Genomic DNA, 56,769 nt, shown 5'->3' with positions numbered 1-56,769 from the left:
AGCGGACTTGTCATGCAACACGTGCGCCGGAACGACGACATCATTGATGAGGTCGAGATGGAGGCAGAGATCGCGGAGAACGCTAACCAACAGCCCATAGATGTGGATTACCAGTATTCCGAGGACACGACGGAACGTGAAGAACCAAAAAAAGAACCAACTAAAGAAGTTCATGACACTCCCGAGTCAAAACTCGAACGTCAGCTTGAGGAGGCGCCGTTTTGATTACCATCAAGCCTTTGGCCAGCAGCAGCGCGGGTAATGCCTATCTCGTTGACGATGGTAGCACCCGTCTCCTCTTGGAGGCGGGCATCCGCTACAAGGACATCCAGCGGGGCGTTGGGTTTCGGATGTCGGAGTTGGCCGGATGCTTGCTCACACACGAGCACGGTGACCACAGCAAGTCAGTCAAGGACATCATGCGCGCCGGTGTTGATGTGTACGCATCGCGGGGGACATTCGCAGCACTCGATATACACGGGCACCATCGGGCGCGCGCGGTGGAGTCGCAGAGGCCGTTCACGCTGGGCACTTGGACTGTTCTGCCGTTCGATGTGCAACACGATGTATCAGAGCCGATGGGCTTTCTATTGGCGAACAAGAGCGGCGAGAAGCTGGTGTTTCTGACTGACACATACTACTGCAAATACACATTCGGCGGTCTCACGCACGTAATGGTCGAGTGCAACTTTAGCCAAGACATGTTGGATCAAAACATTGCCGCTGGCCGCGTGCCCCACGTCATGCGGCGGCGATTGATGAAATCACATTTTAGTCTGGAACTCGTCAAGGATTTCCTTCGCGCGAATGACCTACATAGCGTCCGGGAGATTTGGCTATTGCATCTATCGGACACAAACTCCAGCGAAGAGATGTTCAAGCGTGAGATCCAAGAGCTAACCGGAAAGCAAGTGTACGTGGCAAATCGTTAGGCTGTGAGGTGATTAGAAGGTGCCAAAAGGTGACTACCAACAATTAAAAGCCGACATCGAGGATGGGACTGTGCCGATTGCGCGCCTTCTCCTCGAAGCAGCTTCCATGGCAAAGCTCAACGGCGTGGCCAAGGGATTGCTCTTGTTTATCTGGCGCCGTACCTATGGGTGGACAGACGAAGGTAAGCGCAAGCACAAGGATGACCGCATCAAACTCGCGGAATTTGCCCAGGCCACCGGATCTGCAAGAACGTACGTCTCGACTCAACTGAAGCTACTTGTAAAAGCGCGCGTCATACGAGAAATGCCCGACCCGGAAAACGGACGCTACAAGCGATATGCGATGAATACGGATGTGTCCGAATGGCATGAAGATGTGCTCGATATCGACGAGCTTCATCAGGCGATTGAGTCCAAATTGTATGTGCATAGCAGCCGCTCCGGAGTCACCTTAACGGTTCAGCAAACACGTAACGGTTCAACGAATGCTGAAGGTTTAGCAAATGCCGAACGGTTCAACGATAGCTCAACTAAACCGTTCAGCGATCACGAAACGTTTGTACCCGATAAACCCAGTCATGGCGCGGGTTCCAGCGTCTCTAAAGAAAGTATTGAAAGAAATAAAAAAGATCTAAAGATCGTCGTCGATCAAAGAAATGAGATCGAGTTAGCTTTACGGCACAAGGCGTATGAACTCTACCCAGCCATGGGAATGTCAGCTGCAGTTATCTACGACCTTGCAGACATGCTTATTACGCAGACTGCCCCCGTAGAACTGGGGATCGAAGCAATCAATGTCACCAAGAATCTTGGCAAGGACGAGGGATTTGCACGAAATAAGCTGCGTCGCTGGCTGCAGAAAGGAATTTCCACCGCTGAAGATGCTTTGAAATACGAGCAAGAGACCTTTTCACCGCAGTCGAGGGGCCAGCCAAAGGTCAACGTCGGTACTCGTGACGGGCCAAGGAAACAAGATAAGCCAGACGAACGCTATGCAAACTTTTACGAGTTGTACCCAGACATGAAACCGGGAGGTTTTTGAGATATGGCAGCAGTCGATTTTGAGGAATCTCCGGAAGTGCGCGAAGTCGCTGTAAAAATCATCAACCAGCATCATCCGCACTTGCAGGATGCAGCGGATTTGATCGGGTTTTACTTTCGTTTTGGCGCCTCTGATTGGGCCGGTAAAGCCAAGAAATGCACGGCATTTGAGCGGCACGCGACAGGTTACATGCTCTTTGTGTTTATCAATGCAGAGGACTGGAAGCACTTAAATCCCGAGAAGCGGAACGCACTTGTGGATCACGAGCTTTGCCATTTCATGCGGACAAGCCATCGGAAATATGACGAGGAACTGCAGAAATGGACGGAAGAATGGGAGCCGGCTGACCAGCCAGACAACTGGACTATACGAGACCATGATGTCGAGGAGTTCAGCCAAGTCATTCAGCGCCACGGCCTGTGGGATGTCGGTATTGAACAGTTCGCGCGTGCGGTGCGCAACGCGCCGTACCAGAAGGATTTGTTTGAGGACGAACGCCAAATTCGGACGATTTGAGAGGAGCGATATATATGCCACAAGGGAACAGAGGTATGGCACTTGAGACGTTGATCTCGCATGCAAATGAGCAGTATAGAGCAAAGGAAATGGCTGTCGTTTATAAGCGGCCCACACCAGTCAAAATCCTTCGTACGCGCGGTACGCAGATTCTCAAGGCTACGCTCGAATCGGCAAGCACCGTTGACTATGAGGGCGTCTACCGAGGATACAGCTTGCAGTTTGAGGCCAAGTCAACAGAGAGCAAATCAAGTTGGGCTTTGAAAAACATACATGCTCATCAAATCGAGCACTTGCGGGTATGCGAATCAGTTGGCGCCATCTGCTTTTTGATTCTTGAGTTTGTGCCGCAAGGACAAATATTCTACGTGCCAGCTCAACTGGTGATCAGGGCGTGGGACGCTGCCGAACGGGGTGGACGTAAATCCATCCCATATGACGACATCGCCGCGGTGTGCTACCCGCTTAGACCGGGGCGCGGGGTGGTCTTGGACTACCTCTCCGTGGTGGACGAGTTGATACGCCAGACTGCGTGAGGCGATTGGATGAATGATGAACGAGAGCATATCGAGACATGTGACATCTGTGGCACATTGTTGGACCAACTCAAGGGTGAAGATTTTTATGACGAACCAAGCGGGCGCGTGTACTGCGCGGAGCATTGGCCGCAAGAGGGTGAATCGAATGTCAAAAACCAATGAACTACTCAAGCATATCTCATCCCTGAAGCAGTCCGTAGATAGCGGTGATCTAGAGTTTGCGATATTGCGGGTAGGCGGGACGGATATTACATTGCAGCCCACAGCGCGGACGGAGGGTGCGAAGGATGCCAAGAAAGCAAACCTTAAACTTGTTTAACACAAGTGAGCTCATTATCGACAACTTTGCAGGTGGCGGCGGCGCATCAACGGGGATCGAGTCAGCAATTGGACGTTCTGTCGATATTGCAATCAACCATGACCCGGCTGCCATCGCGATGCACAAGGCAAATCATCCGACGACCGAGCACTATTGTGAATCTGTTTGGGATGTCGACCCCCGCGAAGTCACCGGCGGTCGGCCAGTCGGGCTTTGCTGGTTGAGTCCGGATTGCAAGCATTTTAGTAAAGCAAAAGGCGGCAAGCCGGTGGAGAAAAAGATTCGAGGTTTGGCCTGGGTGGCTGTCCGCTGGGCGGCGACGGTGCGGCCACGAGTCATCATCCTTGAAAATGTCGAGGAATTTAAGACATGGGGACCGCTGCTCAAAAACGGCAAGCCGGATCCAAAACAAAAGGGCAGAACGTTTAATTGCTTTGTGAATGCACTGCGGCGCCATGGGTACCAGGTGGAGTGGCGCGAGATGCGCGCATGCGATTATGGCGCGCCTACTATCCGTAAACGGCTGTTTTTGATTGCTCGTTGCGACGGCAGACCAATTGTATGGCCAAAGCCGACACATGGTGACCCGAATTGCGCGCCAGTCCGGGCGAAACGGTTGAAACCCTGGCGCACAGCGGCGGAGATTATCGACTGGTCGCTACCGTGTCCATCGATTTTTGAGAGGAAACGTCCATTGGCCGAAAACACCATGCGGCGCATTGCGCGGGGGATGGCGAAGTTTGTGATTGAGGGTCCGCAGCCATTCATCATCAAGGTCAATCATCACGGGACCGAGTTTCGCGGACAGACGTTGGACAAGCCTTTGCACACAATCACCGCAGGTGGTGACAGCAAACGGCCAGCAGGCGCACCGCATGCGATGGGAATGGTCACTGCATTCCTGGCTCAATATCACACCGAGACTGCACACAGCGAAGTCCGCGGTCAATCGCTCGATGAGCCAATCATGACGCTAGATACCTCCAATCGATATGGATTGGTCGCAGCGTTCCTTGCAAAACACTACGGGGGCAATTACACCGGCCCAGGCAGCCCAATGGATGTCCCGGTGCCTACGGTGACCACGGTGGATCACAACGCGCTTGTGACGAGTCACTTGATGATCTTGCGTAACAACCAATTTGGGCAAAAGGTGACACAGCCAATTCCTACTGTGACAGCCGGTGGCGGTCATGTCGGCGAGGTTAGGGCATTTTTGACGCAGTACAACGGCTCAAGCATCGGCCAGCGCGTGGATACGCCGCTCAACACGATATCAACACATGACCGATTTGGCCTGGTCATTGTCCGCATCAAGGGCCAAGACTATGTGATTGTCGATATTGGGATGCGGATGCTTGAGCCGCATGAGCTGTTTGCAGCGCAAGGCTTCCCGGCCGAATACATCATCAATCGGGATGCTGATGGCCGTATCTATCCCAAGTCGGCGCAGGTGGCACGGTGTGGCAATTCGGTACCGCCGCCGTTTGCAGAGCATCTTGTGCGTGCAAATCTGCCGGAGATGTGCCTGGAGCGCGCCGGTTAAGAGAGGTGAGATGGATGGCTAAGCAAGTTTTGAGCATATCAGGAGGCAAAGACAGCACAGCAATGTGGTTACTGGCATTGGAGCGTGGAGCTGACATACATCAGGTCGTATTTGCCGACACCGGCCATGAGCATCCAATCACCTATGGCTATGTGGACTATCTAGAGAGCAAATTGGGTCCGGTGAAGCGTGTCAAGGCTGATTTTACAAACCGCATAGCGCACAAGCGTTGGGTCGTGCAAACAAAATGGCGCAAGGATGGTGTATCAGAGGACATCATTGAGAGTGCTTTGGAGGTCCTGCAGCCGACGGGCAATCCATTTTTGGACTTGTGCCTATACAAGGGCCGATTTCCGAGTACAAAGGCACGCTTTTGCACCCAGGAACTCAAGCTGGAGCCGATTGAGACAAAAGCATTCGCGCCGATCATTGAGAGTGGCGATGGGGTTGTCAGTTGGCAAGCGATCCGCAAACAGGAGAGCGCGGCGCGCGCCATGTTAACGGAGCGAGAGCACACTATTGGCGTTGTTCATGCCTATGAGGTTTATCGACCAATCCTTGAATGGGCCGTAGATGACGTTTTTGCAATGCATCGGCGCCATGGAATCATGCCGAATCCGCTGTATGAACAAGGAATGAGTCGTGTGGGGTGCATGCCGTGTATCAACTCCAGAAAGGATGAGTTGTTCGAGATTGCGCGACGCTTCCCGGCAGAAATAGGGCGTGTGGCCGAATGGGAACGGCTTGTCGGACTCGCCTCTAAACGTGCTGAATCTTCGTTTTTTAAACATGATGACACGATGGGCGAAGGTATCCGGGAAGTTGTCGAATGGTCAAAAACAGCGCGCGGTGGCAAGCAATACGACCTTTTCAAAATTAACGATGATGTGCCGATGTGCAGCAGTCTATACGGATTATGTGAGTGAGGAGTGATCGAAATGCAGTGGCTGAATGAAATCGAAGGGCGATTGAAGTGGGCGCACAGAGCACGCGAGTGGGAACACACCTATATAAGCGATGAAGAGCAACATATCACCGTAGATTACACGTATGAAAATGGTATTCATAGAGCGGACTGGATTGCTCAAATAGAAACTGAAGATAAGTGTCAAGGAGAAGCCGCCGGGAACGCACAGTTTATTGCATGGGCTGGAAATGACATAGACAAGCTGATACAAGCGGTGCTTGTGGCAGAGAAAGCACTTCGAGAGGCGCACGACCATCTGTCAAAAGAATATAACTCAATGTATGTATGGTCCATTACGGGACAAGCCCTTGCTCGACTCCAATTCGGTAAATTCGGGGACGGTGACACGAATTAGTGTCTATGGATGAAGCAACCGCCAGCCCCACCTACGCTGACGGCCATAGCAACCACTTTTGCTGCTCTTCCCGATGACACGGGGTCTAGTATATGCAGTTAAACGTGAAAAGTATGTCGATACATTGCGTCTGAAAATAAAGAATTTGAGGAGTGGCAATGTGGCTGATGAACCTAAAAAATGGACAATCGCTGATGAGCGTGTGATTAAGGTGAAAAATGGTCGGCCGACATTGGCGGAACTGGTGATCGTAAATCGGGAGACACAGGAAGTCCTCGTTGGAAAATATGCGTATGTGCATGAGAGTTCACGGAGGTGACGTTAGATGGCACTCAAACATGAGAACGTGGATAAAGAAAATCGACTACTGCGACTCGCGTTAGCGTTCTATGGGAACAAGAAAAACTATGAACGCCAAAATTACACCGGACACAGCAAAGTTCAAGATGACGGCGGCCAACGAGCGCGTGAGGTACTCGGCAAAAGATAAAAAAAAGCCCTCATGATGAGAGCGATTTGGACAATCCCATAATATCATGGGGGCGATAATAATGACAAAGATGACCGATGCTCAACAACGGCTGCCTTTAGACGTGGAACCATTTACAGAGCGAGAAAAGTGGATAATTGCTCGACTGCGGGAGTTTTACACCATTGACCGTGAAATTCGCAAGACAGAGACTCACGCGCGGGGGGATGACTTGCCTTACGAGCCATCAGTCACTGCGGCATCTCCAAGGGACGACAATCCGGTTGTACTGCGAATCTTACGGCAGGATGTCTTACCTCAAACAGTCAAGGATATTGTGAGCAGTGTTCAGTCTTATGTTTCGCCAAAGGAGTTTCAATACGCCGCTATGTATCGAGTTGTGCGCCAGTTGTCTGACGTCAAAACGGCCACAGAAGAACACGAGCGACATATTCAGAAGGTGCTTGAACTACTCAAAGAACGCATGGGTGACCAGGAAGAGTATCTTGAGTTGACGGAGATCGAGCGTTTGGCAATTAAGCGTGAGGCATATATCCAGGCTGCCAGGGAGCGTCTTCCGATCTTACTCAAGCGGCGTCGGATAATCGATGAGACGTTGGATGACCTCAAAAAGTATTACCCTGAGTGGTGGGCAATCCTGTGGTACAAATACGTGCTCGGTAAAACAGAGAAAGAGACGATGGAAAAGGCGGCGCGTGATGGTGTTCCATTGACGCCGCAAGAATATAGGACCAGCCGCAGGGATGCGCTGCGTCAGTTCTACAAGTGGGCAGTTGGCTTATGCTGACTGCTTTTTGTTGCGCGTTTTAGCCAAGATTCAAATTATACACCAATTTATCTTAGATTCGTAATTTGTTAAGAGTCGCTGTACAAAAACATTGAATTGAAACATTATTTCCAATTGTCAAATCAAAACCCGTAATTTATGCTAGATTTATCCAAGGAAAAGTGAGTGACTATCATGAGAAAGACTCGTGCACACGTAGACAATAAAGTTTTGAGCGTGCGGAAGACATAATTTGATGTGTACCGTCCCTTCCGTGATTAACCATTACACGGAGGGAAAATGCACTATGTCTTTTAGTTATTATGGGGAACTTTGTACCGAAGTTTATGATCTGACCAAGAGGATAGAGCATTCTTTTGGGGGTGACGTCGAGTATTATCAGGAAAAACTTAAAGATTGCAAAGGACGTATTTTGGAGATGTGCGGCTCGAGGCGATTAATAATCCCACTTCTGGAATTCGGTTTGACTGTTGATGAAGTGGACTATTCACTCGCAATGTTGAACTCGTGTCGTAAACGTTGTGATGAGCGTGGACTGAATACGAACTTATATCAAGCGGATTTGTTGGAGCTTTCTTTGCCACAGAAATATGAGGCCATCATAATTCCAGGTGGTTCGTTCTTGTTAATTGAACAACGTGAGTCGTCGCTTGAGGCACTCAAACGGCTTTGTGAGCACTTGGAACCAGGCGGACGTCTCATACTTGATCTTTTTTTACCGGAAAAGGGTTCTAGCATGTCTCATAACGAGGGGGCTCGACAACGTTTCACTATCCCAATGGTGACATCATCTTAATGGAAGGACAATGTGTCGAAGCTGGTAATTTCTTTCATCAGTACCGAGTCAACTACCTAAAGTATGAAAAATGCGATAATGGGGCATTGAGCCAGACTGAACTTCAACGTTTTGCTTTACGGTGGTATGGTGTAGAAGAATTTAGGTACATTTTGCAAGATATCGGGTTTACTGATGTAACCGTTTGTGCGGATTTCAACGATGAAAAAGAGCCGACCGATGGAAATCAGAAATTCGTTTACAACGCTGTAAAGAGATAATCTAATGTAAAGGCAACGCCTCTGATAAATTGTGAAGGGGCGTTATTGATAGTATTGTTCTTTTCAACTAACGAATACACACTTGAAAAACTTCCAGATCGATGGATTACATGATTATACGGTTTTGGAGCGTGAGAAGCTCGCGTAGCTGTCGGGCAGAAGTGTTGAATAATGGCAAAAATAATAAAATGGGAGTAGGATCAAGAGTTCAGATCCTTGGGTAGACCCTAGACTGAAGGAGGCTTCCAGTATGGCAACCGAACAATCGACAATGCTGTTGAACTTCAAGTCCGATGATTGTGCATGCCTTAGGGAGACAGCGGAATTAGCAGCCAAGGGGATTATGGAATTTGTTTCAGTAGCCCAGCCTTGTTTCATGAAAGCGGCCAAAGAAGGTTGGTTCGTGTTTGATGGAATTATCGGCCCATATGGGTTGCTATTGCTTAAAAGTGCCACAGTGGATGAACAAGACATTTCCCCCGAAAGATTCGTCGATGTATTAGAACGGACCATGAGAATCTACTATCTTACAGATTTGAACATATCTGTAATGGGAGAAATATGGGCACAAAAAGAGTGGGCGAAGGCTAGATATCCGATTTTTCGCGAGGCCGTTGCCTGTTATAAAAGTGGTCTTTACCACGCGAGTGTTTCGACGGCTTTACCATTAGTCGAAGGAATCCTTACTGCACGAAGTGGCTTAGAACCATTCTCACCTATTAAGGCACTAAAACGACGAGCTAGAGAAATTGATGCATCCGGGCAATTAAGCGTCGTTATCGACAATCTCTATAAGGACACTCGTACTTTTGATTGGATGTTGGAAAAATCATTGAACAGGCATGGTGTATCTCACGGCGTTGATCTGAATTTCGGAACCAAGCGGAAAGCACTTCAAATGATTGCCCTACTAAACGCGCTTGTAAACATTTAGAGAGGCAGCGTTTGGAGTCATCGAAAGGAATACAATCAATGTTCGGCGGAACGGAGAGTCGGAATGAGAATAGTGGTGTGGAGTAATTTCGATGTAAACTTCCCAATTGAATTACCTGAAGACTGGTTGCGTTTCACTATTAAAGGTCAAAAGGGTCTAATTCGCATTAGAAACAGGCGTGGAATTCAGATTCTCGATAGATCGCAATCGCTAGAGGTAATTCCACTGTCATCCGCTGAGAGATCTCCCGTTAACGTAGAGATTAGACCATCTGCGGGGGTGAATGACTTGACCTCATCGAAAATTTCACCTTTCTCATATTACTCGGAGTCAGTAATGTTCGATCAGTCTCGTAGACCAGATTTTCGTCTGGAATTGGGGCCGAACGCCAAAGAAGAAAAGAATCTGTATTACAGTCAAATCGATATTGTGTGGTCTAAAAAGATCCCAGAAGGGGATTGGAGTCAGAATGCAAGGGACTTGGCTTTTGAGTGCACAGGAATGTTCACGAGTATCATAAGCCACTATCGTTGCATCTCGGCAGATATTCTAGCAAACCCTGACGGACAGGATATTTCGACACAAAAGCTTTGGTCATTGTTACTCAAACCGGCTGAGAGATCGTCCAGTCATGAAGATTTGGAGAGATATGTAACCGACTTTTCTAGGTTCAAAGGTAAAACGGGTCAGCCAGATACCCCTGTAGTCAACATAACCGTACCTTCTACATTCCATCCTCGTGGAGAACGACCGGAAGTAGCTGGTGTGCTTTCTAATGTACTAAAACTGGATGTTCCAATTCCTGTACATTGGAACACGTTAATTTCGGGGGTGCAGGAATATCTGATGCGAAGCAGTAATGCTACTGCGGTGATCGTATGTGGTATGGCACTGGAACTTCGAGTACGAGGTCTAGTGTACGATATTCTAATTGGACAAGGGAAGTCTCCGGCGGAAGCAGATGAAGCATGTGAAGGTACTTACGGGGGGCCGATTAGGAAACTACAGTATTTGAATAAGGAACTTCGTTCCACAAAAATTGACGAAGTCGCAGAGGATAAAATCGAAAAATGGAGGATGGAAATGTACCAGACTCGAAAACGAGTAGCACACGAAGGGTACGATCCGTCCCAACTTGAAACAAAAATTGCTATCAGAGCTACTTGTGCATTGTTGGATGAATTGGAGAAGGTCACAACTCGAAGAAATCAGTATGCATTATTGGATATAGGTGCCTCGATTTGTGCTCTGTATTTAATATGACCCTGGTGTTTGGATGCATTATACCAGTACGACAAATGAGGACGCTAGTTTATGCTGTCGATCAGTAGGCAGCTTAATAAAACTTGAAGTTAGCATCACTTTGCAGTAATGAAGATACTTTTTGCTTCCAAGGATGTGGAGGAATTGAATTGAGTAACATCCTTATGTTGGCGTAAAAAGTTGGGAATACAGATTTTCATCGCTTGCACTTTCTAGTACAATTATAGAAAAAAGTAAAAGTGATGATGTATGGCAAAGAAGAATATAAATGCTTTAAGTTTATTTCGACTTAGGAGCATTTTCGAACAGAAGAAATGGCCGATTGAAGATGATAGTAATGAAAAGAGTACTTTTAACCGATTCTGTTCTTTATTATCGATTCTTTCTGACGATCAGCAAAAATTTATTCTTGAGCTCACTGAGCATTTTGAAGTTATTCCAATTGATATGTATATGCCTGCTATTGTGAGCGCTACCAAACAAGTCATTCATGATTTGCGAATAGGGAAGAGCATTATAAAGACTCTTTTCTTTTTACCTCTAATTGCTCCGGAAGACAGTGGGAAAATAAAGAGCTCGACAACTGTATGGTATTTGTGTAAGAGTGGTGTTTTTAATCAAAATTCCTTCTTTAATGGATTCAATTTTTCCTTTATTGATGAAATTGAGCTCTTTTCAAACATAGGGAAGATAGACGATAAGCTTCTTGTTCTAGTCGATGATTTTGTTGGCTCGGGTGATACTGCACGAAGTGCGGTGCAAGATGTAGTGTCGAAAGGTGTTCCTAAAGACAAAATTTGCATTATGTCTATTGCGGGATTATCCGACGGTATTCAGGAATTGCGCAATGATGGCATACTTACATACTGTGATAAAGTGTTACACAGCGGTATAAGTTCCAGATATCAAGCTAATGAAGTTTCGAACAAGATGAAAATGATGAATGAAATCGAATCAGCAATTCATGTTTCAAAGAAATATGCTTTTGGATATAGACAATCCGAAGGATTAGTCAAGCTTATACGAACACCCAACAATACCTTTCCAATATATTGGTTTGAAGTTAAGAAACATAATCATTTATCACCGTTTCCGAGGAACTAGGATGTGTTGTAGTAGTGAGTGAACATACAGAACAGGATCTTCTTCTCTTCCTTGTGCTTGTAAAGAATAACGGAAACTTAGAGAATTTAGTCTCACGAGGCTATCAGTATTCTCAAATTGGAGAGATGATAAGCTATTGCATACAGAAAAACGTGATTAGACTAGTTGGTGACAAACTAGAAATCACTGATGTAGGAATGGATAATATTGAAAGTATGAGCAAAGCGGAGGGAGTATCACACAATCAAATTCTTCCTCAAAAAGAGTACTTTTTGGAGCAGCAGCTTAAAAAATATGATATATTTGTACCAGAGAATTTTGTTTGAATATCACTTGTGGGCGTTATTAGACTTACGTGTACTTTTGACACGTAGTATGGCGAGTCGCCATGCAGAGAAGCACTTACTTTCAAGCCTCAGGTTATTAAGCGTTTATTCCCTCGGAGCTTCCATAAACACTTAATAACAGCTCCGGCTCCGCCTCCGCTATACAACACTGAAATTTTATAACCAGGAAAAGGCAAGGACAAATAAAATTCCAGTGTTGTATTGAGATAAACCGATGAAGTAATAACGTCCACACAATAGTAAAGAGGTTCATATGGATTGGAGTACTTATCAGGAGAAGTTTTACCATAGTGCTAAACTCAAAGGCTGTTCTGATGAGTACATCAGTAACTGTCTTCATTATGCTCAAAAATTTGTTGATAGGAATTTACCGGTCATTTTTGATACTCAGCACTTGTCGTTGCTTATTGGCATCGACGAAAAATACTTATTTAAGGTGAGCAATCGACAGGATCTATTTTATAGGCATTTCGCTATACCTAAAAAATCTAAAAATGGATATAGAGAAATAGCTGAACCGTTACCTAACCTTAAAATCATACAGCAGTGGATACTAGATGAAATACTTTATTACATTCAACCTAGTATTTATACAAAATCTTACAAAAAAAGTTCATCTATTAAGGATAATGCTCGATTCCATCGTGGTCAAAAAAAAGTACTTACGATTGATATTGTAGATTTTTTTGGGCACGTGAAATACAGCCAAGTTCGGCGCTTGTTTTCAGAAATTGGATATAGGTTACCAGTTGCAACAATGCTGGCTAGACTTTGTACTTTGAATGAATGTTTACCGCAGGGAGCATGTACAAGTCCGGCCATATCAAATTTAATTTTTAAAAACATAGATTATCGCATATCGTCTTACGCACGAAAATTAGATGTTCGGTATACTCGGTATGCCGATGACCTTACGTTTTCTGGTGATTTTGATCCTGGACGCGTAGTGAATTTCGTTAGGTATGTATTGAATGAAAATAATTTTACTGTAAATGACGGAAAGACACGCTTGAGGGAACAACATCAAAGACAAGAGGTAACTGGAATAGTTGTTAATACAAAAATGCAAGTCAGTAAAGAATTGCGTAGAAAGATTGGACAAGAAGTCTATTACATACGGAAATTTGGCCTCAAGTCTCACCTTCGCAAAATTGGTGCTGAGGTGACCCCAGAATCGTATTTGAGACGTTTAATGGGGTTATGCAATCATGCAGTATTCGTGAATTCTAAAGACTCGAAACTTAAAAGTGATTTGACATTTCTTAAAAGCTTGTATCGTGAATTAGATACTAGAGGAAATATAGAAAGGAGAGAATGATGAGTTCAGATTGTTGAAGTGACAGCTTTGTAATGTTCAACAGTAAAACAACAGTAAAACAACAGGTTATACTTCAGATTCCTGTGTATTATGGTATAGAGCACAAATATCAAAAGACGCTTGCAGATGCAGGCGTCTTTTTAGTATGTCAAGGAGGTGGTCATCATGTGAAGTCGAGCAGAAGACAAGCGAAATTACAAACTGTCCTCGCCCTCGCACAATCCGTGCGCGTATGGCGTCGAGTCGGACGGCGTTTAAGGGCGGGGGATCCGGCACAACAAAGGGGTGTTGATATGAAAGGACAGCGCAATGGCGCGCATGCCCCATCGAAGGCAGAATTGCTTGAGGATCGTGAAAGAAAGCGCAAAAAGCTTGAGCGTCTTATGTCCAGCGAGAACACATACCGGCGCAAGCGCGGGGGAGCAATCACTTCGCAACGCCACAAAATAGATTGAACATAGCCAAGAACGGAGACCTTTACCCACTGAATTTGCGAGTGATTCAGATTGGACACTCGCCCGTCCTTGAGTACGTTTAGCAGGAATCCCCAATCATTTGCAGAATGTGTGAGTGGGAGGGTGATGATAAATGGAAAATGAATTTGGCCGATTTTTAAAGGCACAAGTAAAATTAGTATCAGCATCAAGTTTAGAAGGACTTGAATCAGAAACAAATCGATTTCTAGCAGAATACCAGCAAAATCAAATCGTGAGCATTGAGGTAGCTGTATCGAATCCAAGTTCAAGTGTTTCGACGACCTATATAGCCACCATTGTGTATAGGACTGCGATATAAAAAATCCAGTTTTATGCAATCAACCCGCTTAAGCGGGTTTTTCTTTTGTCCAGATGAGGTGATACGATGCCGAACAGATCGAAACGCCCATGCGCTAGACCTGGTTGCAATGTTCTCACCCGCGAAAGTTATTGCGATGAGCACAAGCAAGAGGCTTGTCGTTATGACCATGAGCGCGGTACGGCAGCGCAACGGGGCTATGATTCGCGATGGCAAAAGGCCAGGGCTGCGTATCTTCGCAAGCATCCGCTATGTGTCCAGTGTGAGCGCGAAGGGCGGCTGACACCGGCGACAGTGGTCGATCATAAGGTCCCACATAAAGGCGACAAGAAACTCTTTTGGGATTCGAAGAACTGGCAGCCAATGTGCAAGTCTCATCATGATGCCAAGACGGCAAGAGAGGATATGGGCGCATGGTGAGATGTACGTACTGCGGATCATACGAGCACCCGATTAGCTTATGTCCAAAGACATTCCATGGATCCGCCAATCGTCAGTGGCATTTACGGTGCGCCTATTGCGGCAGTAACGGTCACAGCGTTGAGTATTGCCCAAAGACATGGGGTGGCGAGGCTAACCGATGCAAAAAGCCCGATGGGACGTGGCTGACAGGTCGTTAGACGCTGATTTCCTAATGTAAGGAATGAAAACAGAGATATTTCGTTTATTACCAAAAGTTTCCACACGAAGGGTAGGGGGTATCCAAATCCTTACAGGATTTAGCCAAAAGACCGCGCGGGCCAACGGGGCGCACAAAATTCCCCACGGGATTTTTCAGAAAGGAAGGTTTTTATGGCAGGGCAGCGCCAACCGATTGATTTATTGCTGATCAAAGGCAAAAAGCACCTGACAAAATCTGAAGTCGAAGAGCGTAAATCATGCGAGATACGCGCGCCAGCAGATAAAGTTAAGGCGCCCTCGTATTTAGACAAGGAGTGCAAAAAGGAATTCAACAAATTGGCCAAGCAACTCGTAGAGATTGGTATTATGTCTAATCTCGATGTGGATGCATTGGCCCGTTTTGTTTTGGCGCAGAAAATGTATTTGCGCGTCACGCAAGAACTACTTGAGGTTGATCCCATGATACGTCGCAATGATGGGACGCTGATTTCTGCCAATAACGTGTATGCGAATTTGCTCCAATCGCAAGACAAGCTTTTTAAGCAGTGTCGTCAAGCAGCGAGTGACCTTGGCCTGACCATATCGTCGCGCTGTAGGTTGGCACTGCCGAAAAAGGAAGAAGTAAAGGAACTTACTGAAGAGGAAAAACTCTTTGGTGGTAAGGTGTGAGTGAAAATCTAGTCCAGCGTATCGTCGGTTACGCACAGTCAGTTGTAGATGGCCGTGTTGTCGCATGCAAAAAACATATCGCAGCTTGCCGTAGATTTTTAAAAGACATTGAGCGATTGGCCGACGACGATTATCCCTTTGATTTTGATGTCGACGAGCTTTATGCATTTGATAAGTGGGCGTCGATGTTTAAGCATACAAAGGGCGTCCTGGCCGGGCAGCAAATTAAGCTGACCGATTTTCAGCTGTTTGTTGCGGCGAACATATTTTGCTGGAAGCACAAGGTATCAGGTGCTCGTCGATTTCGTCGGGCGTACATTCAACTGGCACGCAAAAATGCTAAATCACAGCTTTTGGCCCTCATCACCTCATATTTAGCTTTTCTTAGCGGAGAACAAGAGGAATGTTACATTGCCGGTTGGGGGCGCGAACAGTCCAGCATCGTCTACAACGAGATTGCCAGTCAGATCCGTGCCTGCGATTTGCTCAAAGGGAAGTACACGGACAGTTATGGCCGCATTACGCATTTGAAAAGCGGATCTGTTATCCAACCTCTGTCCAAGGAATCACGCAAGACCGGCGATGGTAAAAACCCGAGTATTGCTGTCATCGATGAATATCACGTCCATGAGACGAGCGAAATTTATGATGTGCTCATTTCCGGCATGGTTGCCCGGCAAAATCCACTCATTGTCATCATCACGACCGCAGGATTTGACTTATCCAGGCCATGTTTTACTGAATACCAATATGTATCAAACATCATCGATGAGAACTCGCCGATTGAAAACGACGAGTATTTTGTCCTGATCTGCGAGTTGGACCCGGATGATGACATCAACGATGAGTCGGTATGGGTAAAAGCAAATCCGATTGTGTCCACTTATGAGCAGGGTTTAGACGCGTTGCGCAGTGGTCTAAGGGCTGCACTGGATGTCCCTGAGAAAATGCGCAGCTTTTTGACCAAGAACATGAACAAATGGGTGGACATGCGAGAGAACGGCTATATGCCAATGGACAAGTGGCGCGCCTGCGGAGCGGACGAGATGCCTGATTTGCACGGTGTTGACTGTTATGTCGGTGTCGATTTGTCAAAAAAAATCGACTTAACCAGCACCTCTTTTGAATTCCCATTGCCGGATGGTCGATTTGCGGTAAAAAGCCACTCGTTTTTACCAGAGGATACGCTGGCAGAGAAGCGACAAACAGACAAGGTGCCCTATGACTTATGGGTAAAAGACGGATGGATAACAGCAACACCTGGCGCGGTGGTCGATTATCGGTTCATCCGATCTTACATCGAACGCGAGGCGAAAGAGCATGGATGGCGGATTAAAGAAATCTGCTATGACCCATATGCCGCCACTCAATTTGCACAGGATTTGGAGTCGGATGGATACACGGCAGTAGAGATACGACAAGGAACGCGGACGCTTTCAGAACCCACAAAAAACTTCCGTGAAGAAGTGCTGGCTGGAAATATCGTTCACGACAAAAATCCCGTCCTGACTTGGGCCATGGGTAACGCGGTCGAGAAGATTGATCACAATGAAAACATCATGCTCGACAAGGAAAAATCCACGGATCGCATTGACCCGGCTGCAGCGCTGATAAACGCACATGCGCGAGCGATGGCCATTGATAAATCTGAATCGGTATATGAGCGAAGGGGGTTGAGGAAATTGTGAAGTTACCGAAATTCATCACAAATTTGGCTCTAAAGGTTGCTGCCAGTGGGGCATATACGCCGGATGAGTTATATACGCGAATGGAGCGCTCTATTTTCGGCCATGTGCACTCTGGTGTCCACGTCACCGAGGAAACGGCAATGCGGTTCATCACTGTTTATAGTTGTGTTCGAGTCCTGGCCGAGACGCTTGCATCCCTACCACTCTTTGTCTACAAATCACCGACTGGTGGAAACGCCGATGTCGTTCCTGACCATCCACTTTATGAACTACTTTATGACCAACCAAATGACGAGATGGATACAGCCACATGGCGCGAGACGCAGATGGGGCAATTAGTGTTGTCTGGGAATTGCTATTCGGTCATTACGCTTAATGGCCGAGGGAATGTAGTCGACATCTACCCAGTGCCATGGACGCACTGCCAACCTTTTCGTGACCCAGCTGACATGAAAATCAAATACAGGATCACGGATCGGGGACAATCGCTGATTTATCCGGCTGAAAAGGTATTTCACGTCCCTGGTTTGGGCTTTGATGGCATCATGGGGTATTCACCTATTCGGATGACTGCTGAATCGATCGGTTTGGGGATTGCTGCAGAGGAATTCGCAGCAAGGTTTTACGGCCAAGGGATGAATATGGGTGGCGTTGTTGAGGTTCAGAGCGAAATGAGTGATACGGCCTTCGAGCGTTTTAAAAATGACTTGGAAGAACGCGGAGCAGGCATGCATAACTCGTGGAAGCCATTAATCCTTGAAAACGGTGCGAAATTTAACCGCATTCCGATGCCGTTGACAGATGCGCAGTTTGTCGAGTCGAGGCAGATGAACCGTGACGACATCTGTGGCCTTTTTCGTGTGCCGCCTCACATGATTGCGAATCTTGACCGCAGTACGAACAACAATATTGAGCAACAGTCGCTTGAGTTTGTGAAATACACGATGCTCCCATATCTCGTGAAGTGGGAAAAGCGTATCAGCATGAAGTTGCTATCTGCAAAAGACCGTCAGCAAGGATATTACGCCAAATTTAACGTTGAGGGATTGCTTCGCGGTGACTATTTAAGCCGCCAGCAAGGGCTTGCGGTGCAACGCCAAAACGGCGTAATCAGTGCGAATGACTGGCGCAAGTTGGAGGAAATGAATTCACGTAGTGAGCCAGGTGCCGATGCATTGCTCGTTAACGGAAACATGATTTCCGTTGATAATGCAGCTGCCGCTAGTCCCAAACAACAACCAACTGGCGGAGGAGGTGAACAGAATGCCGAAAAACCGTAAAAAGTTTTGGGATATGCGAAACGACGCTCAAACCGGCAATGGCCAATTGTATTTGTATGGCCCCATAGACAGCGTGTCATGGTGGGGCGATGAAGTCACTCCGCAGCAGTTCCAACAAGAATTGGCTGCACTCGGGAATGTGCCAGTGATCGATGTCTACATCAATAGTCCTGGCGGAGACGTGTTTGCAGGACAAGCCATCCACTCCATGTTGCAGCGTAATCCAGCGCAGGTCCACGTCCACATTGATGGATTGGCCGCTAGTATCGCCTCTGTGATTGCGATGGCCGGTGATATAGTCACAATGCCCCGGAACGCAATGATCATGGTCCATAATCCATGGACGTTTGCGATGGGTAATTCTGCTGATTTTCGCAAGTTGGCCGATGATTTAGATCAGATCCGTGTGAGTCTGATTGCTGCATATCAAAACAAAACCAGCCTCTCAGACGATGAGATTATTGCATTGCTGGAGGCAGAGACATGGCTTACGGCTGATGAAGCCGTGGCCAAGGGATTTGCTGACCAAATCGAACAGTCCAAAGAGGTTGCAGCGTCCATGCGCGGCGGAAAATTGATGATGAATGGCCTTGAGATGGACCTATCCAACTATCGTCACCCTCCTATTTTGGCAGACATCAGTCCTGATGACTTTAAAGGCACGCCATTCGCGGATCTGCCTATTGTGGACGAGGATTTTAATCCTGATGGTATCAGTGATGCCGAGATCATCAAAGAGATCCTAGGTGCGAACGGGGAAGATTGGGATGCAATGAAAAAGGCACATCTTGCTTATGCGCCTGGCGCTGATTATGGTGGGGATCCGCCGACTGAAGAGGATGCGTATAAACTCAAGATTGCCCGTCGTCGCAATGGCAAGCTGACTGTTTATTGGCGGCAACTGACATCCCGTGTGGCCTATCTCAATGGCGCACGCGAGGGAGTGAACATTTCCAAGGAAGCCAAGCAGCAAGCATGGGACCATGCGATGAAATATTACGACAAAAAAGGTGTGCCGGAAAAAGATCGCCCGACACCAAAGTTTGACGACAAACTGATTCCTCGCACACGAGGCAATGCGGATCTCATCATTGCTGGCAATGCAGATAGCCACACAGACAAGCCAAATCTTATTGATCTTTACGAAAGACGCTTAAAAAACAATGAAAAGAGGTTGGCCCCGTGAATAAATTGCAAGATTTGCTGGAAAATCGCGCTGAAGCAATCCAAAAACAACGTGCATTTTTGGATAAAGCAAAAGAAGAGGAACGTGACCTGACAACCGAGGAAGTGTCTGCTTTTGATGCATTGGACACAGAAATCGAGGGTCTAGACGCGGATATCAAGGCAGAGCGTGCCAAAATTGAGCGCGAACAGAAAGTGGCCGCACGGGAGAATGAGTTGGAAAAACCTTTGAATACGCCATTCCGTCCCTCATCCCTCGAAACACAGGCGAAAAAGTTGGATAACGGCGGCTTCAAGAATCTTGGCGAATTCTTGGATGCCGTTCGTTTCGGGGATAGCAAAGGTAGAATTGAAGCATTGACGAAAGATGCGCAACACTCAAATGGGATCCCCGTTCCAGAGGCATTTCATGCGTCGTTTATGCCTCAATATCGAAATGAATTTTCTGTCGGCACCGGCTCCGATGGTGGCATCATGGTTCCTGGTCGTTTTGATCCCACAATTCAAAAGTTGGATCCGGAGTCTTATATCGTTCGTTCGCGTGCCATGGAGATTGCTGCGGGGGATCCGCCTGATGGAAAAGTCACGATGCCTGCGCTAAGCCAAGGGTCGAATGGCGTATATGGTGGTGTCCAGGTTAATTGGGTATCAGAAGGCGAAGGTGCCGAAGATACGGATGCAAAATTTGGTGAGATCGAACTTTTGCCACAGGAAGTAAATGCACAAATGACGGTTACAAACAAACTCCTGCGTAACTGGGATGCTTTTTCTTCTTTTGCGACTAATCTCATGCAAGGTGCGATTGCTGAAGCAGAAGACATTGCATTTTTGAATGGATCTGGCGTTGGAAAACCACTCGGGGTAGTGAATGCAAAAGGCGCGATTTCAGTTCCGCGACAGACTGCCAACTCCATCTCTTATATGGACACGATCATGATGCTGCAGGGTTTATACCCGGCATCCCGTTCCAAGGCCGTATGGATTGCGAGTCAGTCCATCATGGCGCAAATCGCGACGCTGAAAGATGAGGCTGGGAACTACATCTATATTCAAGGAGACGCAACACGCGCAATCCCTGCCACCTTGGCTGGTATTCCGATCATCTTCACCGGCAAGACATCCACAATCGGCAATAAAGGTGATTTGATGCTGATAGATTTCAGCGCCTACCTGGTCAAGGATGGTTCTGGCCCGTTTGTTGAGACATCCCAGCATGTGAAATTCGCGCAATCTAAGACGGTGATCAAAGTCACTTGGAATGTGGATGGACAGCCATGGTTAACCGCTCCGCTTACGCTTGCGGATGGTGCGACAAAAGTGTCTCCATATGTTCTTCTCGACGTTCCGAGCGCCTAATTCTCTCAACCACAAGGAGGTTTTTTGATTGAGTAAGTTAATCAGTGAGACGGTCAAGATTGACCAAGCTTTTGCGCCCGCAGACATCAGCGCCACCAAGACCAGCGCCTATTTCTCGATGGCCAACTACCGCCGTGTTCTGGCGGTGTCCAATGTGGCATCGATAGCCGAAGGTAAGACGACAACCATCCAATTGATGCAGGCCACAGACGATCAGGGCACCGGCGCCAAGGTTTTGGGTGATGCGGTCACAGTCAATGGCGCGGGTGCGGCGGTGTCTGCGACTGTGGAAGCCTTTGCGTCCGACCTGGACGATGGCTTTACGTGCGTCGCCGTGCAGATCGTATCTACGGCAGACAGCCCGATTTACGGAGCTGCGTTGCTATTGCGCGGTGACGGTCGATACGGAACGGCATCCGAATAAGCCAGCGAGGCGGTGAAACTATGGATACCTATACAGTTATTGCCGATTTTCGGGACAAGGAAACTGGAAAACTGGTCTGCAAAGGCTCAACCATCGAGGCAGACGACGAGCGTGCCAAGGCGTTGCAAAAGGCGGGTGTTATCGGTGCCGATCCTGTATCTGATGACGATACTGGCGATTTGGAGATTAAGCACCTTGGCGGCGGAGTTTATCTGTTACCCAACGGCGAAAAAGTCAAGGGTAAAGAGGCCGCCATAGCCGCGCTTGCCAACATAGAGGCGGGTGATGGTGATGGCGCTAAAACAGGTGACGGCACCGGCCAATGAACCGCTGGGGCTTGATGATGTCAAAACTTATCTGAGAGTGGACGGAGACGACGAGGACACATTTATCACGTCGCTCATTACGGCCGCGCGGACGTACTGCGAAACTTTCCAAAATCGTGCCTATCTCACTCAAACGTTTGACCTAACGCTTGACCATTTTCCGCGCTTTCCGCTATCGCTACCACGGCCACCACTACAATCCGTTGAGTCATTTACCTACATCGACAAAGATGCCGTATCCACCTTGTGGGACGTGTCCAATTACATCGTGGATATGGACTCGGAGCCTGGGCGCATAGGGCTTGCATACGGCATCTTTCCGCCGCGAGTGACATTGCAGCCCATGAGTGGTGTAAAAATCCGGTTTACGGCTGGCTATGGCGATGTTGATGCGGTGCCAGCGGTGGTCAAACAGGCGATGACGATGCTGATTGGGCACTGGTATGAGCATCGGGAGGCGGTTTTGACCGGCACGGCGAGCAAAGAAATCGAGTTTGCCGTTACCGCGCTCTTATCACCAGACCGGGTGATCCCGCTATGATGACACGAATCGGCGATTTACGGCGCAGGGTGACGTTGCAGAGCCAACAACAAACGCGCGATGAGGATGGCATGGTGAACATTGCTTGGGTTGATGTTGCGACCGTGTGGGCATCCATAGTCAGTGTCAGCGGAAAAGAGTATTTTTCAGCGGCTGCGGTTAATGCGGAGACGGATAAAAAAGTCACAATCCGCTATCGATCAGATGTTGACTCGTCATGGCGTGTCATGGTGGATGGACAAGTCAACGAGGTGATTGATCCCCTTGATGAGGACGGGACACGACGGTTTTTAACACTCATGTGTAAGGCGGTGATGACAGGATGAGCGCAAGTTTTGATGTAACGGGCTTTGAGGACTTTGTTGCGCGCCTGCAGCAGATGGGTCGCAAGGGCAACACAGCGCTAAACCAAGCATTGCGCGCTGGCGCCGAACCGATTGCAGACGCGATGCGGGAAAATGTCAATGTCAGTAGCCGGAATGAAGTCCACGTGAGAGACGACATCACGATTGGGCGCGTGCAAACGAATCAGGATGGCATCAAATCCATTTCCATCGGACCATCGGCAAAAACAGCATGGCGCGCGAAGTTTTTGGAATTTGGCACCTCGAAGATGACGGCAAAACCGTTTATCCAGCCAGCTATCGATGATGAACGCGGCGAAGCGTTTGAAAAGATGGCCGATGTGATGCGGGGGGCGTTGGATTGATCAATCTATCGTCAACAGTATCAAGCATCTTGTGCAATGATGCGACGCTCACTGGCTTGCTTGGCGGTGAGCGTGTTTATCTGATTCGGGCACCGAATGCGGATGAATATCCACGCATCACCTTTTTCGAGTTGAACAATTACGGATCCAACTTTGCGGATGATACAGAGTTGGAGAGTGAGATCAAATATCAGATTGATGTGTGGCACAAAGGAAACCCGAATCCGATTGCCCTTGAAGTGGACAGGGTAATGCAGGAGAACGGGTTCATTCGCACGTATTCGACTGACATATACGAAGACGATACGAACGTGTTTCACAAGGCTTTACGATACCGCACGCAAACGGAGGGATAGAAATGGCAGTCGTAGGTTTAAGGGGATTTGTCTATGCCGTACTCAAGACGGATGACGACACCGGCATCACATATGACACGATTACACCGATCATCAATATTGCATCCGCAAAGATCCAACCAAAAACGAGTGCGGATGTGCTTTATGCCGACGATGGACCGGCAGAAACGGCATCAACGGTAGGCGAGATTGATGTAAGCATTGAGCTTTCTGATGTTCCTCCTACTGACCAGGCAGCATTGCTCGGTCATACGGTAGACGAGAACGGTATTCTGGTGCGTTCAACAAAAGATGTGCCGCCATATGTAGCAATTGGTTTCATATCGCAAAAAAGTTCGGGGAAAGACCTTTATGTGTGGTTGCTGAAAGGCCGGGCACAAGTGCCTGAAGGGGATTATGCCTCGAAAGCCGACAAGACGACTTTTGGTACCTCGACCATTGACTTTACCTTTGTGCGCCGGGATGCTGATAAAGCATATCAGGCCATTGGTGACGAGGATAGCGCAGCATTTACAGGTGGGGCAACATTTTTTAACAAGGTATACGGCGATACGACAGCCGCAAGTTAATCACTAATAGCAGGAGGGCCAAAAAGGCTCTCCTATTTACATATTGGAGGGATATGAATGCCAGCATCAGATGTCAAGTTAAAGCCCATACCTGTGGAATTGGACAAAAAGCGCAATCTCAAGTTTGATATGAACGCTTACGCCGAACTTGAAGAGAAATTTGGTACCGTGCAGGCGGCATTGGACTTGCTTAATAAGCAACAGTTTAAGGCTACACGTTTTTTGCTGTGGGCCGGATTGCAACATGAGGATGAGAACTTAACGGAACATCAGGTCGGCGCCATGGTCAGTCCTGCGGATTTGGCGCACATTTCGGAGCCACTGATGCAAGCAATAATGGATTCACTGCCAAAGGAAGATGACTCAAAAAACAAGTAAGCCAGTCTACACCAGAAGATGGGGCGTGGGACTGGCCGCAATTGTATTATGCCGGAACTGTGGTTCTGAAAATGGACGAGGAAACATTTTGGAAGTCGACTCCAAGGAAGATGGACGAACTTTTGAAGGTGCATAGCAAGATACTTTCGCCAACAAAGAAGGAAAAAGAATCTTTGGTGCCGATTGATCAGATTCTGTTTTAACTACGTCTCGTATAGACCGGATCGATATTTCCTCCATTGTTGCAGTCAATGGTCAGGCTGGATATTTTGGTTACTTCAGCGGTGATATTGCCAAATAAAATATCGCCTAATTGTTTTGCGGCGGCTCTTCCTTCTTTATCTGGATAAATTGATGTATACACATCTACAGAGTCGCCGTGAAATTCAATTTTTTTTATGAGTCCATACCATGATGTCGATTTAAAGTTATCATCCAGAAGCTTTTGTGTTTTTTGTTCATTTTCTTTGTCGGAGTTAGTTTGTGCCACAACTACATTTGTGCTTGAATTTGTAGTTGCCACAGTTGGCGAATCACTGTGATGGGTAGAAATAAAGATAATCACGATTACCAAGGCCACGAGCATACCTATGATTCCATTTTTATTTTTTATATTATCTCCCCCTATCTCTTTTTAGTATATGCAAAATAATTCCGTTTTTACATAGATGAGTCGCCTATTCAGACGGCTTTTTTGTTTTGAAGGGAAGTGATCGATATGGCCGATGAAGAGGTTGGAAAACTAGTCGCCACGCTTACAATGGACAGCCTTGGTTTTCAGGATGGCATTGATGGAATCAATCGGCAACTGAAGATTATACAGAGCGAATTGAAACTAAGCACGGCTCAATTTGGTGCCTTTGGTTCAGCGACCGATAAATTAGGCGCACAGGCGGCTTCATTAAGCAAACAGATTGATCTTCAGGCGGCCAAAGTCGATTCTCTGCAAAAATCATTGGCGAAAAGTGCGGAACAAAGTGGCGAAGGGTCTAAACAAACCGACCTTTTAACGAGGAAGGTCAATCTGGCACAAGCTGCCTTGTTCACCATGCAGCAGCGATTGGATTCAACAAATAGCGCTTTGAAGGAACAGAGTGTCGGTGTTGATGACTTAAACAACACGCTGGCTGGACTACAAAGGCAGTTAGGTGTTGCTCAAAGTGCATACAAACTGTCTATTGCAGAATTTGGGGATATGGCCAATGCGGGCCAAATATTAGAGACGAAGATTAAGTCCCTGACTGATCAGATTTCCACACAACGGCAGATCGTTGACGAATTACAGCAAACCTATCAAAAGTCCGCTGAAACGCTCGGTGAAAATGCTGATACAACACAAAATCTCGCTGTTAAAGTGAATGACGCAAAAACTGCATTGCTCAACATGGAAACAGAACTCCAAAGGGCGAATAAGGATTTATCATCCTTTAACAGCGGTATGAAGGAATCAAGCAATCAAGCGCACGAATCAAATGGGATATTTAGCACACTTGGAGAGACAATCAAATCGGCATTAGTTTTTAGTGCAGTCTATGAAGGTCTCAATTTAGTGAAGCAAGGGCTTGAAAATGTAATCAGTGCGGGCATTCAATTCGATTCGCAAATGCAAAATCAAGAAATAGCCTTTACGAATTTGTTGGGATCTGCGAGTAAGGCTAAAGAAATGCTGAATCAATTGGCCGATTTTGCCCAAAGCACACCGTTTGATCTTACTGGCGTTGAGCAATCAGCAACGCAAATGCTAGCGATGGGTTTTGATGCGCAACAAATCTTACCGGACATGAAAGCCATAGGGGATGCTGCGGCTGCCCTCGGTCTGCAAACTGATGGAATACAACGGCTCTCTCTTGCTCTCGGTCAATTACGCACCCACGGCACCGCAGATGCTCAAGACTTGGACCAACTCACGGAAGCGGGTATCCCGGCTTGGGACATGCTTGCTCAATCAATCGGAAAGTCCATCCCTGAATTGCGCGATATGGTTCAAAAGGGTCTAATCCCCGGTAAACAGGCATCAGATGCTTTGATTGCTGACATGGAAGCAAAATATCCTGATATGTTGCAGAAAATGAACAGTAGTTTTACATCGGAGATGGGTAACCTCGGGGACTCATTTAAGCGCACATTTGGCGACATCATGCAGCCAGAATTTAATTGGCTGACAAATACGGCATTGCCCGAAGTAAACAGCAAAATGAATACGTTTCGCCAAACACTTGAACAGGCAGGGACGAGTGCTGCGTTTAAAACCATCCTTCCAGCTTCTGTTGTTGATACAGTGGATGAATTTGCTGATGGGATTAAGTCGATATTCTCTTTTGTCGAACAAGATGGTCCCGAAATAAAAGCAATCCTAGAGGGAATTGCAGCAGGATTCGCAGCCTTTGCCATTGCAACGACTGTTGAGTCAGCCATTGCAGCTTTAAATAAGCTCATCGTGGTGTTTGAAACGCTGGATCTGGTGATGGGTGCAAACCCTCTTGGTGTTATGGCAGTAGCCATCGGGGCATTGGTGACCGCAATTGCACTTTTACGTAAGGCGTGGACATCGGATTGGGGCGGTATTCAAGAAAAAACAGAAGCTGTCGTCAATGTAATCAAAAGCTATTTTGTTCTTTTGGTCAAAGGCATCGAAACTGAATTTGATGGGCTTGAAGCAGGTGTCCTTGCCATCCTTGAAGACATCATGAAGATGGTCCAGCCAGTAATCGGGATTATTGGCAAGATTGCTCCGGGTTTTGAGTCTGGATTTAAAAACGTCGAATCATCGATTGATGATGCTCGAAAGAATTCTGTCGCGCGGCTGACTGATGCGTTAAATCAAAGTATTGGGGCGGCGGAGAATCTTGCAGTCGCCGGTCAGAACGTGGCCGCATCATTTAGTTCGGCGGCGCAGGCGGCAGCGGAGATGCCAAGTGGATTTACGGAAGGTGCAGACGGCGTACCTGTCATGCATGCGCATAATGGTCCCCAAGCGCCTGTTGTGGTTCAAACAGCCGCGAAACAAACTGTAACGGATACTGTATCAGCCACTGATACGGCGCTCCGAAATGCCATTACATCCGGAACAGGATCCTCGGTATCCTCTGCCAAAAAGTCAGCCACGCAGGCAGCAGAGGATATTGTGCAGTCCTATATGGATGGCCTCAATAACAAGCTGGCGCCATTACAACAGACCATTGACCAGCTGCAGGCGCGCATCCAGTTTAGGACGGACCAGGGCAACACATCAGCGGTCAATCAGGCCAATGTCCAGCTTGCTGAAGCCTACAAAAAACAAATGACCGGGTTACAGAGCGCCATGGCCTCGGTCAATGCGGAGATCAAAAAGCTCAACCCCAAAACACAGGCTGACGACATCGCTCAACTCAAGGATCAATATTCGCAGTTGGCGACCACCTGGTGGAATGACCGCGATGCCCTGACGAAGTTAAACACGACCGCGGATCAGGCGGCCACAAAGGTCACCAGCCTAATCAATGCAGCTGACTCAAATCTGACGCCGATGCAGAACGCAGTCAGCACGCTGCAAGCGCAGATCCAGTATCTCCAAGACTCTGGCCAGAGCACGGCGAACGCTACGAAGCAGATATCGGATCAATACAACAAAGAAATCAAATCCATCCAGTCATCGATTAAGAGTCTGACCGCAGAAATGGACAAGCTCAATCCTAAGACGCAGGGCGACTTGATCACGCAGATTAAATCCAAGATCGATGATCTGAACACATCCCTATACAACACCAAGGATGCGCTGGCGCAAATCCAGCAACAATCTTGGCAGGCAGCGGCATCTGCGTTTGAGTCAATATCCAATCAAGATATCAGCTCTATCAATACCGCTTTGCAAAACGAGCTAACCGCCATCCAGACCGCGCACCAACAGGCACTTGACCAGTTTGATGCGGTCACGCAGGCGGCTGACCAGCAGTTCCAAGATCAACTCAATGCCTTGCAACAACAATCGACGAATGACGACCGCGCCAGTCAGCAGGCGGACTGGAACTCGCAGATGACGGATCTACAGCATCAGTTGGCCGTTGCTAATCTCATGGGCGATACATCGACAATCAATCAGGTTACACAGCAGATCGCCTCTCTCAATGAGCAAATCCAGCAGCAGCAGCAAGCTTGGGCAATCCAAGACCAGGAGCAAGCCATCCAGCAACAGCAGTCAGCCTATGACGCGCAAAGAGCGGCCCAACGGACTGCTCTTGACCAGCAATATACTGACTTGGAGAACGAGAAACAGCAGGAAATCACGCTTGAAGAGAGCAAGTTCGCCGCGTTACAGACTGCGCTTGAAAGTGCAGTCCAACAAGGACAACTGACCCAGGCCCAGGCACAGGACGCATGGCTGCAGGCCATCAATGACACCGGAGAGCAGCAACTACAACTGCAAATACAAGCTGATCAAGATAACCAGAAAGAGTTAAATAGTTGGATTCAATCGTATGTGGATATCGGGAAGAAATACGGCACCAACCTTGCATCAGGACTTGTTGCAGGGTTAAACAGCATGCTTGGCGCCGTACAATCGGCGGCGGCGCAGTTGGCCAGTGCGGCATCAATGGCGATTGGGGCCGGTGCAGTGTCCGTCTCTGGTGCGGTCGCCACAATTAAGGTGCCAGCTCTCGCCAAAGGTGGCATTTTTAACGGCGCAGCGCTCGTTGGAGAAGGACGTTACCCTGAAGCGGCAATCCCATTGGATAACGGCACGATGGCCATGCTGGCGTCAGCTATTGTTGCGCAGATGCCTGGCGGGGGAATGGGTAATCAGCCAATTAACATCATCATGGATAGCCAAGTGATTGGCTCATTTGTTTGGAACGCTGCAGCAGGAGAACTTCAGGTCGCACAGCGAAAGGGGGCATAGTGGATGCCTGTCATTGCAAAACCGACATACGACAACGAGATCAAAGCGCAGCCAAGCGGTTCGACCTATCCCTGGGCCGTCTCAACAGGTGCGCTCGACGTTAACTTTGGCGGCACGATTGGCACCGATAACGCGATACAAATCATCAAGGATGGATATCAGTTTGCTTGGAAGCCAGATACCGTCGAGGTCATGGACACAGATGGCAACTTGACGGCTGTCTCTACGGTCAATGCAAACGCCGAGGCGCAGGTGTGGCAAAACCAACTCACGTACGTGGGCACCACTCCGCTGACCAGCGATGAGTTTGTTGTGCAGGGAAATCAGCTCAAGCATACCGTGCGCATGGTCGCGCCGCCTCGTCTGCCCGATGGATACACAGCCACACCGCAGTATTTGGCCATCGGTGGCGATATCGGAACGACGACAGAAGATTGGTCGGATATTGAACTGTGGGCGGATGGAGCTACGCATTTGAGCGATTTCGTCACGTCGGATGACCTGGTATTTAAAAAGAAGAGTGATGGCAGCGAGGTTTACCGGATACCACATATCGTCATGACAGATGCCGCAGGGAACGAAACAGCAGGCCAATATAAGATGGTGTTCCAGTCCAATAACACGGTCACCCTGTACATGCTTGTGGATTGGACAACGTTGCAAAATGCGGTATATCCAGTGCTGATTGACCCAACGGTGATTGTCGCGAGCGGTTACACCATTTCCGCTAATGGCGGACGGCAAATCGTTAGACTCTCTAATGGGTGGATTGTAATCGCTACGATTGACGGGATGCAATCTGTTTTATTTTACGTATCAAAAGACGACGGAAACACATGGAGTAAATTGAATGGTTGGTCATTCCCGACGACGAATGTCAATAATATATGCATTGCTTCAACGGGAACAATGGTCTATGCGTTCGTATACCGGAGTGACTTTAATACCGCTTATGTATATTGGTTTGATGCTTCTACGGTGACGAGTGGGAATTATAATGAAGTGCAAGTGTTCTGGGGATCATCCTCGTCATTCACCGATGGAGACGGTTCAATTGCAATCGATGGGAACGGAAAAGTGTGGGTTGCTGTCTCGCAGAAAGACGGTAATGGCGTTTTTCAGATTATGGTCAACACGGTCACGAATGGTGCTTCAGGTACTCCAACAGCTATCACCTCAGCTGGCGGTGCGTCGACATGCCCGAATATCGTAATATTCCCAAACAACAATGTTGCGGTGTTCTCGCAATATTACGTAGGTACATCTGGTTATACGATAATGGTTAATTTTTGGGACGGGACCAGTTGGAGTCCTTCAGGAGAAGCATTTGGCTATGCAGTACACCAGGGTTCTACAACTTTATATCAATACAGCCCGTGCGGAATCGTCGATGGGAACGGGAATTTACATTGTTTCTGGTATGGCCTTAACCCAATAAACGGCACGAATTATATAGCGATATGGCATAGCGTTTCTTCAAATAACGGCCAAACTTGGTCTCCGATTGAGTATGTGGGAATGTACCAAAGCAGCGGAATCTTTTGGTATCCGTCAGTGGGATATGATCCGAACAAGAATCAGATCTATGTTGCTTTTGGATATGAATTCAGTCAATATGGCTCATTGCTATTTTTTGCTGGCAACACAGGATCATGGACGGCTGTTGATACAAATGATTCTTCTTTAAATTATGCATTAAATAGCGGTAGGTTAGGTATACAAGTATTGTGGTCGCAGTTCAATGCAAATTCGTCCGATGCGATCAGATATATCTACCTCTACGAGGACGGGCAAGGAAATGAATCTCTTGAATACAATTCTATTTCACTCAACGGACCTCCAAACGCGCCTATCCTAAGCACCATCAGCAACTTTGATGCAACGACTGCACAAACGCTCCCATGGACGTTTAGCGATCCCAATCCGGGCGATACGCAGAGTGCGTTTGAGTTGCAGATTGTCGATGTGTCGAGCGGGTCAACTGTTGTTGATACCGGCAAAGTCGCAAGCACGACATCATCCTACGCGCTGGCCGCAAACACGCTGACCAACGGCAAGCAGTATCAATGGCGAGTTTGCACCTGGGACGAGGACGGCGCACAGGGGCCATACAGCCAATACAGTACCTTTACGACGGCGGCGGCTCCGAATGTCTCGATCACATCTCCGACTGCTGGCTCAACGGATGCCGCATCAAGTGAGACGGTGCAGTGGTCATACAGTGACCCAGGGAATAATCCGCAAGCAACATACCAAGTGCAACTGACCGATGACAGCGGCACAGTCCTTTGGGATAGCGGAGTGGTACAAAGCCAATCGGCCAGAGCACTCACGATTAGGTATACGCTTGCCAACAACACGTCCTATCACATCCATGTGACTGTCACAAATAACAAAGGTTTATCAAGCCAGGTCGCTGACGTGGCCTTTTCGACGTCATTCACGGCGCCTGCGCAACCGACAATCAAGGCCGAATCATACCAAGGATACATCGCGGTGATCATCACCAATCCCGCGCCAACTGGCAAGGAGCCAACGGTGGCATCAAATGACATTTACCGGCGCAAGAGCGGCGCAGCATCATGGACGCGGATTGCTACAGGGATGCCAATCAACTCCACCTATCCCGACTATGCCGTGGCCAGTGGCCAAAGCTACGACTACAAAGTGACCGCCACGGGAAACAACGGGACAACCATTGACAGCGAGTCGGCGACCGCAAGTATTACGTTGGCCGGTGTATGGCTCCATGACCCGCTGGACGCCGAGGGCACCGTCCACCGATTCAAGCTCATGGAGCAGGGCCGCACTGCGCAGGTGTCTTATACGTCTACGTCCATGCAATTCGAGGGCCGCACGCTGCCCGTGATGGATGTTGCTGGCCAAGAGACAAACCAGGTTGTTGTCACGATTGACTGTTTGTCTGCGGGGGGTGATTTGGATGTGTTGAGATCGCTTATCGCCAGTCAAAACACATTATGCTATCGGGACGCGCGTGGGCGGAAGATTTACGGCCTTGCGTCGTCGGTGCCCGAGACAGAGACACAATGGGGTACTCAAGTACAGTTGACCGTAAATGCGGTTGATTATGAGGAGGCGGTCTAATGACTGCAGAGGGTAGCGACTTAAAGAGAGATAGGTCGGGAAATCCATTACCTCAAGATTATGTGCCTGATGAGAGCCAGTTTGAGCCGCTTACTGGCGAGGATTTTGGCAGTGGACATGTTGGACAGGATACTGGAATCTGGGGTAAAACCGCATCTGGCATATGGCTGCCAATAAAGATATCAACTGACGGCTATCCACTTGTGGATATTGCGAATATCGAAATAATTTTGCCAACAAGCATTACTACTATTGGCCGAAAGAAAATCGTTGGCTTGTCCGGGAACCCCATGTCAGCCAGCGACACCGCACAATTTCCGAGCGAGTCAGGCGTTGAATGCACGGGCTACAGTTATGTGCGCGGAAGCATAATGACTGACCAAGCTGGCACGCTCACGATACAACATTGTGAAGACGGAGCAAGTTGGGAAGATGGCACCGTGATCACGGTTAACGCGAACGAGATATGCACCTTTAATGAGATGCTTTACGGATCATATGTCGCGTTGGAATATGCAAATGGGGCTACAGCTCAAACGTCCTTTGTCTTTGCCGCGTTTCTCGCGCCGATGTAAGGAGGGTCTATTGTGACAACAAAAGTGATCGTAACTTTTAAAGCCGCGTCAGACCCAGCAATTATTGAGGAGGTAGGCGGCGAGATTTGGAACCATCTTGGCACATTGCCTAACATATTGATCGCGGATGTGCCGGATGATCAAGTCAGCATCCTCCAACAAAATGCGGCTATATCATCTGTTGACATTGATCAGCAGCGAGCATTTAAAACCCATGCGAGACGTGGCCCAAGCGGTATACATGCGCTAGGGAACATTGCAGCCAGTACGCCATCTGGGCAAATATCAGCCGTAGGCTATTTTCAAAACTATCCCATCGCACAATTAAAACTGTTGGAGTATCACAAGCGCGGGATTACAGGTAAAGGCGTCAAGGTTTGCGTAATCGACTCAGGAGCGCAAGAATGTAGTGCTTTGAAGCTGGCCGGAGGGTGGAACTGTCTGGACAACAGCCCAACAGGATGGACAGACATCTATTGGCATGGAACGGCTTGCTGCGGTTGCGTGGCGATGTCCGGCATGGGTGGCGACATGGGCGAAGATCCTGATATCGGCGAAGCATATTTCATCGGCGCTGCTCCGGATGTGGAACTGTATGCATGTCAGATTTACACGGGTACAAATGGAGACCAGGGCTTTACAGACTCTGCGATCATTACATCTTTTGAGTGGTGTATCGCAAACCAAATGGATATCGTGTCCATCTCATGGTATGCAGACGAAGTAACCCAGGCCGTCAACGACGCGCTCACGGCGATGACCGACGCAGGGATCATCGTTTGCGTGGCTGGAGGCAACAGTGGCACGTCTGACCCTACCGCCGACAACGTAGAGTGGCCGGGAAACATCGCAGGCATGACAACCATATCCGGCACTAACCGAGTCATGGGCCGTTGCGACTGGACAAACACATATGATGCGTCAGCGAATACTCCGGATGACATCGAAAACTACCCATGCAGTGGACCAGCGATACAGTTTGGCGCGCCTGCCGGAGAGTGGCCGGAGCATATTTACAGCATTATGCCAAATTCACATGACGCAATTAGCGATGATGAGACAATGCTTTGGGGCACGTCAGCATCAGCGCCGTTTTTCGCTGGAATAGTTGCCCTTTACAAGCAGGCATATCCTGACTACACACCAGATCAGATCCTCGCAGCGATTAAGGCAGCGTGTATTAATCCTACAGGCGCGCAAGGCATTGGCGCAGGCATTCCACAACCGGACAAAGGAATCATGTCTCGGCCAGTTTACAGCCCGACTGGGCTTTATTTTGACGGTTCTTATGCCTATGCAAGTATCCCGTACGGACCGGGTATTCTTTTGAGCGAAAATTTTACTATCGAAATCCGTTGTTCATTGATGTTGGGTACATTGGGTTTTTACTTGATACAGTACAAAAACGGAACCAGTGGTGAGTATTGGGATATTTATATGGGTGATTGTTTGGAACTCGATTACGCCTACAGTTCCAGCAAAGGGGACAAAGGAGGAGGTTGCGTCTGTGATGCGGTTCCCGTAGGCGACAATGGGCTTCATACGCATACTTTTGTGGTAAAAGGAACCACATACAAGATATTTACTGATGGCATCTTACTGAACACCTATACACTCAAGGGGCCATTTATCAGTTTTCCAAATGCCGACTGGTACATCGGGCGTGATCCTGGTGGTTACTATGGAATTGAGCATGTGTTAAACACGTTCCGTGTCTACAATCAAACTGCATTGGATGATGACCAAGTAATGCAGAACGCTTTGGGAAACGTACAGCGCGAAGGGATCTCGTGGGAATTTGTCTCAGACGGCAAGACCACCGATGTATTGACAGACACGTCCGGCAATGGACTGAATGGGATTGTGGTTGGCGGTGTAGGCACCAGAGGTTAACTAGCCCTGACTGGGAGGTGATATGTTGCTGCAACTCGCTCAAGGTGCATTTACAGCCGCACAAGTTAAAGCCGCTTTGCATGCAGTTGGTGGTGCCCGGCGCATCGCTTATCGGTTCGCCCATTTGACAAAAGATGATGTGTTTATCCGGGACATCACCAGCCTTGTACAGGCTGATCAGGGCAGTATCTCCATGGACAGCTCGGCTGATCAGATTAAGCGGTCAGCCACCTTAACGGTCAAGGATGATGGACAAATTAATTGGCCTCAAGACCGAATCCAAGTTTACGCACAGCTATGTGTGCCGCCTGGTCGTATTCTTGCCGGACAGTATTCTGGTGCCTGGGTTGAGTGGCCACAGGGGATATTTTTGTTGTCCAGCCCTACGCGCAAATATCAAGGGCTTAATCGCTATCGTGATGTTCAAGCCTATGATGCCATGCAGGTGTTGACGGATGTAGGTTTTACAGCACGGTGCATCATCAACGAGGGTGACAATTATGTCGAGTTTGTCAAAGGGATCCTGACAGATGCGGGTATCACCAAGATTAACATCGACCCTTGTGACAAGACGATCCCGACATGGATGGACTGGTCGCCGGATACATCCCGCCTGGACGTGGCAAATCAGCTACTGCAGCTCATCAACTACCAGACTTTGCATGTCGATGAGAATGGATACTTTACATCTCATCCATACCAAACGCCACAAGTGAGGCCAGAGGAATACGTCTACACCACAGATGACCAGAGCGTCATATTCACCGGCGCCACAGACACGGCGGATTATTTCTCTGTGCCAAACACATGGATTGGCGTGGTCAGTGAGCCAAACGATCTCTATCTCACTTATACGTATACCAACGACGACCCAAATAGCCCGACCAGCACGGTGAGCAGAGGGCATGCCGTAACAAAGTACATCGATGTGCAGGCCACGGATTTGGATAGTCTGCAAGGCCTTGTCCAGCAACAGGCATCAAAGGACTCCATGATCCACCAGGTGAGTTTTTCGACCGCCATCATGCCGATACACAGCTATGACGACGTTTATCACTTTACGCACAAAAACCTTGGTATCGACTCTAAGTTTGAGGAGCAATCATGGACGATGCCACTCCAAGCGGGGGGGCAGATGCAGCATGTGGCAAATGAGGTGGTGCCGATTTGATGCAACCACAGCATGCGAGTAAGATTTTGCAAATCATCCGCAACGAGATCGCCAAGCAATTGGGCGGAGGGACGCAAAAACGGGTACCCAAACCTGCCGTGATGGGGATGATAGATCCCGCTTATGCATCAGGGTTGCCCAATGTGGTTTTGGACGACGACCCAAGTAAAACACCAGTTGGACCATATCCGTATTTGAGCACTTACACGCCAAAGGCCAATGATCGGGTGTTGCTCTTGCAAGTAGGCAACAGTGGCAAATACGTCATACAAGGCAAAGTGATTTATCAGTAGCGCCCATGAGGTGCTTTTTTTATGCCCTCGAAAGGAGTGAGGCCATGCTGCACACGGGTGATTTGATTTTTGTTCGTGGCCAATTAAGCAGCCTGGTCGATGACGCAATCCAGACAGGTGAGTGGCTATTGGATCATCGAGGTCAATATGTACATGTGGCTGTTTATGTCGGCGGCAACACAATCATGGAGGCACAAGGTTTCCGCCGTTCAGGGCGCGCCAACATCGGCGATTACGCGGAGTATTATGACATTGGTCACATCAAGATGACGGACGATCAGCGGGATCGGTTTTTGGCTGCGCTTCATGATGAGGACAATCTTCCTTACGACTGGCCAGGCATCTGGTGGCTGATCGTCTACATACTGACGTGCAGGCGCATAGGTGGCCAATACAGAGAGCGGCGCCGTAGGTATTGCAGCAAGTACGTCGGGTGGGCGCTCCGACAAGCGGGGATCATCGTCAACGACCGCACTCCGCAGGATTTAGCAGACAGCAGCCCGACAATCAGCATTGAGAAGGTGGGTGCGGTGTGATGGGAGAGCCGATACCGGAGTGGGCGCAAGACATCCGAGAAAGAGTTGTCCGCATCGAGACCATGGTCACCGATAGCGGAAACACAAAAGACAAGGCGGATGCAGCGGACAATCGATCCAAAGAGAATGATCGACGGCTCACCAAACTTGAGGATAGTCACACATGGCTTTGGCGCACCGTGCTTGCCTCGCTCATAGGCGCAGGTGTGGCATATCTATTCTCACGTATACACTAAGGAGGTGGTCAACCATTGACAAAAATTAAAAAAGCAGTGGACTGCGCGACAGTCCTCACGGCATCGTCTGCCCAAGCGATTAAGCACGCCGGGTACGGTGCCGTTTTGCGTTATTTGGGCAATTGGCAAAAGTCTCTTGGCGCAAAAGAGCCAACAGCAATTCTCAATGCCCGCTTGGTGCTCGGCTTGATTTGGGAGGGCGATCCGACGAGCGTCAAAGATTTTACGGCGGCGCAGGCAAAGTCGGACGTCCAAGGTGCTGTTGCTAGCGTACAATCCAGCGGCGCGCCGCCCGGTACCGGCATCGTGTTTACCGCGGATTACGATGCGGCTAGCGCGGATATGTCGGCAATCGTCGCCTACTTTGGTGTGATCATCAATCAGATCACCGACTACAAGCCAGGTGCCTATGGTGATTATGCCGTGCTTACTGCTCTGTATCAAGCCTATGGAGACAAGTTGTTTTATTGGCAGACATCGGGGTGGAGCAACGGCAAAAAGTTTGCACAAGCAGTCCTTTATCAGCATGTGTACGACCAGTCTATCGGCGGTGTTGCTTGTGATGTTGATACGGTATCGGGCGACCCGCATTGGTGGGCTGCAGCAAATAAAACTGTAGGAGGTAGTCAATTGACCACAAAGTATCCAGCAGTGCAAGCGCAACTCAATGGCAAGTCTGTCCTTGCAATCGCGGTCGGGGACGTAACCTATCTGATTTGGACTGTTGCGCGAGACATTGGTCTCAACATCACAAAAGCGGATCTCGGAGATGTGGAGATCGACGGCAAAAAACCACCACAGGTTGTGCAAGATGACAATACGTACATTGAGTGGTCGAGCATCCCTGGGCTGACGGCGCACAAGCTCTCGGGAGGAGGGTTTAACTTTACGACCAAGCCAGCATCGACGTCCGCGACAGCTACACATGATTATCAGTTGGTCGTATCTCAACCAGCGACAGAGATTGCAGGCACGTGGGCTCCAATCACCATTACGACGATGGATGGAGACACGCCGGTTGGGCATCAGATCGTCACCATCACAGTAAACGGCGTCCAGGTATGCAAGGATTACACGGATCAAACATCTGGCGGCTACGAGTATGACCTTAATGAGAGCACCAACAAGACGGACACCGTGGCTGTGTCGTGGACGGATCCGAGCGGCAAGACGCGCACGGTGACCAACTCCACACAGTTCCAAGTGCCGACCGTGACGTCAACACCGCTACCGTCTGACGATTCCGTTGTGGTTCAGTTTCCGCTCCTGCCGTCGTCTGACTCGTCCAACGCCATCCTATTTGATGCCAAGACGACAACCGGCGCTGACTTGACACTCCAACTCGACACCGGCGCATTTGAGTTGATGCTGACTGCAGCTGATGCCAAAGCGCTCAATGCTCCAAACCTTGGTGCAACATCTGTGCAGGGGGTTGGTGGCCAGTCGCAGGCTTACTACAGTCAGGTTGATGTCGTGATCAACGGCGTGGCGTTTGAGGGCATCAAGTGCGTGGTGGACCCTGGTTTCGCTGGGAACTCGCTATTTGGTTATCAGTTCTTCATCGATAACAAATACGAACTCCTTGTGAGCCAAAAACACAATACCGTTACTTTCTGCAAGTAATCACAATTTGGAGGTAGATCAAATATGACTCTAATACAAGTAGCAACGTCGCCGGAAGCGATAGCAGTTTACTCTCTCGTTGTAATGGGGATTGAGAAGAAGTGTCAATTTATTAAGCCCGTTGCCAAATACCTGAAGGAAGGTACTGCACTATTAGCACCGGTGATTCAGGACGGCGAAAAGCTTGCCGGAGAAGTCATCCATGCACCAAAGGTCGCAGAACTCGAAGCAAAGCTCTCCCATGCTGAAAGTCAGCTAAGCGATAACAAACTCGTCCAGTTGGCTGGGCAAGTCCTGCACGCGGCAGGAAAGCGACTTGACGAACTATCGCCTAATCAAAAGACGGGGATCGCATTAGTGGTCAGCACCGAGGCCGCGAAGATAGGTCTCACCGTGACTCAGTCAGCTGTGTTGGCCGCGCTTGCTACTGCGGATAAGGCGGTGGATGTGATTGGCGCGTTGCCGCTGTTTAAGAGCACAAAGGAGATCGATGCGTCACCGACACCCGGACAACAGGAGCAAACTTCTCCCGCAAATGGACAAGCTCCTACGGCACACGCAACTCCACAGCCTGCGCAAGCTTAATTTTTGAGTCACTTTTGAAATTACTCATGGATAATTGTGAATTAGGCATCCCAAAACCAAAGCCCTCACCTTAGCGGTGGGGGCATTTTATTGCTTTAGTAGTATATCCCTGGTCTTTGCCGAGCGATCACATTGTATTGCGAAAAATCGGATACATTCCGCGTAATGCGAGGGAACGAATGTTGGTTGATTAACACACGATGCAGTCTGTTCACAGTAACTTGAGGATGGATATACTGTCTCACCTGTTGAGCGTAATAATCCCTCACGCATACATTCGGTGGGCAAATAATTGGTCTTTGACAGTGCATATAGCTCGAGCCCTCCCTCCTTATTTATGCACAAATGAATATCTGTTCGATTTTAATATCCTCCCGCACAGCTGGAAGCTGCGCCGCCGCCACCAATAGACGGAACAAATAAGAAGAACAAAACGAAAATGATCAAGAATACAACAGCCCACTGCGTATATCCACCAAACGCTCCACCCATAAATGAACCTCCTCAGTAACGTTATGGATGTAGGGTATGGATCAATAAACGCAGATGAGGCGGCTTTCGCCTGCTGGACATCATTGGAAAATGGTGCTACGGTAATTACGTCCTCTTGAAGGACTTCTGATATAAAATCGCCCTCACTTCAATGGTGGGGGCGATTTTTATTACTTTAGCGGTTGCTGGTCGTTTAGTATCCTCCTGCACAGCTGGAACCTCCGCTGTAGCCGCCTGCATAAGGTACAAGCAGAATGAAGAGCACGAAGATGATCAGGAATACGACTGCCCATTGCGTGTAACCACCAAACGTTCCCATGAAAGCATCCTCCTCTCGTATATCATCGATGTAAGATATGGAGGATCGAACAATTGTGGGACGGCTATTGTCTCTAAGTGCCAGGCTATTCACCTAACATGTATTATTTTCCATAGATGTGTCATCATACATTTATGATTTGAAAAAAATACTCAAATAGGAACGATGATGTTGTCATGTTTCAAGTGGTTAGAAATAATGAATCAAAAATTGGTTTTTGTGTGCATTTGCATTATTGCTTTTCCACTTCTTACAGGTTGTTGGGATCGGATCGAGATTGAGGACAGGGGAACGATTCTTGGATTGGCCATTGATCCCATAGATGGAGATCATCCAGAGGGGATAACAGGGCCCAATGCAAAAAGTGATGCGCCGGGTTATCGGCTCACTGCGCAAATTGGCATACCTGGGCGTATTCCCTTAGGTCCCGGTGAAAGTAGTGGCGGAGGCGGTGCAGAGCGACCGGTTTGGGTGGTGAGTACAACAGGTAAAACCATAGACGATGCGATGAATAAGCTACAACAACAGCTTGCTGACAAAATATTTTTCGGCCAACTACGTGTGATCACTGTAAATCAAAAAACAGCTCGGTCAGTCGGTATGGATGACATTCAGGATTTTTTTCGAAGAAACGCGGAAATAAGGAGGCTTTGTTGGCTGCTTGTGTCCGATGGAAACGCAAATGAAGCGATGGAAGCTGCTCCGAAGTTGGAACGACTTCCAACCTTATATTTGGTTAGTACGATGGAACACGCTGTGACGCTTGGTAAAATGCCGAATGTGTTTTTGGGAAACTATTGGAGCGCACTATCAGATAAGGGACGAGATCCTATTCTTCCGTTTATAAAGGTGATTGGACCAGAAAGAGATCAAATTGAAACAGAAGGATTGGCGGTTTTTCGCAAAGATCGTATGGTCGGTACATTGGATCCGCTGGAAACTGCGGAGTATATGGAGATTATAAATGAACAAAAAGGTGGTTATGCGGCTGCGTATCCAATGCCAGGAGATCCTAACCACAGTGTGATGCTTAAGGCATACTCTCGCAATACAAGGATTAGATGCAGAATGATAAATGGCCAGCCATCATTTGAGTCGTATACCGTTATTCAATCAAAAATAGAAGAAAAAACCGGACGAGGATCGCTTGATAGGAGCGACGTCATAAGCAAAATCACAGATGAGGCGCAAGAAGAGCTTACAGATGGCCAAATGAAGGTGGTCAAAAAAATGCAGAAGCTTCATGCAGACCCATTTGGATTTGGTGAAATCGTAAGGGGTCAATTTCCTGAATATTGGTTGAAACAGATAAAAGATTCCCATGATAATTGGGAGGATCAGTTTACAAAAACATCCTTTCAGCCACACGTGAAGGACTACATTCTACGCACAGGGATGGCTGCAAAATAGATGTAATGGACATCCTTGGAAACCCATGCAAAGCTAAAGCCATCATACTCGAAGGACTCCTGATACAGCGTCCCCGTCTTTGGCGGGGCTTTGCTGTACCTAAAAATCCGTTTTCACACATATAGTGTTTAAAGAACATTACATTTGGTTAAACCACCATATGAAGCGGATTGTAAAATACACAACGATTGATAAAATAAAAGTAGAACCTTTGTTCTAGTTTGGAGGTGTTCATGATGGCTCTGGTGACTGATGTTGCGAACTATTTTCGTGAGCAACTATATGCATCTGAAGGCTCTTCATTAACGCACCTGAAGCTTCAAAAGCTTACATATTATGCACAGGCGTGGAGTCTCGTTCTTCTTGGCCGCCCGCTGTTTAATGGCGAATTTGAAGCTTGGGCACATGGGCCTGTAAATCGACATTTATATGCACAATACCGTGATTATGGGTGGCAAAATATCAAACCAATAAAACCGGAAGAGCAGTTCATTTCATCTGAAGATATTTTTGATGAAGATGAAATGAACGTGCTTTCGCAAGTATGGGAAATTTATGGTGACTATGATGCGAAATACCTTGAGCGTCTAACTCATCAAGAGTTTCCTTGGATTGAAGCTAGGGATGGTCTCCCAGATGGCGCTTATTGCGATACTATTATTGATCAATCCACAATGAAACAGTTTTATACTGGACTTTTAGAAGATGCCCAGTAAGAAAGCAAAACAAAAAAAGTTATCCAAGAAGATAACGGAGATCAATGATATTGCCAATAAAGATATCCCTCGTTCCGTAACTGATGTACATAAAGGCTCTACCGATCATTTATATCCAACTTTTGCATTCGATTTCGTTGATGAAAATAAGTTTTGTTTATGGGATGCCGATAAAAACTATCATCGAGGGCTGGTCGCGACTTGGAAGAAGATGCGCTCCTTATCCTGGTCCGAGATTAAGAATCATACGGGATTGAGAATGAAGCGCATTGAAACCAAGCATACATTGCCTACGAATGTATCTGAGGATATTGAACTACTTGAAATACGAGTCTCTCTGGAGGGGCGTCTCCATGGCTTTCGTATCGATGAGCTATTTCAAGTTCTGTGGTTCGATCCAGAACATGAAGTATGTCCTGAAGGGAAAGTTCGGCGATGACGTCTCTTGATTATCATCGTATGGCCTGCACACGCCATCAATTCATTCCGAACATTTTAAAGAAAATTTGAGATAACAGCCGTACGCTGAACTTGGTCCTTGGTTTTGCGTGACTAGTTTTACCCCAACTCACCCCATCGTGTATCGGTGGGGAGTTTTTTTGTTTGATACACATCAAAGTTGCACCGAACAAATGTTTGCATATCCACTTGTTCCGTCGTATACTACATCCAAATCGAACATACGTTCTATTTGGGGTGGCAAAAGTGACTCGTCCTACAGTACTGATCCGTGAAGTGCTGCTACTACAATTACTCGAAGAGACCGTACATAAAGAGCTCATGGCAGCGAAGCGCGTATTACAGGAGGCAGGCGTTGAGATAATCGAGTCACGGGATACCGTTATGGATGTCCATGTACAGTACCGTTTCGAGCAACGTTTATTTGATGGCATTTACATAAAACGAATGCTCGACGCCGAAGCCAGAGGGTATCTGAAACATCTGCCCAACATACGAAGGCATTTAGGAAGGGGAATGACGAATGGCAAAGTCAAAGAAAAAAGTCGATGAACAACCGAAGGAAAAGAACAAACTTGATGAGTACGAATGGGAAGAAATCCGCGAAGTCATCGGCGATGCAATCAATTTTAAGTCGCCAATCCGGCTTAAGTTTGCCAGCAAGTTGCAGCAATCCATGGAGGGGGTTCCGGAGGCAAAAGACAATGTGCTGTACCTTAATGTCGACGGAAATCTCAAAAAAGTATCGCTGGATAGGCTCATCGGAGTAGAGGCGCTTTGATTTGGACAAGATGTGATGTACCGCACCCTTGTCAGTCACGAGGCATTGCAACATTAGGGCGCGGTTTTTTATAGCCTATGTATGGTCGATTATATATTCTTTTTTGAATTTCCTCTCTTTCGCCTAATTTTGTCAAATGCAAATTCAATCAAAGTATCTAGGATTGCTCCGATATATGGTTCGAAATGAGTTAAGGTTGGAACATAATGCGAAATTATCAGATGAAGAAATGGTGAAAAAATAAATGAGTGAAAATTGTGATAATAATATTCATGAATATCTGGCCTCCTATTTTTTGGGACACAAAAAACCTCGACCAGAGCAGGCCGAGGTTTTTTCTTCTCCATAAACTGATAGTGGAGATGAGATTCAAATTAGGAGGTGATTTTTTACTTTATTTAATTGGGGCAGCTCCGTACTTGATTTTAACCATAAACGGTTTGCCTTTTTAATCGCAGTTGTAATTCGTCAGTAAGGTTTCACCTATCGTTCCACAAAAGGTGCCGTTGGACAGGTTGAGTGAAGTAGAGGCACTTTAACATAGTCAATCTGTGTCTACTCTCCGTTATCCATGAGATGTGTTTCATCAGAAAGAGGTTGGAAGGAAATTAATGAACTTCCATTTCGACGAGTAACAAGAAAGTTACAAGACAGTTGTAACTTTCTTAGATTTTAGATGTGCAAAACCCTTATAAAATGTGTTCTTATACCCTCTGTTGCCCCCAGAAAATCGTATTCGTTAGTCCTAGTGGGTCCACCATTTTCCAATCAGGCCGTAAAATCGCAGTCGTGACAAGGGATTTACAGTTTTACCGAACTAGTGGTCGAAGCGTAAGCCCGTTTTAACACCGATGACAACTAGGTTTGTCTGCTCACTTCCAACGTGAAATGGAGGTGAGTTTTTTTTGTTGCTCAAATTTGCAATTTCAGATTTCATTGATGACCGTAAGTACCGTAACATGTCTCAATCCACTGTTTCAGCTTACGTGACGACGCTGAACGAATTCCATCAATTCTGCGTATCAAACGAGATTGTTGATACGTCTGACGTTTTACCCGCTGTCGCCAAGCGATATTTTATCCACTGCCAGCAGGAACGTGGAAACAGCCCCGTCACATTGAATCACAAATTAACCAACCTTCGTGCCTTCTTCAACTATGCCCAGCATCGCAATCGCAGTCGGGGATGTAACCTACCTGATTTGGACTGTCGCGCGAGACATTGGTCTCAACATTACAAAAGCGGATCTCGGAGACGTAGAGATCGACGGAACAAAGCCGCCTCAAGTTGCCCAAGACGATAATACCTACATTGAGTGGTCGAGCATTCCTGGGCTGACTGCGCACAAGCTCTCTGGGGGAGGGTTTAACTTTACGACCGCTCCAGCAACGCACACCTACACCATGGTCATCAACGAGCCAGCAACGGCCACGGCAGGCGATTTGGCGACCCTCACTATCCAAACGCTCGACAATGGGCAGCCTCTGGGGCACCAGGTGATCACAATCAGTGCGAACGGTGTGGAAGCAGACCATGACTACACCGATGCTACGACCGGATCGTATGTCTGGTAGATCACTGAGACGACAAACAAGACCGATGAGATGTCCGTCTCTTGGACTGACCCAGCAGGTAAAACACACACGGTCAGTAAATCCACCGTGTTCAGCGTGCCACAGACCACGGCCGCACCGATCCCGCCGGACGACACTGCGGTTGCTGTCATTCCTGCACAAATCACCAATGACCAAGTATTGCTCGATGCGCAGACAACAAGTGGCCAGACATTGCACATGCAGTTGGACACCGGCGTGCAGACGGTCACGCTGACAGCGGCAGACGCGGCCACACTTGGCCTGTCCGACCCGGGCGGCTCTGCGGACATCTCTGTTCAAGGCGTCACTGGCTCATCCAAGGCGTACATCTCCACGGTCACTTTAGTTCTTGGTGGCGTGACATTCACAGGCATCGAGGCGGTTGTCGACGCAGACTTTGATGGTCCGTCGCTCCTTGGCTATGACGTGTTTGCTGGCCAATATGACTTGCTTGTCTCTCAAAAGCACAACTCCGTCACTGTGCTCAAATAAAAAAATTTTTGGAGGTAGATCATTTATGAATCTTGTACAAGTAGCGACATCGCCAGAAGCTATTGCGGTTTACTCGCTCGTCGTAATGGGCATCGAAAAAAAGTGTCAATTTATCAAACCAATTGCCAAATACCTGAAGGAAGGTACTGCACTTTTGGCACGGATGATCCAGGATGGCGAAAAGCTTGCCGGAGAAGTCATGCATGCACCAAAGGTCGCGGAACTCGAAGCGAAGCTCTCTCACGCCGAAAGCCAGCTAAGCGATAACAAACTCGTCCAGCTGGCTGGGCAAGTCCTACACGCGGCGGGCAAACGGCTTGATGAACTAACGCCTAATCAAAAGACGGGCATTGCACTGGTGGATCAGCACAGAGGCCGCGAAGATGGGGCTGACCGTGACACAGTCAGCTGTATTGGCCGCGCTTGCTACTGCCGATAAAGCTGTGGATGTGATTGGCTCGTTGTCGCTGTTTAAGAGTGCGAAAGAGATCGATGCGGCACAATCACAAGCACCCGTACAACAGGAGAAAACTCCTACTGCAGATAATGGACAGGCACCTGCCACGCAGCCAACCTCTCAACCCGCGCAAGCGTGACAGATTTAAAAGACTTTTTTGAGATTGAACATGTAGGATAACAAGGTGTCGATCCTTACCACGTCAATCAATCGTATCAGCCCTCACCTTCATGGTGGGGGCGCTTTTTTAACATCCAACAGTAGCTCCAAAATCTGCGCAGGCATAATGTTTTCAAGTGATTTTAGAGATTGACGTGTTACGATGCAATTACCACTTGTACTTTCTGCTTGTAGATACAAACGCCAAAGCCCTCACAGTAGTGGTGAGGGCGGTTTTATTTTAGTAGTATACCCCTGGCCTTTGCGGCGCGATTACATTGTATTGCCTAAAATCGGTCACATTCCGTGTAATGCGTGGGAACGAATGTTGGTTGACTAACACTTGATGTAGTCTGTTCACAGTGACTTGCGGATGAATATACTGTCTTACTTGTTGAGCGTAAAAATCTCTCACACATACGTTCGGTGGGCAAATAATCGGCCTCTGACAGTACATCTAACTCGTTTCCTCCCTCCCCTTTTATGCAGAAATGAATCGATTTTAGTATGCGACGCCAGCACCTGCTCCAGCACAACTGCTACCAGCTCCATAACCAACGGCTGGCACAAACAAGAAGAACAGAACGAAGATGATCAGGAATACGACTGCCCAGCGCGTGTATCCACCAAATGCTCCATCCATGAAAACGCCCTCCTTTCGTATATCATCGATGTAAGATATGGAGGGCGGCTCCATCGTGAGACGGCTACTGTCTCTAAAAGACAGAACATTCACTTAACATGTATTATTTCTCATGGGTGTGCCATCATAAATCATGGGATTGAATTGATTCGAAACCAAAAACGTTAGCGGGAAAGATCATAATGTCATATTCCAATTGGTTAGCAGTGATCAAACAAAAGTGGATATTCGTATGTATTTGCATCATTACATTCCCTCTTCTCACAGGTTGCTGGGATCGGATAGAGATTGAGGATAGAGGTACCATCCTTGGATTAGCCATTGATCCAATAGAAGGTGAAGCGCCAAAGGGGATAACAGGGCCTAATGCAAAAAGTAATTCACCTGGTTATCAACTCACTGCCCAAATTGCAATACCTGGCCGTATTCCTTTGGGGCCTACAGGGAGTAGTGGTGGAGGCGATCAGCGTCCTGTTTGGGTGGTCGAAACATCTGGTAAAACCATTGATGATGCGATGAACAAGCTGCAACAACAATTGGCTGACAAGATTTTTCTCGGTCAATTACGTGTGATTACCATCAACCAGAAAATTGCACGGTCGGTCGGAATGAGTGATATTCAGGATTATTTCCGTAGAAATGCGGAAATAAGGAGACTGTGCTGGTTTCTTATATCTGATGGGGATGCGAGCAATGCGATGGAGGCTGCCCCGAAATTGGAACGGGTTCCAACTTTGTATCTGTCTAGTACCATGGAACATGCAGTCGCACTTGGTAAAATGCCGAATGTGTTTCTAGGGAATTATTGGAGTGCATTGTCGGCTAAGGGGATCGACCCTGTTCTTCCGTTAATCAAAGTCATTGGTTCGGCGAATGATCAAATCGAAACAGAGGGTCTGGCTGTATTTCAGGCAGAGCGCATGGTTGGCATTCTTAATGCGACTGAAGCTATACAGTTAATGGAGCTTAAAAATGTACATAGAGCGGGTTATGGAACGGCGTATCCGATGCCAGGAGATCCAGAACATAGTGTGATTGTTACATCGATATCCAGGAGAACTAAGATCAAATGTCAGATGATAAATGGTCAACCTTCGTTTGAGGGATACACCGTCATTCCGTGTAGAATTGAAGAAAAAACAGGAAGTGGTTCGCTTAATAATGCTCGGGTTATTAAACAAATCGAAGATGAGGATTCAAAGGCGCTTACGGATGGACAAATGAAGTTGGTCAGAAAATTGCAAGGACTTCATGCAGATCCATTTGGATTTGGGGAAATTGTGCGGGGGGAACATTCTGAATACTGGAAGAATAAGATAAAGGATTCACACGCCAGATGGGATAAGCAATTTTCTAAAATATCATTTCATGCACATGTGAAAATATTTATTCAACGCGCTGGGATGTCTGCGAAATAAGTGTTATAGAAACCTTTGGAGATTTACGCTGTGGTAATTACATCCTCCTAGAGGACTCCTTATACAGCGGCCCCGCGTTTGGCGGGCATTGCTGTGTTTTATCCACACCTTTCCTCATAGTTCATCTATCCTAAACTTTCTGCGTGCATATCTCTAGCTATTCGCATATAATACCTCTATGTACGAACGTGTGTTCTGGTTTGGGGTGGCAAAAGTGACTCGTCCTACAGCGCTGATCCGTGAAGTGCTGCTACTACAATTACTCGAAGAGACTGTACATAAAGAACTCGTGACGGCGAAGCGTGTATTGCAGGAGGCAGGAGTTGAGATAATCGAGTCACGAGATACAGTTATGGACGTGCGCGTACAGTACCGTTTCGAGCAGCGTTTATTTGACGACATTTACATAAAACGAATGCTCGACGCCGAGGTCAGAGGGTATCTGAAACACTTGCCTAGAATTTCGAAGACATTTAGAAAGGGGTGATACGAATGGCAAAGTCACAGAAAAAAGTCGATGAACAACCAAAGGAAAAGAACAAACTCGAAGAGCATGAGTGGGATGAAATCCGAGAAATGCTCGGCGACGCAATCAATTATAAATCCCCAGTCCGGTTGAAGTTTGCCAGCAAGCTGCAGCAATCCATGGAAGGCATCCCAGAAGCCAAGGGCGATGTGCTGTATATGAATGTCGGTGGAAACCTCAAGAAAGTATCACTGGATAGGTTGATCGGTGTAGAGGCGCTTTGATTTGGACAAGCTGTGATGTACCGCGCCCTTGTCAGTCACAAGGCAACGCAACATTGGGCGCGGTACTTTTTACATTTAGCTGTTTTGTTCAGTTACTGACCATGTTGTCCCATTCCAGTTACTCTGTAACCCAACACGATTGAGTACCTGCTCCACATACCATATCGGCATGTACGTCGTCAGTTTATTTGTGGACGGGTCAACCTTCGCTTGACTGTTTACCCTCTGCACTAGCGTCCGGTTTAGATAGATGCTCGCACTACCCGTTCCAGCTTGAATGCCTGACAGATCTGCCGTCGAAGATGTGTTCATATCCCAGTCGTGACCGTTCCACGTACTCTGTATGCCCATCGACTTCAACAACTGCATCACATACCAGATGGGCATGTATGTCGTCTGTGTTCCTCCATCGTTGCCCACAATTGCAGGTATATTCTTCACTTGCCCATTCCATATGACTTCCCGATCATACGACTGCAAAATGTCGATTGGAATCGTTTGTGTCGCAGTCACTCCGTTTGCATCTTTCACCTGCACGGTGATATTGTATACGCCACTCTTGGATGATGTACCCGTGATTTCACCAGTCTGGTCGTTCAGGCTCAATCCGGGTGGAAGCGCCCCGTTTGTAATGCTCCACGTATATGGTGCGCTTCCACCTGTTGCATCCAGCGATTGGTCATAAGCCTGTCCTATAGTATTTGGCGCAATACTCGCCGTTGAGACCGCTGGAACCGACGTCGGGCCATCCACTGTGAGTGTCAGTTGACGTGTCGCACTCAGATTGTTTGCATCCGTTACTTTAACAGTGAACGTATACTGGCCAGCTTGCCCTGTCGGCGTGCCTACAATTTCTCCTCTATCATTCAAACTTAACCCTGTCGGCAAACTTCCATTGGTGATGCTCCATGTGAAAGGCATTGTTCCGCCTGTGACGATGAGTTGGTCGCTATATATGTCGCCTACTTGAGCATCCTCCGTAAATACAATCGTGTTGATGAATGGTGCCGGGGGAGCGCTGCTGGGTGGTGCAGTAATTGTCTGAGTCACTGTCGCGTCAGTATATCCAGTCGCCTTTACCGTGATGGTATGGCTTCCTTTTGTTAAAATACCTGCTTTGATTTCAATTTTTCCAGAAGTTTCGCTTAAACCGGACACATTTGGTGATGTTGTAGTTCCAGCCCCAATTCCAGTGGACAAACCTGATGTATCTGTATCAAAGAATGATGTTTCGATAGCACCTTCGGTATCACCGAAGAGGCCATCTTCTGCATTAACTGAATCGTCAATTGTGAGTCCGGCAATACTATATGATTGGCCATTGAAAGTCCCATCGAATGGATTATCCGAAATGCCAATTGGTGTCCAGTTGGCGATGGACGACGGGGACCATCAGTGGAACGCCGACGAAGGGAGAGCAATCGACGGTGACACTGGCTGTGACGGACGCCTTGGGACAAACGGCGACAGAACCAGTGACTTTTGACATCTTGCAGCCGAACGAACGAGCGATTGTTTGGAACGGGAAGGTACAGAACGTGCCAGCCATCGTGGGGAACGACAGCGGGACACAGACGACGTTCATGCCGATATGGTATGTGATGCAGTTGCTGAAGACGATGGGGATAGACAGCACGTGGAACGGCCACGACTGGCGCCTGACGACGTCAGCGGCTGTGGATGTATCCAATATTCAAGCGGGATCGGGCAAGACGAGCATCTACTTGAATGGGACGCTGGTACAGCAGGTGAACACGGTGGCTGATACGGATCCGTCGACGAATAAGCCGACGGCGTACATGCCGATATGGTATGTGCAACAGATACTGCAGAGAGTAGGGTTACAGAGCAGTTGGGACGGCACGTCGTGGACGGTGACGCAAGAACAGGATTCGCAATCGATGTAAAAACATGGGGCGACAGATTTGCACATTTTTTCAAAGGCTGTCCGTCACAGTGTGTGCTGTCTGTAAAGGTGCAAATATGGTGGAGAACGAACGCGATCGGCTAAAAAAATAAAGCAAGGGTCACAAACCTGGAAAAGGATGCGTGGCCCTTGTTTCGAACGCGTAAACGCTTGACAAGGGCATCATCATCGTGTAAAGTTGCTTAAGCAATCGAGAATATGCGGGTGTAGTTCAATGGTAGAACTTCAGCCTTCCAAGCTGATAGCGTGGGTTCGATTCCCATCACCCGCTCCATAAGTAAAATGGAACCGTCTTAGACTGACAAAGCTAAGGCGGTTTTTTGTTACACAAAAAGGTGATGGCATGCCCGCTGATGAACAGTAGGTGATTGAAAAGGTTGTCCGTCAATTTGGTAGAAGCACTTCCCATCGAACGAATCATTCTCTTCGGTTCGCGTGCCCGGGAGGATGCGGACTTGTTGCGCGACAAGAAAGATTAGTCCCTGGCGTGCCGATGAACTTTATGGTACGTGCGCCTGAGGAATGGGATCGTGGACTTCCATTGAAGATTGAAGAAGGAGATTGTTTCTGAAGGAGAGAACGTGTTTGAAAGCGTTGCTCGAAGAACAAGGGCAACACGTTCCACGTACGCACGATTTCGCTTCCCTCGTTGAACGGATCAGCAAGTTGGTGACTTCTCTGACAAGGTTAGACAAGCAGCAACATTCCTTCGTAGCTTCGGTGTAGAAGTTCGTTGTCCAGGTACGGACACAGTTTTAGAGGATACTAAAGAATCGCTTCACATGGCAAATAGAATCGTGAGTTGGATTGATTCTTGGCTTGCGTGTGTGAACTGCGTTCTGTTCGGAAGGGGAGAAAGTTCGTTTGGCAGCAAAACGGAAACAGATGCCACCCCGGCGGAAGCGTATGAACCGAGCCGCTCGGCTGCAATTCGCCAAAAGCTGGCTGCCGATATATACAAGAAATCATCTGATTAGATCCTACCGAAAGCGTTTTGGCGTGGATCTGACATGCGCCATCACCGAACTGGGTATTTTGGGGGTTCAGTTGGACGATACACATGTAAAGCAACTATATCAAAGTGAGCAGGCTCGTCTGAACGTTAGACAAAGGACTAAATTAAAGCGGCAGTGTGCACTAGAGACGAACTTATGGCCTGACTCAGATGACCATCATTCTGTTATCATCGGTTACACTTCTGGTGGCATGCCATACGGATTGGCATGGGATGAGGTGAATGATTGGGATGTGGAGGAGTAAAGGATACAAACTGGGATGAACACAAAGGTATTGGTCATCAACGACAATTACAGAACCAACTCAAATCATCGTCGACCAGAATGTAATTCGGATCTGGAACCGATGTAGTGCCTCCATGGTGTCACGCTTCCAAGCACTTATCATTCAAAACGAAGGATTGCAAGAAATGGCTCTTCTCGATCCCGCTTCAAATACGGTGCTCTATTCATCATCTTGATGCCATATATAGCACTTAGCCAATCAACATCCCCAATTTGCCAATGCTCACACGATGACTTGTGCAGTGCTTTGGACATCAGGGATTGAGAGGAGACCAGATTTGATGAAAAAAGCCGTTTCAATGGGAGAGAGAAAAATTAGGAGGATAAAAAGCGGTATGCTCACCGCCTGCAGCGTACTCGCTGCCAGTAGCTTCGTCAGCACAACCACCGTTTTGCAGCCACCCCGGCGAATCATCACACAAATCACCTAGTCAATTATGAGAATGAAGCAACGGCCGCTGTTCAAGGACTGATAGGCACTTACTGGAACAGCACTGGTGATCAGTTTGAAAATACACCGGGTGGAAGCTACACAGGGAATTACTGGTGGGAAGCCAATGCGCTCTATGCCCTTGCAGATGCTGATTTGGCAACGAATCCGACGACTTATCAATCCTACATCACGAAGTTTATCGCTGGTCTAAAAAATCAATATGGCTCACAGATGTTAGATAGCTGGAATGACGATGAAGGTTGGATGGGGATTGCCCTCATGCAAGCTTTTAAAGCGATGGGAACCAATTCGGCAACCGCTTTTCCAGTAGCGCCAACCATTTCGGGCGGGATGAATAACACCAGTGCGCCAGCGGTTGTACAAGATGCAGAAACCCTGCAGGCGGACATTGAAAAGAGTTGGACACCTGAAGGCGGTGTCACATGGGATAAACCAAGCGCAGGCAGCAGTTGGTACAATCAGTTCTATCGGGATACGGCTGCCAACATGGCGGATGCCGTCCTTTCTGCCGAATTATACACGGCTACCCGGCATCAATCATACCTTGCTGATGCCAAACAACTCTTTGATTGGGAGTGGAACACCTTGGTCCTCCCCAAGGGAGGCACGGCAGATGGCGCGCATTATGGCCCTGGCACTGTTTTGGATGGCGTGGATTGGGATCCGCTTAGCCAGCAGAACACGTTTCCGAGTGGAGGCACAGCACAATGGACCTATAACTACGGTCTTGTCATCGGTGCAGCCGTTGAACTGTTCAAATTGACAGGCAATGGTACATATCTTTCGGACGCTGAACTGGTTGCAAATGCAGCCATGAAGCAATTTGCCAAAGCAGATGATGTCATGGCAGGCGTCGAGACAGGCGGTGGCGACGGAGGGCTGTTCAAAGGCATCTTTATGCGCTACATGATTGATCTACTCAAGGTGGATGGTCAAAACCAGAAGTTGTTGAACTTTGTTCAGGCGAATCTCTCCTCGTTGTAGGAGAATGATCAAACGACGACCACCGGTGTTTTCGGAAATAATTGGGCTGGACCAGCGCCGGCAGCGTCATCCGTAGATCTGACAGATCAACTGAGCGCGGTGATGTCGTTTACCTCCATGGCCACGTATCAACAGGCCGCGGCGAATTTCCCGAAGCCATCTTCTACAGCATCGCCGAAAGGCAGTTCTGTGTATAGTGCGCTGCCCGCGATGATGGAGAGCACAAATGCCAGCGCGCCGTATAGTTACTATGTTCAAGTCGGTGGCTCATACGAACCAGATAACAGCAACATTGGTGGCTGGGGTGACGGGGCTGGTAATGAGGCTGTCATACTTCCGGTCTGGACTGAGCATCCAGGGACAGTAAAACTCACCATCCGCTATGCGAATGCAAGTAATACAACTGCTCCTCGTGACCTGTACGTCAACGGTACAAAAGTAGGTTCATTGACTTTCAATAGCACTGGAGACTGGGACACCTGGAGTACGGTGCAAACCACTGTCCATCTGAAATCAGGCGCAAATATAGCTGAGTTCGTGGCGCCTGCGAGCTCAACCAGCGCTTATTTAAATCTCAACCAAATTGTTACCTCTGCCGCAACAGTGAAACGGTGATGGTTCTGGCGGAGGTGGGTGATTTGTTTTTTTGAGATAACTGACTGCACATGAATGAGGCAGGGATCCGCTCGGACTCCACGATGGAGGAAGGGCGGCTTTTTCTGTTCGATTCTAGTATTGCAAGCAGATGTGGGGAATACAGGCACGCAATCGATTTTGTGTTCAAATTCCCAGAGTTGTAGAGGACATCTTTTAAGTTTTCAAACACAGTTGTATATTTGTAATATAAAGCATAGACTTGAGGATTAGGGGATTCAATGTGCATAAAGCAGAACGTTGGCTGAAGTTTAAATTCGATTCTCGCTTTTACCAAATCATAACCATCGCCAGTGCAGTTCTTTTATTTTTTGGCTGCGTTTTTATGAAGAAATTAGATATTGATTATGTCGGATCGTTGTATGCGCCAACGATTTTCATGTTGATTGGCTTTTTTATCACAGTTGTCTCCTTCCTCAATCGTACTGTGAAAACTCACTTTGCTTTTTGGTACTATGCGTACGGTTCTGCACTCACTTTCTTTGGCATTTATGAGGCAGCTTTAAATCATTTCGTTTTTTCTCATATATGCTACGCCTTTCTTGGGTTCCTACTGTTTATTCCTATCTTTCAGCATTATCGACTCATGCTTTTATATTCCGGTCTGTATGTTTTTCAAATCGTGATTCTCATCGCTATGAATCACACCCTGTCTGAAGTGGATAAGCTTTCAGTTTGTTGCAGTTTTATATTGGTCGCAATTCTGGTCAATGTATATTCCGCAATCCGGATCATTTTGACGGATTCATACCGCTTTCTTGCTGAACACGACACACTTACAGGTGCGTATAATCGTGACTATTTCAATCGCACGGTTCATGAGCTGATCGAACAACAACGTAAATTTAGTGTATTGTTCATGGATTTGAATAACTTTAAGGAGATTAACGACACATTGGGACATGATGTGGGAGATAAGGTGTTGCAGGCATTTACACAGAGTATTGAAACTTCAATTGGCCATGGCATTCTGGCGCGTTGGGGTGGAGATGAATTTTCTGTGGTTCTGCCGGATGTCCACAGTGATGACGAATCAGCGTCTGTGGCAAATCGCATCATCACAGAGTTGGCGTCTCCTTTTGCGATAGAGGCAATCGGACCTTTAAGTATATCGGTCAGTATCGGCTGCGTGATTTGGCCGGATGACGGCAATGATATGATTACGATTTTCAAAAAAGCCGATAGAGCCATGTATAAGGCAAAACAATCGGGAGAAAGTTCTTCTTTGTCTTTTTCTTGATGATTAGCGCTTTGAATATGTTTCTCCGCTAGATGGACAGGCAAATTCCTGCGGCAACCTAACATATGTCAGTCAATTTATATCTTTTGGCACATGCATTAGGTCATGCGTGCATCTCCAAGTTCTATCCTTTCGCACATGTTCCGTTCCATGCGCTCGAATATCATATCACCAAGAAGAAAAAATGGTAGGAGGCGTTTAAATGCGTCGTCTAGTTCCTGTATTTATACTCTTGGTGATCGCGCCAGCGGTGGCGGAGTTGTTGCTGGGGGATATTCCCTTGAATACTGCATTATTGCCTACGTTTTTATTCGATATCGCTCTTTACGGCACAGGCGCAGTGCTCATTCGCGAGATAGCGCGTCGGCGAAATCTAGGGTTTGCTCGAATCATGATGTTGGCTTTTGCCTATGGTCTTCTGGAGGAAGGCATTGCGACGCAAAGTTTATTCAATCCGCATTTCCCAGGACTGAATCTAGGAACTTACGGGATGGTGCTCGGTGTCAACTGGGTTTGGGCACCGTATGTTCTTGGTTTGCACAGCGTGTGGAGTATCACGCTCCCGATTTTTCTGACTGAACTTATGTTTCCAAAACGCCGCACGGATCCATGGCTCAAGCGCGTCGGAATGTGGACGAATGGGGTCATCTACATTTTGGCGCTGACTGGCACGGTATTTCTGTATTTGCATCTAACAGATTTCTGCGCTTCTCCGGTTTTACTGGCTTGCGTTTTGCTCGTCGCCATTGTCATCATCCTGTTCGCCCTGCGGTCGTCAGCCTCGTCAACTCGCGCAGTTGCTGTGCCGGGAAGCAAAAATGCTCCTTCTCCCTGGGTGGCTTGCGTGACTGCTTTACTTGGTGGTGCTGTGCTTTTCGGGACTCATGAGCTGTTTCCGACTGTGCTTTCTGCCCCTGCAGTCGTCCCGTTCTTGGTCGATCTCGCCATCATCGTGCTTGTTGCAACACTCATCAGCCGTTGGATCAAGTGTCGCAATTGGGGGAATGCGCATGCCTTGGCGCTCGCATCGGGCGCACTGCTCAATACTGTAATTTTCGGGTTTTTCATCGCATCCGGTGAGACCAACAGCGTGTTTCACGCCGTTTTGTCGGCGGCAGCGATTGGATTGCTCGCGATGCTGAATTGGAGACGTTGAATGTTCTAAGTAAAGCACATTCCATTTTGTAGATACGTGTATGAAGGCTAAACAGG

General features: G+C 47.8%; 68 protein-coding genes, 1 tRNA gene and 3 pseudogenes (1 of these 72 cut by a window edge). 66 read left to right on the top strand and 6 right to left on the bottom strand.

What is annotated here, in order from left to right; translation table 11 throughout:
• From ACFSB2_RS12125 to ACFSB2_RS11955, 35 genes and pseudogenes are all read left to right on the top strand, one after another.
• Positions 1 to 225, top strand: the final stretch of a protein-coding gene (locus ACFSB2_RS12125) for a recombinase RecT (RefSeq protein ID WP_377943310.1). 681 nt of this gene lie to the left of the window's left edge; 225 of the gene's 906 nt are visible here — the last part of the coding sequence; its start codon lies beyond the left edge, outside the window; it ends in the stop codon at positions 223 to 225.
• Entirely contained in the window at positions 222 to 932 is a 711-nt protein-coding gene (locus tag ACFSB2_RS12120; protein WP_377943309.1) for an MBL fold metallo-hydrolase, read from the top strand. The genes ACFSB2_RS12125 and ACFSB2_RS12120 overlap by 4 nt, the downstream gene beginning before the upstream one ends.
• Before the next feature lie 19 nt (positions 933 to 951).
• Complete coding sequence (locus tag ACFSB2_RS12115) at positions 952 to 1,974, top strand: replication protein (protein ID WP_377943308.1); 1,023 nt, start codon at positions 952 to 954, stop codon at positions 1,972 to 1,974.
• A 3-nt stretch (positions 1,975 to 1,977) separates the two neighbouring features.
• Entirely contained in the window at positions 1,978 to 2,490 is a 513-nt protein-coding gene (locus ACFSB2_RS12110) for a putative metallopeptidase (protein WP_377943307.1), read from the top strand.
• A gap of 14 nt (positions 2,491 to 2,504) precedes the next feature.
• Entirely contained in the window at positions 2,505 to 3,026 is a 522-nt protein-coding gene (locus ACFSB2_RS12105; protein WP_377943306.1) for a Holliday junction resolvase RecU, read from the top strand.
• Positions 3,027 to 3,035: 9 nt separating this feature from the next.
• The gene (locus ACFSB2_RS12100; protein ID WP_377943305.1) at positions 3,036 to 3,191 is read left to right on the top strand and encodes a hypothetical protein; all 156 of its coding nucleotides are present in this window, start codon (positions 3,036 to 3,038) and stop codon (positions 3,189 to 3,191) included.
• Positions 3,175 to 3,348 carry a hypothetical protein gene (locus ACFSB2_RS12095; protein ID WP_377943304.1) on the top strand — a complete coding sequence of 58 codons (174 nt, stop codon included), beginning with the start codon at positions 3,175 to 3,177 and terminating at the stop codon, positions 3,346 to 3,348. Before ACFSB2_RS12100 ends, ACFSB2_RS12095 begins: the two co-directional genes overlap by 17 nt.
• Positions 3,317 to 4,894: a DNA cytosine methyltransferase gene (locus ACFSB2_RS12090; protein WP_377943303.1), complete on the top strand. Its 1,578-nt coding sequence runs from the start codon at positions 3,317 to 3,319 to the stop codon at positions 4,892 to 4,894. Before ACFSB2_RS12095 ends, ACFSB2_RS12090 begins: the two co-directional genes overlap by 32 nt.
• A 14-nt stretch (positions 4,895 to 4,908) precedes the next feature.
• A complete protein-coding gene (locus tag ACFSB2_RS12085) occupies positions 4,909 to 5,820 on the top strand; it encodes a phosphoadenosine phosphosulfate reductase domain-containing protein (RefSeq protein WP_377943302.1) in 912 nt (303 codons plus the stop codon).
• A gap of 12 nt (positions 5,821 to 5,832) precedes the next feature.
• Complete coding sequence (locus tag ACFSB2_RS12080) at positions 5,833 to 6,216, top strand: hypothetical protein (protein ID WP_377943301.1); 384 nt, start codon at positions 5,833 to 5,835, stop codon at positions 6,214 to 6,216.
• Between the two features lie 160 nt (positions 6,217 to 6,376).
• Positions 6,377 to 6,535, top strand: coding sequence for a hypothetical protein (locus ACFSB2_RS12075; protein WP_377943300.1), 159 nt, complete (start codon positions 6,377 to 6,379; stop codon positions 6,533 to 6,535).
• Positions 6,536 to 6,541: 6 nt separating this feature from the next.
• Entirely contained in the window at positions 6,542 to 6,706 is a 165-nt protein-coding gene (locus tag ACFSB2_RS12070) for a hypothetical protein (RefSeq protein WP_377943299.1), read from the top strand.
• Positions 6,707 to 6,767: 61 nt separating this feature from the next.
• On the top strand, positions 6,768 to 7,493 hold the full coding sequence (locus tag ACFSB2_RS12065) for a hypothetical protein (protein ID WP_377943298.1): 726 nt from the start codon (positions 6,768 to 6,770) through the stop codon (positions 7,491 to 7,493).
• Positions 7,494 to 7,779: 286 nt separating this feature from the next.
• Positions 7,780 to 8,549, top strand: a pseudogene (locus ACFSB2_RS12060) (class I SAM-dependent methyltransferase).
• 250 nt (positions 8,550 to 8,799) lie between these two features.
• On the top strand, positions 8,800 to 9,483 hold the full coding sequence (locus ACFSB2_RS12055; RefSeq protein ID WP_377943297.1) for a hypothetical protein: 684 nt from the start codon (positions 8,800 to 8,802) through the stop codon (positions 9,481 to 9,483).
• A 63-nt stretch (positions 9,484 to 9,546) separates the two neighbouring features.
• Positions 9,547 to 10,746: a hypothetical protein gene (locus tag ACFSB2_RS12050; protein WP_377943296.1), complete on the top strand. Its 1,200-nt coding sequence runs from the start codon at positions 9,547 to 9,549 to the stop codon at positions 10,744 to 10,746.
• 249 nt (positions 10,747 to 10,995) lie between these two features.
• Positions 10,996 to 11,850, top strand: a complete 855-nt coding sequence (locus tag ACFSB2_RS12045; RefSeq protein ID WP_377943295.1) for a phosphoribosyltransferase-like protein — start codon at positions 10,996 to 10,998, stop codon at positions 11,848 to 11,850.
• Positions 11,851 to 11,864: 14 nt separating this feature from the next.
• Complete coding sequence (locus ACFSB2_RS12040; protein ID WP_377943294.1) at positions 11,865 to 12,176, top strand: hypothetical protein; 312 nt, start codon at positions 11,865 to 11,867, stop codon at positions 12,174 to 12,176.
• Between the two features lie 274 nt (positions 12,177 to 12,450).
• On the top strand, positions 12,451 to 13,515 hold the full coding sequence (locus ACFSB2_RS12035) for a reverse transcriptase family protein (RefSeq protein WP_377943293.1): 1,065 nt from the start codon (positions 12,451 to 12,453) through the stop codon (positions 13,513 to 13,515).
• 32 nt (positions 13,516 to 13,547) lie between these two features.
• Complete coding sequence (locus tag ACFSB2_RS12030; protein ID WP_377943292.1) at positions 13,548 to 13,970, top strand: hypothetical protein; 423 nt, start codon at positions 13,548 to 13,550, stop codon at positions 13,968 to 13,970.
• 133 nt (positions 13,971 to 14,103) lie between these two features.
• Positions 14,104 to 14,310, top strand: coding sequence for a hypothetical protein (locus tag ACFSB2_RS12025; RefSeq protein ID WP_377943291.1), 207 nt, complete (start codon positions 14,104 to 14,106; stop codon positions 14,308 to 14,310).
• A 294-nt stretch (positions 14,311 to 14,604) separates the two neighbouring features.
• Positions 14,605 to 14,730: an HNH endonuclease signature motif containing protein gene (locus tag ACFSB2_RS12020; protein WP_377943379.1), complete on the top strand. Its 126-nt coding sequence runs from the start codon at positions 14,605 to 14,607 to the stop codon at positions 14,728 to 14,730.
• Between the two features lie 372 nt (positions 14,731 to 15,102).
• Complete coding sequence (locus ACFSB2_RS12015) at positions 15,103 to 15,600, top strand: phage terminase small subunit P27 family (protein WP_377943290.1); 498 nt, start codon at positions 15,103 to 15,105, stop codon at positions 15,598 to 15,600.
• Complete coding sequence (locus tag ACFSB2_RS12010; RefSeq protein WP_377943289.1) at positions 15,597 to 17,288, top strand: terminase large subunit; 1,692 nt, start codon at positions 15,597 to 15,599, stop codon at positions 17,286 to 17,288. The genes ACFSB2_RS12015 and ACFSB2_RS12010 overlap by 4 nt, the downstream gene beginning before the upstream one ends.
• Positions 17,285 to 18,568 carry a phage portal protein gene (locus ACFSB2_RS12005; protein ID WP_377943288.1) on the top strand — a complete coding sequence of 428 codons (1,284 nt, stop codon included), beginning with the start codon at positions 17,285 to 17,287 and terminating at the stop codon, positions 18,566 to 18,568. The genes ACFSB2_RS12010 and ACFSB2_RS12005 overlap by 4 nt, the downstream gene beginning before the upstream one ends.
• Positions 18,552 to 19,754: a head maturation protease, ClpP-related gene (locus tag ACFSB2_RS12000; protein ID WP_377943287.1), complete on the top strand. Its 1,203-nt coding sequence runs from the start codon at positions 18,552 to 18,554 to the stop codon at positions 19,752 to 19,754. Before ACFSB2_RS12005 ends, ACFSB2_RS12000 begins: the two co-directional genes overlap by 17 nt.
• Positions 19,751 to 21,109: a phage major capsid protein gene (locus ACFSB2_RS11995; RefSeq protein ID WP_377943286.1), complete on the top strand. Its 1,359-nt coding sequence runs from the start codon at positions 19,751 to 19,753 to the stop codon at positions 21,107 to 21,109. The genes ACFSB2_RS12000 and ACFSB2_RS11995 overlap by 4 nt, the downstream gene beginning before the upstream one ends.
• 28 nt (positions 21,110 to 21,137) lie before the next feature.
• Positions 21,138 to 21,533, top strand: coding sequence for a hypothetical protein (locus tag ACFSB2_RS11990; protein WP_377943285.1), 396 nt, complete (start codon positions 21,138 to 21,140; stop codon positions 21,531 to 21,533).
• Between the two features lie 20 nt (positions 21,534 to 21,553).
• A complete protein-coding gene (locus ACFSB2_RS11985) occupies positions 21,554 to 21,859 on the top strand; it encodes a hypothetical protein (RefSeq protein ID WP_377943284.1) in 306 nt (101 codons plus the stop codon).
• Positions 21,825 to 22,400 (top strand): head-tail connector protein, encoded by a 576-nt coding sequence (locus ACFSB2_RS11980; RefSeq protein ID WP_377943283.1) that lies wholly within the window; start codon positions 21,825 to 21,827, stop codon positions 22,398 to 22,400. Before ACFSB2_RS11985 ends, ACFSB2_RS11980 begins: the two co-directional genes overlap by 35 nt.
• Positions 22,397 to 22,726 carry a phage head closure protein gene (locus ACFSB2_RS11975; protein ID WP_377943282.1) on the top strand — a complete coding sequence of 110 codons (330 nt, stop codon included), beginning with the start codon at positions 22,397 to 22,399 and terminating at the stop codon, positions 22,724 to 22,726. The genes ACFSB2_RS11980 and ACFSB2_RS11975 overlap by 4 nt, the downstream gene beginning before the upstream one ends.
• Positions 22,723 to 23,109, top strand: coding sequence for an HK97-gp10 family putative phage morphogenesis protein (locus ACFSB2_RS11970; protein WP_377943281.1), 387 nt, complete (start codon positions 22,723 to 22,725; stop codon positions 23,107 to 23,109). The genes ACFSB2_RS11975 and ACFSB2_RS11970 overlap by 4 nt, the downstream gene beginning before the upstream one ends.
• Positions 23,106 to 23,465 (top strand): tail completion protein gp17, encoded by a 360-nt coding sequence (gene gp17, locus ACFSB2_RS11965; protein ID WP_377943280.1) that lies wholly within the window; start codon positions 23,106 to 23,108, stop codon positions 23,463 to 23,465. Before ACFSB2_RS11970 ends, gp17 begins: the two co-directional genes overlap by 4 nt.
• A gap of 2 nt (positions 23,466 to 23,467) precedes the next feature.
• Positions 23,468 to 24,034 (top strand): major tail protein, encoded by a 567-nt coding sequence (locus ACFSB2_RS11960; RefSeq protein WP_377943279.1) that lies wholly within the window; start codon positions 23,468 to 23,470, stop codon positions 24,032 to 24,034.
• 57 nt (positions 24,035 to 24,091) lie between these two features.
• Positions 24,092 to 24,412: a hypothetical protein gene (locus ACFSB2_RS11955; RefSeq protein WP_377943278.1), complete on the top strand. Its 321-nt coding sequence runs from the start codon at positions 24,092 to 24,094 to the stop codon at positions 24,410 to 24,412.
• A 199-nt stretch (positions 24,413 to 24,611) separates the two neighbouring features.
• Here the strand turns inward: ACFSB2_RS11955 and ACFSB2_RS11950 are convergent, their stop codons facing one another.
• Positions 24,612 to 24,998 carry a hypothetical protein gene (locus ACFSB2_RS11950; RefSeq protein WP_377943277.1) on the bottom strand — a complete coding sequence of 129 codons (387 nt, stop codon included), beginning with the start codon at positions 24,996 to 24,998 and terminating at the stop codon, positions 24,612 to 24,614.
• 132 nt (positions 24,999 to 25,130) lie between these two features.
• Here ACFSB2_RS11950 and ACFSB2_RS11945 point away from each other — a divergent pair, with 132 nt between their 5' ends.
• From ACFSB2_RS11945 to ACFSB2_RS11900, 10 genes are read left to right on the top strand one after another with little or no spacing between them, the layout of a single operon-like run.
• Positions 25,131 to 29,288 (top strand): tape measure protein, encoded by a 4,158-nt coding sequence (locus ACFSB2_RS11945; protein WP_377943276.1) that lies wholly within the window; start codon positions 25,131 to 25,133, stop codon positions 29,286 to 29,288.
• Between the two features lie 3 nt (positions 29,289 to 29,291).
• Entirely contained in the window at positions 29,292 to 32,393 is a 3,102-nt protein-coding gene (locus ACFSB2_RS11940) for a glycoside hydrolase family 78 protein (RefSeq protein ID WP_377943275.1), read from the top strand.
• A complete protein-coding gene (locus tag ACFSB2_RS11935; RefSeq protein ID WP_377943274.1) occupies positions 32,393 to 32,968 on the top strand; it encodes a hypothetical protein in 576 nt (191 codons plus the stop codon). Before ACFSB2_RS11940 ends, ACFSB2_RS11935 begins: the two co-directional genes overlap by 1 nt.
• Before the next feature lie 12 nt (positions 32,969 to 32,980).
• Complete coding sequence (locus ACFSB2_RS11930) at positions 32,981 to 34,861, top strand: S8 family serine peptidase (protein WP_377943273.1); 1,881 nt, start codon at positions 32,981 to 32,983, stop codon at positions 34,859 to 34,861.
• A gap of 25 nt (positions 34,862 to 34,886) precedes the next feature.
• Positions 34,887 to 36,032 carry a hypothetical protein gene (locus ACFSB2_RS11925; RefSeq protein WP_377943272.1) on the top strand — a complete coding sequence of 382 codons (1,146 nt, stop codon included), beginning with the start codon at positions 34,887 to 34,889 and terminating at the stop codon, positions 36,030 to 36,032.
• Positions 36,029 to 36,325 (top strand): hypothetical protein, encoded by a 297-nt coding sequence (locus ACFSB2_RS11920; RefSeq protein WP_377943271.1) that lies wholly within the window; start codon positions 36,029 to 36,031, stop codon positions 36,323 to 36,325. The genes ACFSB2_RS11925 and ACFSB2_RS11920 overlap by 4 nt, the downstream gene beginning before the upstream one ends.
• Before the next feature lie 44 nt (positions 36,326 to 36,369).
• Positions 36,370 to 36,861 (top strand): hypothetical protein, encoded by a 492-nt coding sequence (locus tag ACFSB2_RS11915; protein WP_377943270.1) that lies wholly within the window; start codon positions 36,370 to 36,372, stop codon positions 36,859 to 36,861.
• Complete coding sequence (locus tag ACFSB2_RS11910; protein WP_377943378.1) at positions 36,861 to 37,097, top strand: hemolysin XhlA family protein; 237 nt, start codon at positions 36,861 to 36,863, stop codon at positions 37,095 to 37,097. The genes ACFSB2_RS11915 and ACFSB2_RS11910 overlap by 1 nt, the downstream gene beginning before the upstream one ends.
• A 15-nt stretch (positions 37,098 to 37,112) precedes the next feature.
• A complete protein-coding gene (locus ACFSB2_RS11905) occupies positions 37,113 to 38,720 on the top strand; it encodes a glycoside hydrolase domain-containing protein (RefSeq protein ID WP_377943269.1) in 1,608 nt (535 codons plus the stop codon).
• A gap of 24 nt (positions 38,721 to 38,744) precedes the next feature.
• A complete protein-coding gene (locus tag ACFSB2_RS11900) occupies positions 38,745 to 39,305 on the top strand; it encodes a hypothetical protein (RefSeq protein ID WP_377943268.1) in 561 nt (186 codons plus the stop codon).
• A 363-nt stretch (positions 39,306 to 39,668) separates the two neighbouring features.
• Here the strand turns inward: ACFSB2_RS11900 and ACFSB2_RS11895 are convergent, their stop codons facing one another.
• Both ACFSB2_RS11895 and ACFSB2_RS11890 read right to left on the bottom strand, forming a co-directional pair.
• The gene (locus ACFSB2_RS11895; RefSeq protein ID WP_377943267.1) at positions 39,669 to 39,797 is read right to left on the bottom strand and encodes a hypothetical protein; all 129 of its coding nucleotides are present in this window, start codon (positions 39,795 to 39,797) and stop codon (positions 39,669 to 39,671) included.
• Between the two features lie 193 nt (positions 39,798 to 39,990).
• Positions 39,991 to 40,116 (bottom strand): hypothetical protein, encoded by a 126-nt coding sequence (locus ACFSB2_RS11890; protein WP_377943266.1) that lies wholly within the window; start codon positions 40,114 to 40,116, stop codon positions 39,991 to 39,993.
• Positions 40,117 to 40,314: 198 nt separating this feature from the next.
• Between ACFSB2_RS11890 and ACFSB2_RS11885 the strand changes: the two genes are divergently transcribed.
• From ACFSB2_RS11885 to ACFSB2_RS11840, 10 genes and pseudogenes are all read left to right on the top strand, one after another.
• A complete protein-coding gene (locus ACFSB2_RS11885) occupies positions 40,315 to 41,526 on the top strand; it encodes a Ger(x)C family spore germination protein (RefSeq protein ID WP_377943265.1) in 1,212 nt (403 codons plus the stop codon).
• A 236-nt stretch (positions 41,527 to 41,762) separates the two neighbouring features.
• Positions 41,763 to 42,242: a Panacea domain-containing protein gene (locus ACFSB2_RS11880; RefSeq protein WP_377943264.1), complete on the top strand. Its 480-nt coding sequence runs from the start codon at positions 41,763 to 41,765 to the stop codon at positions 42,240 to 42,242.
• Positions 42,232 to 42,681, top strand: coding sequence for an MAG6450 family protein (locus tag ACFSB2_RS11875; RefSeq protein WP_377943263.1), 450 nt, complete (start codon positions 42,232 to 42,234; stop codon positions 42,679 to 42,681). The genes ACFSB2_RS11880 and ACFSB2_RS11875 overlap by 11 nt, the downstream gene beginning before the upstream one ends.
• 266 nt (positions 42,682 to 42,947) lie before the next feature.
• Entirely contained in the window at positions 42,948 to 43,253 is a 306-nt protein-coding gene (locus ACFSB2_RS11870) for a hypothetical protein (protein WP_377943262.1), read from the top strand.
• A complete protein-coding gene (locus ACFSB2_RS11865) occupies positions 43,225 to 43,482 on the top strand; it encodes a YolD-like family protein (RefSeq protein WP_377943261.1) in 258 nt (85 codons plus the stop codon). The genes ACFSB2_RS11870 and ACFSB2_RS11865 overlap by 29 nt, the downstream gene beginning before the upstream one ends.
• Positions 43,483 to 44,441: 959 nt before the next feature.
• Positions 44,442 to 44,594: pseudogene (locus tag ACFSB2_RS11860) on the top strand (integrase); the annotation flags it as partial.
• Between the two features lie 46 nt (positions 44,595 to 44,640).
• Complete coding sequence (locus tag ACFSB2_RS11855) at positions 44,641 to 45,057, top strand: hypothetical protein (protein WP_377943260.1); 417 nt, start codon at positions 44,641 to 44,643, stop codon at positions 45,055 to 45,057.
• 30 nt (positions 45,058 to 45,087) lie between these two features.
• Positions 45,088 to 45,570, top strand: a complete 483-nt coding sequence (locus tag ACFSB2_RS11850) for a retropepsin-like aspartic protease (protein ID WP_377943259.1) — start codon at positions 45,088 to 45,090, stop codon at positions 45,568 to 45,570.
• 25 nt (positions 45,571 to 45,595) lie between these two features.
• Positions 45,596 to 46,009, top strand: a complete 414-nt coding sequence (locus ACFSB2_RS11845; RefSeq protein WP_377943258.1) for a hypothetical protein — start codon at positions 45,596 to 45,598, stop codon at positions 46,007 to 46,009.
• Positions 45,966 to 46,166, top strand: coding sequence for a hypothetical protein (locus ACFSB2_RS11840; RefSeq protein WP_377943257.1), 201 nt, complete (start codon positions 45,966 to 45,968; stop codon positions 46,164 to 46,166). Before ACFSB2_RS11845 ends, ACFSB2_RS11840 begins: the two co-directional genes overlap by 44 nt.
• A 522-nt stretch (positions 46,167 to 46,688) precedes the next feature.
• Here the strand turns inward: ACFSB2_RS11840 and ACFSB2_RS11835 are convergent.
• The gene (locus ACFSB2_RS11835) at positions 46,689 to 46,829 is read right to left on the bottom strand and encodes a hypothetical protein (protein ID WP_377943256.1); all 141 of its coding nucleotides are present in this window, start codon (positions 46,827 to 46,829) and stop codon (positions 46,689 to 46,691) included.
• Between the two features lie 182 nt (positions 46,830 to 47,011).
• Between ACFSB2_RS11835 and ACFSB2_RS11830 the strand changes: the two genes are divergently transcribed.
• The 3 genes from ACFSB2_RS11830 (at position 47,012) to ACFSB2_RS11820 (ending at position 48,997) form a co-directional block, all read left to right on the top strand.
• On the top strand, positions 47,012 to 48,247 hold the full coding sequence (locus ACFSB2_RS11830) for a Ger(x)C family spore germination protein (RefSeq protein ID WP_377943255.1): 1,236 nt from the start codon (positions 47,012 to 47,014) through the stop codon (positions 48,245 to 48,247).
• Between the two features lie 214 nt (positions 48,248 to 48,461).
• Positions 48,462 to 48,734: a hypothetical protein gene (locus ACFSB2_RS11825; protein ID WP_377943254.1), complete on the top strand. Its 273-nt coding sequence runs from the start codon at positions 48,462 to 48,464 to the stop codon at positions 48,732 to 48,734.
• Between the two features lie 5 nt (positions 48,735 to 48,739).
• Complete coding sequence (locus ACFSB2_RS11820; RefSeq protein ID WP_377943253.1) at positions 48,740 to 48,997, top strand: YolD-like family protein; 258 nt, start codon at positions 48,740 to 48,742, stop codon at positions 48,995 to 48,997.
• Positions 48,998 to 49,072: 75 nt separating this feature from the next.
• On the opposite strand, the gene ACFSB2_RS11815 is transcribed toward ACFSB2_RS11820, so the two are convergent.
• Complete coding sequence (locus tag ACFSB2_RS11815; protein ID WP_377943252.1) at positions 49,073 to 50,197, bottom strand: putative Ig domain-containing protein; 1,125 nt, start codon at positions 50,195 to 50,197, stop codon at positions 49,073 to 49,075.
• Positions 50,198 to 50,334: 137 nt separating this feature from the next.
• Between ACFSB2_RS11815 and ACFSB2_RS11810 the strand changes: the two genes are divergently transcribed.
• From ACFSB2_RS11810 to ACFSB2_RS11795, 4 genes are all read left to right on the top strand, one after another.
• On the top strand, positions 50,335 to 50,904 hold the full coding sequence (locus ACFSB2_RS11810) for a hypothetical protein (RefSeq protein WP_377943251.1): 570 nt from the start codon (positions 50,335 to 50,337) through the stop codon (positions 50,902 to 50,904).
• A gap of 220 nt (positions 50,905 to 51,124) precedes the next feature.
• Positions 51,125 to 51,198: transfer RNA gene (locus tag ACFSB2_RS11805), tRNA-Gly, on the top strand.
• A 311-nt stretch (positions 51,199 to 51,509) separates the two neighbouring features.
• Positions 51,510 to 51,650 (top strand): HEPN domain-containing protein, encoded by a 141-nt coding sequence (locus ACFSB2_RS11800; RefSeq protein WP_377943250.1) that lies wholly within the window; start codon positions 51,510 to 51,512, stop codon positions 51,648 to 51,650.
• Positions 51,651 to 51,788: 138 nt separating this feature from the next.
• On the top strand, positions 51,789 to 52,184 hold the full coding sequence (locus ACFSB2_RS11795) for a hypothetical protein (protein WP_377943249.1): 396 nt from the start codon (positions 51,789 to 51,791) through the stop codon (positions 52,182 to 52,184).
• 264 nt (positions 52,185 to 52,448) lie between these two features.
• On the opposite strand, the gene ACFSB2_RS11790 is transcribed toward ACFSB2_RS11795, so the two are convergent.
• Positions 52,449 to 52,640 (bottom strand): hypothetical protein, encoded by a 192-nt coding sequence (locus ACFSB2_RS11790; RefSeq protein WP_377943248.1) that lies wholly within the window; start codon positions 52,638 to 52,640, stop codon positions 52,449 to 52,451.
• A gap of 36 nt (positions 52,641 to 52,676) precedes the next feature.
• On the opposite strand from ACFSB2_RS11790, the pseudogene ACFSB2_RS11785 reads away from it, so the two are divergent.
• The 4 genes and pseudogenes from ACFSB2_RS11785 to ACFSB2_RS11770 all read left to right on the top strand — a co-directional run.
• A pseudogene (locus ACFSB2_RS11785) lies at positions 52,677 to 53,663 on the top strand (glycoside hydrolase family 76 protein); the annotation flags it as partial.
• A gap of 117 nt (positions 53,664 to 53,780) precedes the next feature.
• Positions 53,781 to 54,278 (top strand): carbohydrate-binding protein, encoded by a 498-nt coding sequence (locus ACFSB2_RS11780; protein ID WP_377943247.1) that lies wholly within the window; start codon positions 53,781 to 53,783, stop codon positions 54,276 to 54,278.
• A gap of 262 nt (positions 54,279 to 54,540) precedes the next feature.
• Entirely contained in the window at positions 54,541 to 55,557 is a 1,017-nt protein-coding gene (locus ACFSB2_RS11775) for a diguanylate cyclase domain-containing protein (RefSeq protein ID WP_377943246.1), read from the top strand.
• Positions 55,558 to 55,759: 202 nt separating this feature from the next.
• On the top strand, positions 55,760 to 56,713 hold the full coding sequence (locus ACFSB2_RS11770) for a hypothetical protein (RefSeq protein WP_377943245.1): 954 nt from the start codon (positions 55,760 to 55,762) through the stop codon (positions 56,711 to 56,713).
• The last annotated feature ends 56 nt before the right edge of the window (positions 56,714 to 56,769 follow it).

The sequence above is a fragment of the Alicyclobacillus fodiniaquatilis genome (assembly GCF_042678105.1).
In the GTDB taxonomy this organism is placed as follows: Bacteria; Bacillota; Bacilli; order Alicyclobacillales; family Alicyclobacillaceae; genus Alicyclobacillus; species Alicyclobacillus fodiniaquatilis.
The sequence above is the reverse complement of the archived record's forward strand: the minus strand, read 5'-3'. Positions and strand labels throughout refer to the sequence as shown.

Bases quoted from the DNA above. Each gene is read 5' to 3' on its own strand.
- ACFSB2_RS11945 (WP_377943276.1), top strand. From the start codon at position 25,131: ATGGCCGATGAAGAGGTTGGAAAACTAGTCGCCACGCTTACAATGGAC.
- ACFSB2_RS11950 (WP_377943277.1), bottom strand. From the start codon at position 24,998: ATGCTCGTGGCCTTGGTAATCGTGATTATCTTTATTTCTACCCATCAC.
- ACFSB2_RS11770 (WP_377943245.1), top strand. From the start codon at position 55,760: ATGCGTCGTCTAGTTCCTGTATTTATACTCTTGGTGATCGCGCCAGCG.
- ACFSB2_RS11955 (WP_377943278.1), top strand. From the start codon at position 24,092: ATGCCAGCATCAGATGTCAAGTTAAAGCCCATACCTGTGGAATTGGAC.
- ACFSB2_RS12090 (WP_377943303.1), top strand. From the start codon at position 3,317: ATGCCAAGAAAGCAAACCTTAAACTTGTTTAACACAAGTGAGCTCATT.
- ACFSB2_RS11895 (WP_377943267.1), bottom strand. From the start codon at position 39,797: ATGGGTGGAGCGTTTGGTGGATATACGCAGTGGGCTGTTGTATTCTTG.
- ACFSB2_RS11790 (WP_377943248.1), bottom strand. From the start codon at position 52,640: ATGATTCGCCGGGGTGGCTGCAAAACGGTGGTTGTGCTGACGAAGCTA.
- ACFSB2_RS12105 (WP_377943306.1), top strand. From the start codon at position 2,505: ATGCCACAAGGGAACAGAGGTATGGCACTTGAGACGTTGATCTCGCAT.
- ACFSB2_RS11910 (WP_377943378.1), top strand. From the start codon at position 36,861: ATGGGAGAGCCGATACCGGAGTGGGCGCAAGACATCCGAGAAAGAGTT.
- ACFSB2_RS12110 (WP_377943307.1), top strand. From the start codon at position 1,978: ATGGCAGCAGTCGATTTTGAGGAATCTCCGGAAGTGCGCGAAGTCGCT.
- ACFSB2_RS12025 (WP_377943291.1), top strand. From the start codon at position 14,104: ATGGAAAATGAATTTGGCCGATTTTTAAAGGCACAAGTAAAATTAGTA.
- ACFSB2_RS11820 (WP_377943253.1), top strand. From the start codon at position 48,740: ATGGCAAAGTCACAGAAAAAAGTCGATGAACAACCAAAGGAAAAGAAC.
- ACFSB2_RS11940 (WP_377943275.1), top strand. From the start codon at position 29,292: ATGCCTGTCATTGCAAAACCGACATACGACAACGAGATCAAAGCGCAG.
- ACFSB2_RS11885 (WP_377943265.1), top strand. From the start codon at position 40,315: ATGAATCAAAAATTGGTTTTTGTGTGCATTTGCATTATTGCTTTTCCA.
- ACFSB2_RS12100 (WP_377943305.1), top strand. From the start codon at position 3,036: ATGAATGATGAACGAGAGCATATCGAGACATGTGACATCTGTGGCACA.
- ACFSB2_RS11880 (WP_377943264.1), top strand. From the start codon at position 41,763: ATGGCTCTGGTGACTGATGTTGCGAACTATTTTCGTGAGCAACTATAT.
- ACFSB2_RS12085 (WP_377943302.1), top strand. From the start codon at position 4,909: ATGGCTAAGCAAGTTTTGAGCATATCAGGAGGCAAAGACAGCACAGCA.
- ACFSB2_RS11980 (WP_377943283.1), top strand. From the start codon at position 21,825: ATGGCGCTAAAACAGGTGACGGCACCGGCCAATGAACCGCTGGGGCTT.
- ACFSB2_RS11915 (WP_377943270.1), top strand. From the start codon at position 36,370: ATGCTGCACACGGGTGATTTGATTTTTGTTCGTGGCCAATTAAGCAGC.
- ACFSB2_RS12035 (WP_377943293.1), top strand. From the start codon at position 12,451: ATGGATTGGAGTACTTATCAGGAGAAGTTTTACCATAGTGCTAAACTC.
- ACFSB2_RS12080 (WP_377943301.1), top strand. From the start codon at position 5,833: ATGCAGTGGCTGAATGAAATCGAAGGGCGATTGAAGTGGGCGCACAGA.
- ACFSB2_RS12095 (WP_377943304.1), top strand. From the start codon at position 3,175: ATGTCAAAAACCAATGAACTACTCAAGCATATCTCATCCCTGAAGCAG.
- ACFSB2_RS11835 (WP_377943256.1), bottom strand. From the start codon at position 46,829: ATGGATGGAGCATTTGGTGGATACACGCGCTGGGCAGTCGTATTCCTG.
- ACFSB2_RS11985 (WP_377943284.1), top strand. From the start codon at position 21,554: ATGGATACCTATACAGTTATTGCCGATTTTCGGGACAAGGAAACTGGA.
- ACFSB2_RS11970 (WP_377943281.1), top strand. From the start codon at position 22,723: ATGAGCGCAAGTTTTGATGTAACGGGCTTTGAGGACTTTGTTGCGCGC.
- ACFSB2_RS11810 (WP_377943251.1), top strand. From the start codon at position 50,335: ATGGATTATCCGAAATGCCAATTGGTGTCCAGTTGGCGATGGACGACG.
- ACFSB2_RS12000 (WP_377943287.1), top strand. From the start codon at position 18,552: ATGCCGAAAAACCGTAAAAAGTTTTGGGATATGCGAAACGACGCTCAA.
- ACFSB2_RS11780 (WP_377943247.1), top strand. From the start codon at position 53,781: ATGGCCACGTATCAACAGGCCGCGGCGAATTTCCCGAAGCCATCTTCT.
- ACFSB2_RS11855 (WP_377943260.1), top strand. From the start codon at position 44,641: ATGCCCAGCATCGCAATCGCAGTCGGGGATGTAACCTACCTGATTTGG.
- ACFSB2_RS11830 (WP_377943255.1), top strand. From the start codon at position 47,012: ATGTCATATTCCAATTGGTTAGCAGTGATCAAACAAAAGTGGATATTC.
- ACFSB2_RS12055 (WP_377943297.1), top strand. From the start codon at position 8,800: ATGGCAACCGAACAATCGACAATGCTGTTGAACTTCAAGTCCGATGAT.
- ACFSB2_RS12065 (WP_377943298.1), top strand. From the start codon at position 6,768: ATGACAAAGATGACCGATGCTCAACAACGGCTGCCTTTAGACGTGGAA.
- ACFSB2_RS11890 (WP_377943266.1), bottom strand. From the start codon at position 40,116: ATGGGAACGTTTGGTGGTTACACGCAATGGGCAGTCGTATTCCTGATC.
- ACFSB2_RS11845 (WP_377943258.1), top strand. From the start codon at position 45,596: ATGAATCTTGTACAAGTAGCGACATCGCCAGAAGCTATTGCGGTTTAC.
- ACFSB2_RS11935 (WP_377943274.1), top strand. From the start codon at position 32,393: ATGACTGCAGAGGGTAGCGACTTAAAGAGAGATAGGTCGGGAAATCCA.
- ACFSB2_RS11865 (WP_377943261.1), top strand. From the start codon at position 43,225: ATGGCAAAGTCAAAGAAAAAAGTCGATGAACAACCGAAGGAAAAGAAC.
- ACFSB2_RS12050 (WP_377943296.1), top strand. From the start codon at position 9,547: ATGAGAATAGTGGTGTGGAGTAATTTCGATGTAAACTTCCCAATTGAA.
- ACFSB2_RS11960 (WP_377943279.1), top strand. From the start codon at position 23,468: ATGGCAGTCGTAGGTTTAAGGGGATTTGTCTATGCCGTACTCAAGACG.
- ACFSB2_RS11850 (WP_377943259.1), top strand. From the start codon at position 45,088: ATGTCCGTCTCTTGGACTGACCCAGCAGGTAAAACACACACGGTCAGT.
- ACFSB2_RS12030 (WP_377943292.1), top strand. From the start codon at position 13,548: ATGTTCAACAGTAAAACAACAGTAAAACAACAGGTTATACTTCAGATT.
- ACFSB2_RS12045 (WP_377943295.1), top strand. From the start codon at position 10,996: ATGGCAAAGAAGAATATAAATGCTTTAAGTTTATTTCGACTTAGGAGC.
- ACFSB2_RS11900 (WP_377943268.1), top strand. From the start codon at position 38,745: ATGACTCTAATACAAGTAGCAACGTCGCCGGAAGCGATAGCAGTTTAC.
- ACFSB2_RS12015 (WP_377943290.1), top strand. From the start codon at position 15,103: ATGGCAGGGCAGCGCCAACCGATTGATTTATTGCTGATCAAAGGCAAA.
- ACFSB2_RS11975 (WP_377943282.1), top strand. From the start codon at position 22,397: ATGATGACACGAATCGGCGATTTACGGCGCAGGGTGACGTTGCAGAGC.
- ACFSB2_RS11875 (WP_377943263.1), top strand. From the start codon at position 42,232: ATGCCCAGTAAGAAAGCAAAACAAAAAAAGTTATCCAAGAAGATAACG.
- ACFSB2_RS12070 (WP_377943299.1), top strand. From the start codon at position 6,542: ATGGCACTCAAACATGAGAACGTGGATAAAGAAAATCGACTACTGCGA.